The organism is Salipiger sp. (assembly GCF_048261495.1).
In the GTDB taxonomy this organism is placed as follows: Bacteria; Pseudomonadota; Alphaproteobacteria; order Rhodobacterales; family Rhodobacteraceae; genus Salipiger.
The window spans coordinates 1-57,312 of record NZ_JBLXFX010000010.1 but is presented as its reverse complement, the minus strand read 5'-3'; the positions used below and the strand labels follow the sequence as shown (position 1 = coordinate 57,312).

The 57,312-nt window shown below is 63.8% G+C and carries 51 protein-coding genes and 1 pseudogene (1 of these 52 only partly in view); 27 read left to right on the top strand and 25 right to left on the bottom strand.

Features of this window, described 5'->3' with window-relative positions:
- The 6 genes from ACN0RJ_RS18175 to ACN0RJ_RS18150 form a co-directional block, all read left to right on the top strand.
- On the top strand, positions 1–981 hold the 3' portion of the coding sequence (locus ACN0RJ_RS18175) for a TRAP transporter substrate-binding protein (RefSeq protein WP_417725151.1). Its footprint begins 105 nt before the window's first position; the window shows 981 of its 1,086 coding nt (coding positions 106–1,086); its start codon lies beyond the left edge, outside the window; it ends in the stop codon at positions 979–981.
- Between the two features lie 90 nt (positions 982–1,071).
- The gene (locus ACN0RJ_RS18170) at positions 1,072–1,674 is read left to right on the top strand and encodes a TRAP transporter small permease subunit (RefSeq protein ID WP_417725150.1); all 603 of its coding nucleotides are present in this window, start codon (positions 1,072–1,074) and stop codon (positions 1,672–1,674) included.
- A gap of 1 nt (position 1,675) precedes the next feature.
- Complete coding sequence (locus tag ACN0RJ_RS18165; RefSeq protein ID WP_417725149.1) at positions 1,676–2,986, top strand: TRAP transporter large permease; 1,311 nt, start codon at positions 1,676–1,678, stop codon at positions 2,984–2,986.
- Between the two features lie 98 nt (positions 2,987–3,084).
- Positions 3,085–4,116, top strand: coding sequence for a zinc-dependent alcohol dehydrogenase family protein (locus ACN0RJ_RS18160; protein WP_417725148.1), 1,032 nt, complete (start codon positions 3,085–3,087; stop codon positions 4,114–4,116).
- Positions 4,117–4,154: 38 nt separating this feature from the next.
- Positions 4,155–5,234, top strand: a complete 1,080-nt coding sequence (locus tag ACN0RJ_RS18155; protein ID WP_417725147.1) for an amidohydrolase family protein — start codon at positions 4,155–4,157, stop codon at positions 5,232–5,234.
- A 54-nt stretch (positions 5,235–5,288) separates the two neighbouring features.
- Positions 5,289–6,164 (top strand): SDR family NAD(P)-dependent oxidoreductase, encoded by an 876-nt coding sequence (locus ACN0RJ_RS18150; protein WP_417725146.1) that lies wholly within the window; start codon positions 5,289–5,291, stop codon positions 6,162–6,164.
- Positions 6,165–6,260: 96 nt separating this feature from the next.
- Here the strand turns inward: ACN0RJ_RS18150 and dctP are convergent, their stop codons facing one another.
- The 3 genes from dctP to ACN0RJ_RS18135 form a co-directional block, all read right to left on the bottom strand.
- Positions 6,261–7,388, bottom strand: coding sequence for a TRAP transporter substrate-binding protein DctP (gene dctP / locus ACN0RJ_RS18145; RefSeq protein WP_417725145.1), 1,128 nt, complete (start codon positions 7,386–7,388; stop codon positions 6,261–6,263).
- A gap of 148 nt (positions 7,389–7,536) precedes the next feature.
- Positions 7,537–8,502: a LysR family transcriptional regulator gene (locus ACN0RJ_RS18140; protein ID WP_417725144.1), complete on the bottom strand. Its 966-nt coding sequence runs from the start codon at positions 8,500–8,502 to the stop codon at positions 7,537–7,539.
- 86 nt (positions 8,503–8,588) lie between these two features.
- Positions 8,589–10,187, bottom strand: coding sequence for a carboxylesterase/lipase family protein (locus ACN0RJ_RS18135; protein ID WP_417725143.1), 1,599 nt, complete (start codon positions 10,185–10,187; stop codon positions 8,589–8,591).
- Between the two features lie 290 nt (positions 10,188–10,477).
- Between ACN0RJ_RS18135 and ACN0RJ_RS18130 the strand changes: the two genes are divergently transcribed.
- The 7 genes from ACN0RJ_RS18130 (at position 10,478) to ACN0RJ_RS18100 (ending at position 18,459) form a co-directional block, all read left to right on the top strand.
- Complete coding sequence (locus ACN0RJ_RS18130) at positions 10,478–12,151, top strand: ABC transporter substrate-binding protein (RefSeq protein WP_417725142.1); 1,674 nt, start codon at positions 10,478–10,480, stop codon at positions 12,149–12,151.
- 82 nt (positions 12,152–12,233) lie between these two features.
- A complete protein-coding gene (locus ACN0RJ_RS18125; RefSeq protein ID WP_417725141.1) occupies positions 12,234–13,277 on the top strand; it encodes an ABC transporter ATP-binding protein in 1,044 nt (347 codons plus the stop codon).
- Positions 13,278–13,311: 34 nt separating this feature from the next.
- A complete protein-coding gene (locus ACN0RJ_RS18120) occupies positions 13,312–14,226 on the top strand; it encodes an ABC transporter permease (RefSeq protein ID WP_417725140.1) in 915 nt (304 codons plus the stop codon).
- On the top strand, positions 14,223–15,083 hold the full coding sequence (locus ACN0RJ_RS18115; RefSeq protein WP_417725139.1) for an ABC transporter permease: 861 nt from the start codon (positions 14,223–14,225) through the stop codon (positions 15,081–15,083). Before ACN0RJ_RS18120 ends, ACN0RJ_RS18115 begins: the two co-directional genes overlap by 4 nt.
- A gap of 55 nt (positions 15,084–15,138) precedes the next feature.
- Entirely contained in the window at positions 15,139–16,185 is a 1,047-nt protein-coding gene (locus ACN0RJ_RS18110) for an ABC transporter ATP-binding protein (RefSeq protein ID WP_417725138.1), read from the top strand.
- A gap of 71 nt (positions 16,186–16,256) precedes the next feature.
- Positions 16,257–17,051: an enoyl-CoA hydratase-related protein gene (locus ACN0RJ_RS18105; RefSeq protein WP_417725137.1), complete on the top strand. Its 795-nt coding sequence runs from the start codon at positions 16,257–16,259 to the stop codon at positions 17,049–17,051.
- Positions 17,052–17,250: 199 nt separating this feature from the next.
- A complete protein-coding gene (locus ACN0RJ_RS18100; RefSeq protein ID WP_417725136.1) occupies positions 17,251–18,459 on the top strand; it encodes a CaiB/BaiF CoA transferase family protein in 1,209 nt (402 codons plus the stop codon).
- A 68-nt stretch (positions 18,460–18,527) separates the two neighbouring features.
- Here ACN0RJ_RS18100 and ACN0RJ_RS18095 read toward each other — a convergent pair whose 3' ends face one another.
- Positions 18,528–19,856, bottom strand: coding sequence for an amidase (locus ACN0RJ_RS18095; RefSeq protein WP_417725135.1), 1,329 nt, complete (start codon positions 19,854–19,856; stop codon positions 18,528–18,530).
- Between the two features lie 233 nt (positions 19,857–20,089).
- On the opposite strand from ACN0RJ_RS18095, the gene ACN0RJ_RS18090 reads away from it, so the two are divergent.
- The 8 genes and pseudogenes from ACN0RJ_RS18090 (at position 20,090) to ACN0RJ_RS18055 (ending at position 29,106) form a co-directional block, all read left to right on the top strand.
- Entirely contained in the window at positions 20,090–21,115 is a 1,026-nt protein-coding gene (locus ACN0RJ_RS18090; RefSeq protein WP_417725134.1) for an extracellular solute-binding protein, read from the top strand.
- 185 nt (positions 21,116–21,300) lie between these two features.
- A complete protein-coding gene (locus ACN0RJ_RS18085) occupies positions 21,301–22,362 on the top strand; it encodes an ABC transporter ATP-binding protein (protein WP_417725133.1) in 1,062 nt (353 codons plus the stop codon).
- A 4-nt stretch (positions 22,363–22,366) separates the two neighbouring features.
- A complete protein-coding gene (locus ACN0RJ_RS18080; protein ID WP_417725132.1) occupies positions 22,367–23,230 on the top strand; it encodes an ABC transporter permease in 864 nt (287 codons plus the stop codon).
- Positions 23,220–24,014, top strand: coding sequence for an ABC transporter permease (locus ACN0RJ_RS18075; protein WP_417725131.1), 795 nt, complete (start codon positions 23,220–23,222; stop codon positions 24,012–24,014). The genes ACN0RJ_RS18080 and ACN0RJ_RS18075 overlap by 11 nt, the downstream gene beginning before the upstream one ends.
- 298 nt (positions 24,015–24,312) lie before the next feature.
- Positions 24,313–25,023: a hypothetical protein gene (locus ACN0RJ_RS18070; RefSeq protein ID WP_417725130.1), complete on the top strand. Its 711-nt coding sequence runs from the start codon at positions 24,313–24,315 to the stop codon at positions 25,021–25,023.
- A 128-nt stretch (positions 25,024–25,151) separates the two neighbouring features.
- Positions 25,152–26,367, top strand: a pseudogene (gene istA / locus ACN0RJ_RS18065) (IS21 family transposase).
- Entirely contained in the window at positions 26,364–27,209 is an 846-nt protein-coding gene (gene istB / locus ACN0RJ_RS18060) for an IS21-like element helper ATPase IstB (RefSeq protein ID WP_417725129.1), read from the top strand. The pseudogene istA and the gene istB overlap by 4 nt, the downstream one beginning before the upstream one ends.
- 133 nt (positions 27,210–27,342) lie before the next feature.
- A complete protein-coding gene (locus ACN0RJ_RS18055; protein WP_417725128.1) occupies positions 27,343–29,106 on the top strand; it encodes a hypothetical protein in 1,764 nt (587 codons plus the stop codon).
- Positions 29,107–30,016: 910 nt separating this feature from the next.
- Here ACN0RJ_RS18055 and ACN0RJ_RS18050 read toward each other — a convergent pair.
- The 15 genes from ACN0RJ_RS18050 to rpoN all read right to left on the bottom strand — a co-directional run bounded on the left by ACN0RJ_RS18050 (position 30,017) and on the right by rpoN (position 44,404).
- Positions 30,017–31,642, bottom strand: a complete 1,626-nt coding sequence (locus ACN0RJ_RS18050) for a GMC family oxidoreductase (RefSeq protein WP_417725127.1) — start codon at positions 31,640–31,642, stop codon at positions 30,017–30,019.
- A 51-nt stretch (positions 31,643–31,693) separates the two neighbouring features.
- Positions 31,694–32,635, bottom strand: a complete 942-nt coding sequence (locus tag ACN0RJ_RS18045; RefSeq protein ID WP_417725126.1) for an NAD(P)-dependent oxidoreductase — start codon at positions 32,633–32,635, stop codon at positions 31,694–31,696.
- Between the two features lie 91 nt (positions 32,636–32,726).
- Positions 32,727–33,353 (bottom strand): 3-isopropylmalate dehydratase small subunit, encoded by a 627-nt coding sequence (leuD, locus tag ACN0RJ_RS18040; protein WP_417725125.1) that lies wholly within the window; start codon positions 33,351–33,353, stop codon positions 32,727–32,729.
- A gap of 1 nt (position 33,354) precedes the next feature.
- Positions 33,355–34,788 carry a 3-isopropylmalate dehydratase large subunit gene (locus tag ACN0RJ_RS18035; protein WP_417725124.1) on the bottom strand — a complete coding sequence of 478 codons (1,434 nt, stop codon included), beginning with the start codon at positions 34,786–34,788 and terminating at the stop codon, positions 33,355–33,357.
- On the bottom strand, positions 34,785–35,333 hold the full coding sequence (locus ACN0RJ_RS18030; RefSeq protein ID WP_417725123.1) for a carboxymuconolactone decarboxylase family protein: 549 nt from the start codon (positions 35,331–35,333) through the stop codon (positions 34,785–34,787). The genes ACN0RJ_RS18035 and ACN0RJ_RS18030 overlap by 4 nt, the downstream gene beginning before the upstream one ends.
- A 77-nt stretch (positions 35,334–35,410) precedes the next feature.
- On the bottom strand, positions 35,411–35,806 hold the full coding sequence (locus ACN0RJ_RS18025) for a cupin domain-containing protein (protein ID WP_417725122.1): 396 nt from the start codon (positions 35,804–35,806) through the stop codon (positions 35,411–35,413).
- Between the two features lies 1 nt (position 35,807).
- Positions 35,808–36,725, bottom strand: a complete 918-nt coding sequence (locus ACN0RJ_RS18020) for an NAD(P)-dependent oxidoreductase (protein WP_417725121.1) — start codon at positions 36,723–36,725, stop codon at positions 35,808–35,810.
- A 33-nt stretch (positions 36,726–36,758) separates the two neighbouring features.
- Entirely contained in the window at positions 36,759–37,067 is a 309-nt protein-coding gene (locus tag ACN0RJ_RS18015; RefSeq protein ID WP_417725120.1) for a carboxymuconolactone decarboxylase family protein, read from the bottom strand.
- A gap of 33 nt (positions 37,068–37,100) precedes the next feature.
- Positions 37,101–37,949, bottom strand: coding sequence for an enoyl-CoA hydratase/isomerase family protein (locus ACN0RJ_RS18010; protein ID WP_417725119.1), 849 nt, complete (start codon positions 37,947–37,949; stop codon positions 37,101–37,103).
- A complete protein-coding gene (locus ACN0RJ_RS18005) occupies positions 37,946–38,749 on the bottom strand; it encodes an SDR family oxidoreductase (protein ID WP_417725118.1) in 804 nt (267 codons plus the stop codon). The genes ACN0RJ_RS18010 and ACN0RJ_RS18005 overlap by 4 nt, the downstream gene beginning before the upstream one ends.
- Before the next feature lie 87 nt (positions 38,750–38,836).
- On the bottom strand, positions 38,837–39,862 hold the full coding sequence (locus tag ACN0RJ_RS18000; RefSeq protein WP_417725117.1) for an amidohydrolase family protein: 1,026 nt from the start codon (positions 39,860–39,862) through the stop codon (positions 38,837–38,839).
- A gap of 39 nt (positions 39,863–39,901) precedes the next feature.
- Positions 39,902–40,138 carry a tautomerase family protein gene (locus ACN0RJ_RS17995; RefSeq protein WP_417725116.1) on the bottom strand — a complete coding sequence of 79 codons (237 nt, stop codon included), beginning with the start codon at positions 40,136–40,138 and terminating at the stop codon, positions 39,902–39,904.
- Between the two features lie 156 nt (positions 40,139–40,294).
- Positions 40,295–41,431 (bottom strand): C4-dicarboxylate TRAP transporter substrate-binding protein, encoded by a 1,137-nt coding sequence (locus ACN0RJ_RS17990; protein ID WP_417725115.1) that lies wholly within the window; start codon positions 41,429–41,431, stop codon positions 40,295–40,297.
- 135 nt (positions 41,432–41,566) lie between these two features.
- Entirely contained in the window at positions 41,567–42,769 is a 1,203-nt protein-coding gene (locus tag ACN0RJ_RS17985) for a CaiB/BaiF CoA transferase family protein (RefSeq protein ID WP_417725114.1), read from the bottom strand.
- 102 nt (positions 42,770–42,871) lie between these two features.
- On the bottom strand, positions 42,872–44,404 hold the full coding sequence (gene rpoN / locus ACN0RJ_RS17980) for an RNA polymerase factor sigma-54 (RefSeq protein WP_417725113.1): 1,533 nt from the start codon (positions 44,402–44,404) through the stop codon (positions 42,872–42,874).
- 222 nt (positions 44,405–44,626) lie between these two features.
- Between rpoN and ACN0RJ_RS17975 the strand changes: the two genes are divergently transcribed.
- Positions 44,627–46,252: a sigma-54 interaction domain-containing protein gene (locus tag ACN0RJ_RS17975; protein ID WP_417725112.1), complete on the top strand. Its 1,626-nt coding sequence runs from the start codon at positions 44,627–44,629 to the stop codon at positions 46,250–46,252.
- Positions 46,253–46,362: 110 nt separating this feature from the next.
- Positions 46,363–48,477, top strand: a complete 2,115-nt coding sequence (locus ACN0RJ_RS17970) for an acetate--CoA ligase family protein (protein WP_417725111.1) — start codon at positions 46,363–46,365, stop codon at positions 48,475–48,477.
- 67 nt (positions 48,478–48,544) lie between these two features.
- Here the strand turns inward: ACN0RJ_RS17970 and ACN0RJ_RS17965 are convergent, their stop codons facing one another.
- From ACN0RJ_RS17965 to ACN0RJ_RS17940, 6 genes are all read right to left on the bottom strand, one after another.
- A complete protein-coding gene (locus ACN0RJ_RS17965; RefSeq protein WP_417725110.1) occupies positions 48,545–49,777 on the bottom strand; it encodes an acyl-CoA dehydrogenase family protein in 1,233 nt (410 codons plus the stop codon).
- Positions 49,778–49,860: 83 nt separating this feature from the next.
- Positions 49,861–50,628: an ABC transporter permease gene (locus ACN0RJ_RS17960; RefSeq protein ID WP_417725109.1), complete on the bottom strand. Its 768-nt coding sequence runs from the start codon at positions 50,626–50,628 to the stop codon at positions 49,861–49,863.
- Between the two features lies 1 nt (position 50,629).
- Complete coding sequence (locus tag ACN0RJ_RS17955) at positions 50,630–51,412, bottom strand: ABC transporter ATP-binding protein (RefSeq protein ID WP_417725108.1); 783 nt, start codon at positions 51,410–51,412, stop codon at positions 50,630–50,632.
- Positions 51,413–51,422: 10 nt separating this feature from the next.
- Positions 51,423–52,484: an ABC transporter substrate-binding protein gene (locus ACN0RJ_RS17950; protein ID WP_417725107.1), complete on the bottom strand. Its 1,062-nt coding sequence runs from the start codon at positions 52,482–52,484 to the stop codon at positions 51,423–51,425.
- A 147-nt stretch (positions 52,485–52,631) separates the two neighbouring features.
- A complete protein-coding gene (locus tag ACN0RJ_RS17945) occupies positions 52,632–53,687 on the bottom strand; it encodes an AbrB family transcriptional regulator (protein ID WP_417725106.1) in 1,056 nt (351 codons plus the stop codon).
- A 60-nt stretch (positions 53,688–53,747) separates the two neighbouring features.
- Positions 53,748–54,491, bottom strand: a complete 744-nt coding sequence (locus ACN0RJ_RS17940) for a carboxymuconolactone decarboxylase family protein (protein WP_417725219.1) — start codon at positions 54,489–54,491, stop codon at positions 53,748–53,750.
- Here ACN0RJ_RS17940 and ACN0RJ_RS17935 point away from each other — a divergent pair.
- Genes ACN0RJ_RS17935 through ACN0RJ_RS17920 form a run of 4 tightly spaced genes read left to right on the top strand, consistent with a single transcriptional unit; the run spans position 54,433 to position 57,185 of the window.
- Positions 54,433–55,656 (top strand): thiolase C-terminal domain-containing protein, encoded by a 1,224-nt coding sequence (locus ACN0RJ_RS17935; protein WP_417725105.1) that lies wholly within the window; start codon positions 54,433–54,435, stop codon positions 55,654–55,656. The genes ACN0RJ_RS17940 and ACN0RJ_RS17935 overlap by 59 nt on opposite strands.
- A 36-nt stretch (positions 55,657–55,692) precedes the next feature.
- Complete coding sequence (locus ACN0RJ_RS17930; protein WP_417725104.1) at positions 55,693–56,157, top strand: MaoC/PaaZ C-terminal domain-containing protein; 465 nt, start codon at positions 55,693–55,695, stop codon at positions 56,155–56,157.
- The gene (locus tag ACN0RJ_RS17925; RefSeq protein WP_417725103.1) at positions 56,154–56,963 is read left to right on the top strand and encodes an enoyl-CoA hydratase/isomerase family protein; all 810 of its coding nucleotides are present in this window, start codon (positions 56,154–56,156) and stop codon (positions 56,961–56,963) included. Before ACN0RJ_RS17930 ends, ACN0RJ_RS17925 begins: the two co-directional genes overlap by 4 nt.
- Positions 56,964–57,185 carry a thioesterase family protein gene (locus ACN0RJ_RS17920; RefSeq protein ID WP_417725102.1) on the top strand — a complete coding sequence of 74 codons (222 nt, stop codon included), beginning with the start codon at positions 56,964–56,966 and terminating at the stop codon, positions 57,183–57,185. It abuts the gene before it with no gap.
- Positions 57,186–57,312: the final 127 nt, after the last annotated feature.

The following is a 57,312-nucleotide window of genomic DNA, read 5'->3' as shown; positions in this document are numbered from 1 at the left end:
CGGTTCGAGACCGTCGCGGACTACAGCTCGTCCTTCTGGTACAAGGACTTCCAGCAGCCGTACTTCGAAACGACCCTACCCGAAGCCTCCGGAGGAAAGCTCACGGCCAATGCCGTGCCGTTCGACCAGCTCGGCCTGACCGGATTCGAGCTGATGAAGCTGCTGCGCACCGGGGTGTATGACATCGCTTCCGGATCGTTGGCCTATGTGACCCAGGACAGCCCCGAGATGGAAGGCGCCAGCCTGGCCGCCGTCACCCCGGACATTGCCAGCTTCAAGGCGGCGTATGAGGCCTATCGCCCGGTTCTCGACCGCGAATTCGCCGAGAAATACAATTCCAAGCTGCTGGCGATCTATGCCTGGCCACAATCGCAGCTCTACTGCAATCTCGGCGACAAGAGCCGGACGGACCTTTCGCTGGCGGATCTCGAAGGCAAGAAGATCCGCAGCTTCGGCACTGCAATTTCCGATTTCATCGAAGGCCTCGGCGCGGTTCCCGTGGCGATACCCTTTGCCGAGGTAGTCACGGCGCTTCAGCGCGGGACCGCGGATTGCTTCATGGCCTCGTCGCTCTCGGCCTACAATGCCAAGCTCTACCAGGTGGTCACCCACGTCTTTCCGCTGAACGCCAACTATTCGGCCAGCTATGTTGCGATCAATCTCGACACCTGGAACAGTCTGACCCCCGAGGCGCAGGCGGTGCTGGAAACCAGCATGACCGATCTGCAGGCCCGGATGCTGGACCAGACTGCCGAGTACGAGAGCGGAAGCCAGGCCTGCATGGGCTCCGGTGATTGCCCCTACGGCGAAAACGGCAATCTGACGGAAGTGGCGCTGAGTGACGATGATCTTGCGAAGGTCAAGGGCATCATCGAAACGGTGATCCTGCCGCGTTGGGCCGACCGCTGCGGCTCGGAGCGCTGCATCGACGACTGGAATGCGACCGTGGGTCCGGTCGTCGGCTATTCGATCGCCAAGTGATCCGCCGTTGAAGGTCGATGCGGGACGGCCGAATTCGCACGCCCCGTATCGACCCGATCACTTTCCCGAAAACAAGATGAGTGTTCCAAGATGTCGTTTCGCATACTCCATGGCAGAATAGAGAAAATTTCGCAGGTAGCATCCTGGATCGGCGGCGGCGCAATCCTGTTCATAGCCGTGATGGTGTCCTGCGACGTCCTGGTACGCAAGATGTTCGGCGTGACGCTGCAACATGCTCCCGAACTCGCCGGATACATTTTTGCGGTCGCGATCACGATGGCCTATCCGCTCGTCCTGATCCGGCGTGCCAACGTGCGCATCGACACCGCCTACACATGGCTTCCGCCCCGCGTGAAGGCGGTGCTCGATGTGCTGGGCCTCGTGCTGTTTCTCGGCGTGGCGGTGATGCTGGCACGGTCCGCGTCCGAGGTGCTGCTGTCCTCGTGGGAGGCCAATTCCCGATCCATCTCTCCCCTGGGCATCCGGTTGTGGATCCCGCAATTGTTCTGGGTCGGCGGATTTGCGGTTTTTGTCATCGTGACGGGCGTCGTGACACTCTACGCGATCTCTGCCCTGTTCAGGCGAGAATGGGCCCTGGTCGGCAGGATCGCGGGGGTGCCTTCGGTGGCCGAGGCCATCGAGGAGGAAGCCCAGGACTACACCCCGCCCGTCTCATCCACCCTACAAGACTGAAATGGCCGAAATCATGTTTCCTCTCATTGCCGCAGGTCTACTCGCGCTGGTGCTGTTCGCGGTGCCGGTCGCCACCGTGCTCAGCGTTCTTGCCGTCGTCATGGCCGAGGCCACGTCGCGGGGCCGCCTGCTGAACGCCATGGGCGACATCTACTGGGAGCAGAGCATCGGCTTCATCATGATCTCGGTCCCGCTGTTCATCCTGCTGGGCGAGATCATGCTGCGCTCTGGCATCGCCGGGCGGATGTACAATTCCGTGGCCCAGTGGATCTCGTGGCTGCCTGGGGGGCTGATGCACGCAAACATTGGCTCTTCGGCGCTGTTCGCCGCGACCTCGGGCTCGAGCGTCGCGACCATCGCGACCATCGGTACCGTCGCCTATCCGGAAATCGAGCGCCGAAAGTATCACGAAGGTATCTTCCTCGGCTCGCTCGCCGCGGGGGGAACGCTCGGCATCCTCATCCCGCCGTCCATCGGACTGATCCTATTCGGGGTCATGACAAACACGTCGATCCCCGAGCTGTACCTGGCCGGGATCGTTCCGGGCATCGCGCTGGCCATGCTATTTTCGGTGACCGCCCTGTGCCTGTGCCTTTACCGCCCGGCGTGGAGCGGAGAAAGGGTTCGGACAAGCTGGCGCGCCCGGTTCAGCAGCCTTCCCGACTTGCTAGGTCCGGCGATCATCTTCGGGGCGGTTGTCGGCTCCATCTACGGGGGTATTGCCACCCCGACCGAGGCTGCGTCACTAGGCGTCTGTACGGCACTGGTCCTCGCGGCCCTTTACGGGCAACTCAGCCTCCGGATGCTCCTCGCCGCGTTCGAGCGAACGATGATCACCACGGGCATGATACTGCTGATCGTTTATGCGGCGTTGTTCCTGAACTTCGTGATCGGGTTCATGGGGGTCACCGACGCCATGCTCGGGTTCATGACGGGCCTGGGGCTGTCGCCGGTTCAGGTCATGTTCCTGCTGGTCGCCTTCTACTTGGTGATCGGCATGTTCATGGAGACGCTGTCGATGATGCTGCTCACACTGCCGATTGTCTTTCCGGTGGTCATGTCGCTGGGCGTGACAGGGTATTCCGATGTCTGGTTCGGCATCGTGCTGACCTTGCTGATGGAACTGGCGCTAATAACGCCGCCGATCGGGATGAACCTTTTTGTGGCACAGGGGCTACGCACTAACGGCGGGCCCTTTGGTGATGTGGCAATCGGTACCCTGCCCTTCCTGATCCCGATGCTCGGTCTGATCGTCGTGCTGATCTTCATGCCATCCGTTGCCACTTGGCTGCCGGATCTGTTTTACCGCTGAACGATCCGCCGCCTCCGCTGGCACGGGTTTTGCGGCAGCATATACCGGCCATTGCAGTATGGCGCGCATCCCATTTTGTGCCGAACAAGGAACCCCACATGAAGGTCATTGTATTCCTGGGCGAACGCGAACTCGAAATCCGGGATTATGCCGATCCGACGCCCGGCCCGGACGAAGTAATTCTGGAAATGAAAGCCTCGGGCATGTGCGGTTCCGACCTGCACTACTATCGCGGCCCGAAGCGCACGCCGGACCAGATCGTCATCGAAGGCCACGAACCGTGCGGCGTGGTGGTCGAGGTCGGCTCGGCTGTGCGGACCGGTGAAGCCGCCATCGGCGACCGCGTCATGGTGCATCACTACGACGGTTGCCGTACCTGCAACTACTGCCGCTCGGGTTGGACGCAGATGTGTCCTACGGATCGACGGGTCGTGTTCGGCGCGCTGCGCGGTGACGGCGCCCATGCGAAGTATATGAAAGTGCCCGCCCACACCCTGATCAAGCTTCCCGATGCGCTATCGTTCAAGGCCGGTGCCGCCGTGTCCTGCGGGACCGGCACGGCGTATGGCGCGCTGAAGAAAATCCGTCTTGCCGGCGATCACACGGTCGCCATCTACGGACAAGGCCCGGTAGGACTGAGCTGCACGATGATGGCAAGCGCGATGGGTGCGCGGGTCATCGCCTTGGATGTCAGTGAAGAACGTCTGGAAATGGCGCGGAATTTCGGCGCTGACGTGGTGATCAACCCGATGACCGACAACCCGGTGGCGGCGATCCGCGACGTCACGCGCGGCGGCGAAGGTGCCGACAGCGCGATCGAGTGCAGTTCGAACCCCGACGCACGGCGCCAATCCATAGAATGCCTGCGGCGTTGGGGAACCTCCTGCTTGGTCGGTGTTTTCGGAGACATCACCTTCAACGTGGCCGAGGTGATTCAGCTTCAGAAATCCGTCATCGGTTCGGTGACGTTCAGCAAGAACATGCAGAGTGATTGTGCCGAATACGTCGCCGAACGCGGGCTGGACGTGGATGCGCTCTTTACCCACGAATTCAGGATTCCGCAGGCCAAGGAAGCCTACGAGCTCTTCGACTCGCAAAAGATCGGCAAGGGTGTGTTTGTCTTCGACTAGGACGGTCAGGCGATGACGAAGCCAGGCAGGGGGTGCAGATGACGACCGACATTCCGGTCTTTGGCCGTGTTCACCCGGTGAACGAGGAATGGCTTGCAAGGGCCGCACCCGAGACTCCGCTGGAGCCGGATCTCGCGATCGTCGATCCGCATGTCCACCTCTGGAATCATTTCCCCGACCAGCCCTACCTATTGCCCCACCACGCCCGCGACTTGCGTGAGAGCGGTCACGACGTGGTTGCTTCGATCCATGTCGAATGCAAGACGATGTACCGCACGCATGGTCCCGACCACCTGCGTCCTCTGGGCGAAACCGAATTTGTCGCCGCGTTGGCGGCGACGGCCGACCGCGATCTGCAGACGAAAACCCGCATCGCCGCGGGCATTGTCGCCTTTGCCGACCTGCGGCAGGGCGACAAGGCGGTTACCCTGATCCAGGCGCATACGGAGGCGGCACAGGGTCGGTTAGTCGGCATCCGTCAGGTCGGGAAATGGGACAGCGATCCGCGTCTGTTCGGCCTGCGTCCCGGAAAACCGGACGACAATGCCAAGTTCTTTGCGACGGAGCGGGGGCTTTACGGCGATCCCGCCTTCCGGCGCGGGCTGCGTCGGCTGGCGGACCTGGGCCTGTGTTTCGATGCCAGCGTCTTTCACCCGCAACTGTCCGAGCTTGCCGACCTTGCCCGCGCGGTGCCCGAGGCACGCATCGTCCTGGTGCACAACGGAAGTCCCGTCGGGCATGCCGCCTATGCCGGCCCCGACAGCGACACCCATCGCATCTGGCTGGACGGGATGAAGCGTGTCGCGGACTGTCCGAACGTGTCGATCAAGCTTGGCGGCATGCTCATGAACCTCGGGAACTACGACTTCCTGCATGCGGATGCGCCGATCGGCTCGGCCGCGCTGGCCGAGCTCTGGCATCCCTGGATCGCCCCCTGTCTCGACCTCTTCGGGCCGGAGCGCTGCATGGCGTCGTCGAATTTCCCCGTCGAGAAGGCCGGGATGTCCTACGGCACCCTTTGGAACATGTTCAAGCGCGTGACTGCTTCATGCTCGGATGACGCGCGGAATATGATCTTCGGCGGCACCGCCCGGCGAGTCTACGGGCTGCAGCTCTGACCCGAGGCGGACATTGCAGGCCTGAAATCATGAAAGAAGACAGGATCGGCTGATATGAACGAGAACACGGCGACACCGCGCATCACGCCTCGGGACTGGATGAAACGGTCGATGATCGACGGCATGGTTGCCCTGGTCGCAGGCGGGGGCAGCGGCATGGGCGCCGCGACCGCGCGAACCTATGCCGCGAACGACGGTCATGTGGTGGTGGCCGACTTGAACCTCGACAATGCCGAAGTGGTCGCCCGCGACATTCGCGCCGAGGGGGGCCGGGCGATCGCCATCCGGATGAACGTCGCCGATCCGGAGGCGATCGAGGTCGCCGTCGCGGCAACCGTTGCGGAATACGGCCGGATCGACTCGCTGATCAATTCCGCGACGTGGAGCCAGAATTGCATGCTCGAAGACGTCGACATGAAAGACTGGGCCGACGCGTTCCAGACCAACGTGCATGGCCCCCTGCTGCTGGCCCGCGCCTGCTTGCCGTACCTGCGCAAAAGCCCCAACCCCGCAATCGTTCACGTCGGATCGCTCGCGGGGGTGACCGGCTATGCCCGAAAATCTGCCTACAGCGCCTCCAAGGGAGCGCTGATCGCGATGAGCCGTCAACTTGCGCTGGAATGGGGCGTCGACAACATCCGGGTCAACGTGCTGGTCCCCGGCACCATCGAAACGCCGCTATTCAGCAAAATGGTGCATCCCACGATCCACGAGCGTTTCCTGCGCGGCACGCCTCTCGGCCGCCTGGGCACGCCTGAAGACATGGCCGACCTCGCGGTGTTCCTTGTCTCCCCTGCAGCGTCCTTCATCACAGGGCAGGCAATCAACTGCTGCGGCGGCTTTTCCATGGACAGTTTCGTCATTCCCGCAGGCATGACGGAAACCCTGAAGGAAGCGCGCGCGCAAATGAGCGACGATCGGACCGACTGACACCTGTCCCCTGAACGCAAGAGGCTGCCGACGTCCGGAAGGTGTCGGCAGCCCCTCTCATTTCGCCGGAGTCGGAACCGGGGCGGTCCCGGCCCGTCACATGCCGTAGGTCGCGGCGTCGATCCCGTCGGTCAGGTTATCCTTGAACATCGCCGTCAGAGCCGCTTCGTCGAGCGGGTCGGCCAACTGGTCGTAGAGCGCCTGCCACTTGTCCAGGTAGCGCTGAAAGCGGGCATACACGACCTCGGGATCGGCCACTCCGTTGGCCTTGGCGGTCTCGACCATGCCGCCGGTTCCCGCATCGACCCATGCCTGAAGCGCATCGGTGATCGTTGAATCCGCCTCGACAACAACGATGCCGTCCGCTTGCGCTTGTTCCAGTGCCTTGCTTTGCGGGGCAAGGGACGACACCATGTTCCGCGCCATCGCCTCGGCAAAGAGATCGAGGATGACGCGACGCTGTGCGGTGTCGAGGCCCTGCCAGAACTCGTCATTGAAGACGAGCATCGGCGAGGCAAAGGTTGGCGCGGTGCCGAGCAGCGTCACGCTCTTGGTCACGTCTTCGAGGTTGTCCTCCATGTTCAGCGACGAGGGGCGCATCGAGATGCAGTCGGTCTGTCCGGTCTGCTGCGCCTGGTATGCTTCGGTCGACGGCACGTTCACCGGGATCATGCCGAGGGCCTCGGCCATCTTGGAAAAGGCACCGCCGGGAACGCGCACCCGCTTGCCCTTGAGATCGGCGAGCGAGGTCATCGGCGCCGTGTTGCACAGCAGATCGGTGTTCGCCGTGGCCCATCCGCCCATCGGGACAACGCCGTGATCCCGGTATTCCTGGTTGGCTTCGGCGTCGTTCACGATGAAGTCCGCATAGGCCGCGGCCAGCACCGTCGGATCCTTCACCTTGTAGGCGAAGCCGGACAGCGACTCCGTCACAGGGGTCTCGGACGGCGTGTAGCCGGAATAGGCAAATCCAGCATGGGCGACACCGTCCGCTATTGCGCTCAGATGCGCCTTGGCGGGAACCAGCACGCCGCCCGCGAACACCTCGAAGGTGAGGGCGCCGCCAGTTTCCTCGGTCACTTCATCGAACAGCCACCGGGTGGTCTGCGTCAGCGTCTGGGACTCCGGAAGCCACTGCGAAACGCGGTAGGTTTCCGCATCCGCCGCCACCGGCACGGTCAGGCCGAGACAGGCGACCGCCAAAAGATTTCTCATGAATGTCATGGGTTCCTCCCCCTTGGATTCGGGCCACAGCCGGCACCGGGACATGCGGCACCGGGCTCGTGCCCTGGGGGATCAGAGCAATCTTCGTGCCATGATCGGAAATGGCGGCCATTCTCCCCTTGTCGATCACGGGGATGCGGGACCGGCGTCAGTTCACCGCGGCTTCGCGCGATCCGAGGTATTTTCGCACCCGCTGATCCCAGTTCCGGGCTTCCCGGCGCACGAGGTTGACGAGCGGGCGCGCGGTGCCATGGATGGCGGTGTTTCTCGCCTTCACGATGCTGAGCTTTCGGGTGAGGGCCGGTGCCTCGATCGGCACGATCCGCACGTCGGGGTAGTCGGACCAGCCGCCCCGGCCCACCGGCAGGATCGCCGCACCAAGGCCGCTGTCGGCAACCGACAGCAAGGTGTGGAACTGCATCCCTTCGTAGACCGGATCGAATGTCAGCCCGTTGTCCCGTATCGCCTTTTCGAAGATATTCCGGGTCACGCTGGAACTAGCCGGCAGGACAAGGGGCAGCCGGCACAGATCGCGCAAGGTGATCGCGGAGAGGCGGGATTCATCGAACCTCTTCGGGATCATGGCGACCAGCGGTTCCTCGAAGAGCGGCAGAAATTCGAGGTCCTCGTGAAACGGAAATGCGGCACCGACGCCGAAGGCGAATTCGCCTTTCAGGATGCGGCCCGTCATTTCGTGCAGGGACAGTTCGGTCACGTCCACCGAGATGTCCGGATGCTTGCCCTGAAACCGTTCCAGGGCCGAGATGAGCATCCCGAAAACCGTCGAGGAGCACGAGATGCGGATGTGATCGACCGAGGCACATTGCGCGCCGCGCAGCTTGTCCAGACCCTGTTGCAACTCCGACATGGCGCGCAGCACGCAGGGCAGCAGGTCGGTGCCTTCCGCACTCAATTCGACGCTGCGCGTGGTGCGGTGGAAGAGTGGCACACCCAGCTGGGATTCGAGTTGCTTGATGTTGGCGCTGACCGAAGATTCAGACCGGTTGAGCAGGCGCGCGGCATCCTTGAAACACCGATGCTCCGCGACAAGTACGAAAACCTGCAAGAGATTCAGGTTGGCCGGCGTGTTGGAACCCAAGTTCGTCACGATCATGACTTTCCCCCCGATTGACCGCTCTCCCAAACGATCAGGTGCCGATGCTAGCCCTGGCGCCTCGTCATCACAAGGGTTGCGCGGGTCTACCGCGTCAGCAACAGCCGCGAGGTATGATACTCGTAGCAGGGCAGCGCATCCAGCGTTGCGCGGGCCTCCCGCCCCGGATCGGGCCTCAGTTCCGGGTCGGCGTTCAGCACCATGACCGGCCGGTCCGCGTCGGAATACGGGCGCCATTCCGGCAGGTGGTCATTCGCAGGCGAGCCGGTTCTTGCAAAGGCCGCCCATGTGGCCATCATCATGGTGCTCACGGCCGAAACCTCCGCGCCGCTCCCGACCAAGCCTGCCGCGGCGTCGGTCGTTCCGAGGATGAATGGGACGTCGCAACAATGCGGCGCGCGCAAGTATCCGTTCATCACCGGAGAATATTGCGCAAAGAGATATGCATGGGTGGGAGCGCGGGATTTCGACCCGTGCAGGGCGCCCATCCGGTAGGTGTTGCGCTTGAACAGTTGATCGGTTCCGATCGCGATCAGCAGATCGCTTGCCGAGGCGCGCGGATGCAAATCGCGATACGCGTCGAGGATGCGATCCATGTCGGGATCTTCGGCGGACAGGAACCGCTTCAGCCGGTCGCGGACCTCCGGCATGCCAAGGTGGAAATTCCGCAGGTCACTGCGCAGATGCAGCGTGATTTCCGTCTCGGTGCATCCCACAATGAGCGGCACCTCGGCACCGGGCCCGGGGGCGTCGGGATCGAAGGGATCGCGATGGAAATGCCGCCCGTCGACAACCGGCAGAAACACGCCGGGATGGATCGCGAGGGCATCCAGAAGGCGATCCACGGGCACGGCCTGCAAGGCTCTGCCCTCCGGTGCCGGAAGCCCGAGCGTCCGCGCCAGCACCCGCGCGTTGTGCGCCGCCTCGACCTTGCCGGCGATGCGAAGCCCGCCCGACGAACTCTGTATGATCGCCTTGTGGTACAACCCCGTCGCGGCCGGCAGCGCCAGCAGCGCGGCGACCTTGGCCCCGCCGCCGGACTGTCCGAAAATGGTGACGTTCCGGGGATCACCGCCGAACATCGCGATGTTGTCGCGCACCCAATTCAACGCCGCGACAAGATCGAGAAGCCCGACGTTGCCGGCATCCGCGAAGTCGGGGTCGTCCTGCCCAAGATCGAGATAGCCGAACGCGCCGAGCCGGTGGTTGACCGAGACGACGACCACGTCCTGCGCAAGGGCGAGCCCGCCGCCCCCGAGACCGCGTGCGGTGCAGGCATAGTTCATCCAGCCGCCGCCGTGAAGCCAGACCATCACCGGCCGCCCTCCCCCGTCGCAGCCCGGCGTGAACACGTTCAGGAAGAGACAATCCTCGCTGACCTCGCGAATGTCCGAATACCAGCCCATCGCCGGGTCGGCTGCGGGGGAGACAGGAACCTGCGGCGCGGACGGACCCCAGTGCAGCGCGTCCCTGATGCCGGCCCAGCACTCCGGCGGCAATGGCGGGCGGAACCTGTTGGCTCCCGCCGTCGACTCGCCATACCGAATGCCGCGAAAGATCCTTGTGCCATCCGCATGAGCCCCACGCACCCTGCCATGCACGGTCTCGACCGTGCATGTTTCGGACGAGATGGTCCGCTCGCTCACCGGCAAGCCCGCCGTCCGCCCGGATTGCCCGGATGACATGGGCGTGCCACCCCACCGCCGAAGGCCCGGGTCCGAGCAAGAATATCGGAATCTGTCACGCTGCGCCCCCGGTTTCGGATGATGGTCGATCCGGTATCCCATACCTCAAACCAGCAGGTGCGATTATCCTGAATTTCCGAATTATGCGCGTGAGTTCAAGACAATGCGGGTCCGGTTCCGGATTGAAACGAAAACTCCCCCATCCCTATCATCGTCGCCACCGGCCTCGGAGGAGGACCGAAGTTCGAGGCCGGAAATCTCACTTTCGTGAAATCGGGGAGGAATTGCGAATGCCTGTAAACACATCCTTGGCTCGGCTTGCCTCGGGCATCAGCCGACGTGCGTTCATTGCGGGAACAGCGGGGATCGCAGCAACCGCCACCCTGCCCGGACGGGTCTTTGCACGCGAGACCGGAACCCTGCGGATCGGGCAGATCGCTCTCGGCGGCGAAAATCTGGACCCGACGATCGAAGTCCGCAGCACTGTCTCGCACATCCACCTGATGCTGTACGACTGCCTTTTCGAAATCGGACCCGACAGCGAACTGATACCCGGCCTGGCCGAAAGCCACACCGTCGACGAGTCCGGCACCGTCTGGACCTTCAAGCTGCGCGAGGGCGTGCAGTTCCACGGCGGCTACGGCGAGGTGACCGCCGAGGACGCGGTCTTCAGCATCAATCGCTGGATGCAGCCCGAAGTGGCAAGTTCCGGCCGCACGGCGCTGGTGGATGCCGTCAAGGACATGCGGGTGATCGACAGGTACACGTTCGAAATCAGCACCGGGACCGTCAAGGCATCGCTGCCCTACCTCTTCTCACCGCACGAATCTGCCACCGGGATCGTGTTTTCCCGGAAATACCTTCTGGAAGAAGGGGGCGAGAGCTTTGACGAGCAGACCCGGCTGATGAACAAGCTGCCGATCGGATCCGGTCCCTATCAGTTCGTCTCGCGCACCCGGGGCCAGGGCATGACCTTCGAGGCGGTGGACAACCACTGGCGCGTCAGCCCGGAAGTGCGCCGGGTGGAATGGGTTCTCATTCCCGATCCGTCGACCCAGCTGGTCATGCTACAATCGGGGGAGCTCGATCTGGTCGAACTCGACCCCGACAGGGTCCGGCAGATCGAAGGGGCGCAGGACACGTCGATCTACACCTTCCCGGGCGGGCTCGACTACGGGATCATGATCTATTTCTCGTTCAGCGACGCGGCAAAATCGGTCCCGACATCGGATGTTCGAGTGCGTCACGCGCTGTCGAAGGCGATCGACCGCAAGACGATCATCGACACGCTCATGCATGGTTTTGCCAAGCTGCCGCTGGCGCCCTGGGGTGTCGCTCCGACGGCGGATGCGGTGGACCTGGCGGCAAGCAAGCCCTGGGCCGACGAACTGGCGACATACGATCCCGAGGGGGCGAAGGCGCTGCTTGCGGAAGCCGGCTATACGGACGGCCTGACACTTTCCATGAAACTTGCCAACCGCAACGGCGCGCTGCCCAACACCATCGAGGTCACGCTCGCCATCGTCGCGCAATGGGCCAAGATCGGCGTGAAGGTCGACATCGAAACTATCGAATACACGACGCTCCGGCCGTATCTCAACGGCGATCCCGACGACCCCTATATCGCCGGGGCGCTGGTGCCGTTTTCGAACCAGCCGCGGTTCACGAGCGAGAATTTCATGATCCCCTGGCTGAAGAGCGGCGTGAAAAAGACCTATCTGCTCGATGATCCGAAGCTGAATGCCCTTATCGAGGACATAGGCCAGGAGCCTGATGCGGCCAGGCGCACGGCATTGGGCACCGAAGCCTGGGACATCGTCCGCGACGGCTGGACATCGATCCACGTCCTGATGGCGGACACGCTCTACGGTGCGGACAACCGGTCCATCGCCTCGTGGCAGACGCGGCCGGGCTGGGCGTTCCTGAGCCGTCAGATCGAGACGATCAAGGTTCCCTCTGCCTAGACGGCAGACCAAGCGACCCGCGCCCGGACGGGCGCGGGCGTCCATGACCTTTCCCGGAACGGTGATCCCCTTGACAGTCCACATGCATGATCCGGAGAGTCCCCTGCTCGAAGCGGTAGGACTGAGGAAGCATTTCGGCCTTGGTTCAGGCCTGGCGTTCTGGAAGGAAAAAGGCAAAATCCAGGCCGTCGACGGTATTTCGCTCAGCCTTCGGGCCGGCGAAACCTTCAGCATCGTCGGTGAATCGGGCTGCGGCAAGACCACGGCGGTGCGCTTGCTGCTCGACCTGATGCAACCCTCCGCCGGCTCGATCCTGTTCGAGGGCGAGGACATCGGCACCATGAGCCGGGCCGATTGGCGCGGGTTCCGCACCTCGGTCCAGGCGGTATTTCAGGACCCGACCAGTTCGCTCGACCCCAAGCGCCGCATAGCCGACATCGTGGGCGAACCCCTGCTGCTGAACACCCCGTTGCGCGGTGCCGCATTGTTGGACGAGGTACATGCCCTGCTGGACAAGGTCGGGCTGAACCGCGCCGCGGCAAACGCCTTTCCGCACGAATTGAGCGGCGGGATGCGGCAGCGCGTAGCCATCGCGCAGGCGTTGGCCCTGCGGCCCAAGGTCATCATCCTGGACGAACCCGTTTCGGCGCTCGACGTGTCAATCCGCGCACAGATCATGAACCTGCTGAAAGACCTTCAGGACGAACACGGGATCGCCTATCTCATGATTGCCCACGATCTGGGGACCGTGCGCTATCTCAGCACGACCGTCGCTACCATGTATGCGGGCAGCTTTGTCGAAACCGGGCCCTCCGAAGAGGTCTTCGTCAAACCCTTGCACCCCTACACCGTCGCCCTGATTTCTGCCGTCGGCTCGACACGCGAAATCAATGCGAAGAGGATCATCCTTCCCGGAGAGACCGCCTCCCCGATCGACCCGCCGGGCGGATGCCGGTTCCATCCCCGCTGCTGGCTCGCCCGGCAACGGAACATGCCCGGACGTTGCAGCGCGGAACGGCCGCACTTGACCGAGGTGGCGCCCGGCCGCCGCGTCGCATGTCATTTCGCCGAAGACCTGATCGCCTCCGAAACCCGGCAACACGCCATCGCGGCGGCCAACACATGATCGCGTCCTGCCCCGGCCTGAAAGGGAGAAGTCCGTGCTAATCTACATCCTGAGACGTATCGGGCAGGGGAGCTTCTCTGTCATCGGGGTCACCATCCTGATCTTCGTGCTTGCCCGGACCACGGGCAACCCGCTCGACGTGATCCTGCCGATCGACGCCACGGACGAGATGCGCGAACGCCTGTCCGAGCAACTCGGCCTGAACGAAACCCTGCTGACACAGTTCCGGATCTTCGTGACCGATCTGCTGCACGGCGATCTCGGCAACTCGATCCGCTATCGCGTGCCGGTCTGGGATCTGTTCCTGGAGACCTTTCCGAAGACCCTGAGCCTGGTCCTTCCGGCCTTCCTCGTCAGCATCGCCGCCGGAATCCCGCTCGGCGTGATCGCGGGGACGACGCGGCGCCGGTCGACGCGCCTGATGCTCTCGGGTTTCGGGCTGGTGGGGCTGTCGATTCCGACATTCTGGCTCGGCATCCTGCTGATCCTGATCTTTTCGCTGAAACTGCACTGGCTGCCGTCATCGCAGGCAGGTGGCATCGATCACTACATCCTGCCGGTCATCACGCTGGCGGCGTTCCAGTCGGCGGGGCTGATGCGGCTGGTCCGATCCAGCATCCTGGACGTGTTGGACATGGAATACATCAAACTGGCGCGGATCATCGGTGTGTCGGAAACCGTGGTCATCTGGAAGCACGCGCTGCTGAACTCGCTGACCAGCGCGGCATCCTTCATGGGGGTCTTCATCGGCGTGCTGATCATGGGCAGCGTCGTGGTCGAGACCGTCTTTGCCTGGCCCGGATCCGGCCGCCTGATCTACAACAGCATCCTGTCCCGGGACTTCCCCGTCGTGCAGGGCCTGGTGATGGTTTCGTCCATCTTCATCATCACCATCAGCCTGTTGGTCGACATCCTCCAGGCTTATCTCGATCCGAGGATCCGCCGATGAGCCAACCGACGACACCGAGCCGCCCGACCGCAGCGCCGGGGATGGATCTTTCCGACTTTCCGGTCGCGACCATCGTCATCGTTCTGTTCTTTGTCCTGGGTGGAACGCTCGGCCCCTATCTGGCACCCCATGATCCGAATGCGCAGGACCTGCTGCATCGGTTGCAACCGCCAAGCCGGGAGCACTGGCTGGGCACCGACAGCCTGGGCCGGGACCTGCTGTCGCGGCTGATCCACGGGGCACGCGTGACGCTGATCGTCGTGGTATTCGCGCTGAGCGGCGGCGCGGGGCTGGGGCTGACGCTGGGCATCATCGCAGGCTACGCAGGCGGTATTGTCGATACGATCATCTCGCGTCTGATCGACGCGGCGCTCGGTATTCCGTCGCTGTTCATCGGCGTGCTGCTGGCGGTGACCCTAGGCGGAGGAGTGACCTCGGTCGTCATCGCTATCTCGCTGATCCTCTGGTCCCGGTTCGCGCGGATCATCCGGGCGGATGTGATCGCCATGAAGCATCGCGACTTCATCGCGCAGGCCCGGCTCATCGGCTGTTCGCACCTCCGCATCGTTCTGGTACACATCGTTCCCAATGTGCTCAGCACGGCGATGGTCCTGATCAGCATAAACATGGGCGAAGTCATTCTGATGGAAGCCGGCCTGAGCTTTCTCGGGGCCGGCGTCCCGCCGCCGACACCCTCCTGGGGGGCGATGGTGACCGAAGGTCAGGCCCATCTGGCGACAGCATGGTGGCTGACGGCAACACCCGCGACGGCGATCATGCTGACGGTGCTGGCCTTCAACATTCTCGGCGACTGGACACGGGACAGACTCGATCCGCGCCTGCGTGACAGCCGGTGAGATCATGAACCGTCAAAACGATTTCACCGACCGGGCGGACCGGCGAGGAGCGACCATGCCACAGGCGATCGGCCACATCTCCACCGATGACGTTCGCGAAGACGACGACGTGCTCAGGGTCGAGGGGCTGACGATCAGCGTCGGCAACCGTCGCGGTTCCGGCGTGGTGGTCGAGGACGTCAGCTTTGCCCTGCGACGCGGCCGCACCCTGGGGCTGATCGGTGAATCCGGCTCAGGCAAGAGCGTCACCGCACTTGCTCTGCTCGGCCTGCTTCCCGGCGCCGCGCTGTCGCTCACTCGCGGCAGCATCCGGTTTCGCGGAACCGATCTCGCACAACTCGATTCCGAAGGCATCCGCCGCTTTCGCGGCCGATACCTGTCGATGGTGTTGCAGGACCCGCTTAGCGCGCTGAACCCCGTGCTTTCCGTCGGGAGCCAGCTATCCGAACCGCTGCGCCTTCACACGAAACTGCGGGGCGGCCGCCTCAGGCAGCGCGCGGTCGAACTGCTTGAGTTGATGAAGATCCCCTCGCCGGCGCGACGCCTCAAGGCCTATCCGCACGAAATGAGCGGGGGAATGCGTCAGCGCGTCGTGGGTGCCATCGGGATTGCCGCCGATCCGGAAGTCCTGATCGCGGACGAACCGACGACGGCACTGGATGTCACGGTGCAGGCTGCCTATCTCGCTCTGCTCAAGGAGATCCAGGCCAAGACGGGGCTGGGCATCCTGTTCATCACGCACGACTTCGCCGTGGTCGGCGAGATTTGTCAGGATGTGGCAGTGATGTACGCCGGGCGTATCGTCGAAACCGGAACGACAGAGGAAATCTTCGGCCAGGCGCGGCATCCCTATACCCGGGCCCTGTTGCGCTCGGTTCCCGACGTATCCCGACCGCCGGAGCGACTGGCCTCGATTCCCGGAACACCGCCGTCTGTCTTCGCCATGCCATCGGGCTGCCGGTTTCATCCGCGCTGCCGGCTGCACGAAAAGCTCGGGCGGCCCGCCATCTGCTGCACACGGGCCCCGGACCTCGTGACCGGAGCGCCGGGCCGGGCCGCCGCCTGTCATTTCACCGCAGATGCCGCCGGGGACGCGCTTTGACGACCGCGGCCACCGCAACACCAATGGGCAGTCGGCCTGCCTCGGAACAATCGGACAGGATGGGACACAGCATGCAACAGAGCGAAGGCCGCGCGACGGGTCGGCAGGACGGAGAGTTGGGCTGGATCGTTTTCGAGAACGCGCCCAGGATGAACGCTCTCTCGCCCGACATGGCCGGGCAGGCGCATGCGCTGCTGGACGGATACGCCGCCGACCCCGCGATCAGGGTCATCCTGTTGCGGGGTATCGGCGAAAAGGCGTTCATCTCGGGGGGAGACATCTCGCGGTTCGAGAAGACGCGGTTCGATCCGGAAACGGCAAGGCGCGACACCGATCGCCCGGATGCCTTCTGCGCGGCCCTCCGAGCCGTCCGGAAGCCGGTGATCGCCATGATCCACGGCTATTGCCTCGGCGGCGGGATGAATGTCGCCATGTCGGCGGATCTGAGGTTCGGCTCGGAAACCAGCCAGTTGGGGATTCCCGCCGCGCTGCGGGGAACGGCCTACCCCGACTCGGGGCTGCGCATGCTGATCGATCTGGTCGGACCCGGCGTTGCCAAGGATCTGATGTTCTCGGGGCGGCGGCTGGATGCCGGAGCGGCGCTGCGGGTCGGACTCCTCAACGGGGTCTTCACGCCGGAGGAGCTCGAACCCGAATTGATCCGCTACGCCAGGACGCTGGCCGCGAATGCCCCACTGTCGATCCGCGCGTCCAAGTTCTGCATCGACCAGCTCATGCTGCCGGAAGAGCGCCGCGATGTCCGGACCATGCAGGCGATGCAGGACACGGCCAAGAACAGCGACGATTTCAAGGAGGCGACCCGCGCCTTCATGGAGAAACGCAAGCCGGTTTTCCGCGGGCGCTGACCACCCCGGTGCCGGGGCGCGCGATGATGCCTCCGACGGCAGCGGAGTCCCGACACGGACGGGCGTCTCCACCAGAGGCGTTCCCCTCCCCGCGACATTCGAGACACAGAGACATTGAAGGTGACGCATGACAAGCCAAGCACGGACGACAGGAAACGAACTGCTTTCCAGCACGAACAAGGGCCCTTTGCAGGGCGTCTTGGTTCTGGACCTGACCTCTCACAAATCAGGCCCCTTCGGCACCTATTACCTTGCCGCCATGGGGGCCACGGTCATCAAGATCGAGGCGCTCAAGGGGGACTCGGTGCGGGGCTATGCGCCGTTCATCGCGCCTGACGGTTCGATGACAATGTGGAAGGAGGATCCGGCCGCCATGTCCCTTCCGATCCTCAACCGGGCGCGGGGCAAACAAAGCGTGACCCTGAATCTCAAGACCTCCGAAGGGCTGCGGATCTACAAGTCCCTCGTGGAACGCGCCGATGTCGTCATGGAGAATTTCGCGAGCGGTACGGCCGACCGGCTGGGAATCGGATACGAGGCGACCTCGGCCATCAATCCCCGTATCATTTATTGCTCGATCAGCGGTTTCGGCTGGGGTGAGATGCTGAACCGCAAGGCTTTCGACGTCATCATCCAGGCAATGAGCGGCATGATGCTGGCCAGCGGTGAAGAGGGCGATCCACCCGTGCGCATCGGCATGTCGATCGCGGATTCGATTGCACCGCTCTATGCGGTCATGGGCATAAACGCGGCGCTGTATCGTCGCGAGATGACCGGCGAAGGCGAATATGTCGATATCTCGATGCTCGGCGCGCTGACGGGCTTTCTGGCCAGCGAGGAATGGCAGGCGCTCGAAGCCGTGGGCGGCAAGACCCGGACCGGAAACTTCAACATTCGCGCCACGCCGTTCGGGGCGTTTCGTTGCCGGGATGCCCATATCGCCATCGGTGCGGGCAGCCAGGATCACTTTGCCTGTGCCCTGTTCCGGGTCATGGGACGCCCGGAATGGGCCGAGGATCCGAACTATGCGAGGAACCCGGAACGCTCCAAGCGCAATGCCGAGGTCTGCGCCGCCGTCGAGGAGTGGTGCGGGTCGCGAACGGCGGACGAGGTCGAGGCCGCGCTGCTAGAAGTCGGCGTCCCGGTGGGCAAGGTCCGTACCCCGGCGGAATCCCTTGCGGACCCCGCGTTGCAGGCCCGGCGCGACATCACCAATTCCGTGCACCCCGACCTCGGCCCGGTCGGCGGCCTGCACACGGTGGATCTGCCGATCCGGTTTCACAAGAGCGATTACGGCACGGGCTCCGCGGCGCCGCGGCTCGGTCAGCACAACACGGCCGTCTATCGGGATTGGCTCGGATTTTCCGATGAGGAACTCGAAGCCTGGAAGGCCGACCAGGTGATCTGACCGGGTGGCGCGATACCGGAAGGCGCCCGGCCCAGGTCGGGGCGGCGTCGTGCCGCCCCGATGCCGCATCAGGTGTCCACGCCATCGGAAAGGCAGGGCGCCAGCAACGCGGCGGCCGAAATCGCGGTCCGGTCCGTGTAGCGCCGCGTGACGACCGAAACTCCGACGGGCGCGCCGGACGGCCCGGTCTGCCCAGGAACCGAGACGACGGGAACCTGGAGAATGGTCCAGATCACGTTCAGGGCGGACGAACCCGTATAGCCGAGACCCGGCGGCGCCTCGCCCGTCGCACTCGGCGCGATGATGAAGTCATACCCGGCGAGCACGGAGTCGATCCCGGCTCTGCAGCGGTCGATTACTTCGTAGGCCTCGCGTGCGGCCTGCGCCGATACCGTTTCCCCTTTGGCCACCAGGGTCACGATCTCCGGATGCAGCTCCGGTGTGGTGCGCATCTCGTTGAGCAGCGCGGTGCGCAACTCCCGCGCGATGATCGCGTCGTGAGCGTCCGAAAAGGAGTCAAAGCACGAGGGCAGGACACAGTCCTCGACCCGGGCCCCCGCCGCCTTGAGCCGCCGCGCCGTCTCGTCCATCGCGCTGCGCGTTCCGGTTTCGGCCAACTCCCATCGAGGAGGACGGCACACCCCGACCTTCCGGCCCGCCAGCGTGTCGAATTCCGGCGCGGCATCCATATCGTAGGCGTTGGCGAGCAGGATCAGGTCCCGCGTGTCCCGTGCGAAGAACCCGACCGTGTCGCAGGTCGGAGCAAGCGTCCTGACACCCTCTGTGCTGACCACATTCCAGGTCGGCTTGAAGCCGAAAACCCCGCAATAGGATGCCGGCCGGATCACCGATCCGCCGGTCTGCGTGCCGATGCCGATGGCACAGAAGCCGGCGGCAACGGCGGCGGCAGACCCGGAAGAAGAGCTTCCGGGCGTGCGCCCCGGTGCATTCGGATTGGTCGTTGCCGGCCCGCGATGGGATACGGCGAATTCCGTCATCGTGGCGGTTCCGACGACGAGCGCTCCGGCGGATCGCAGGATATCGACGCAAGCTGCATCCGCCCCGCGCACCAGGCCGCGATAGCGGGGCGTATTGCAGCTCGTGGGCATATCAGCGAGCGAGATCATCTCCTTCACCGCGACGGTGACCCCGTGCAGCGCTCCGCGTGAGGGTCTGTCGTCGAGCGCTGCCGCATCGGCGCGAACTCGTTCGACGTCCAGATAGGCAAAGGCCTTCACCTCGTGCTCACGCGCTTCGATCAGGCGCAGTGTTTCCTCTGCGACCTCGCGGACCGAACGGCGACCGCAGAGCGTTTCGCCGATGATCGCGGTCGCGGTCAGCCTGTCCGGATCGGCCGGGGCCCTTGCCGTTGCAGCGATCGTCGTCTTGTCGATCATGGATATCTCCAGTGCCGTTGCGGTGCATCCAGCCCGTTTCGCATCCGGACGATCATCCGGCCTGCCGTGCCGGCCAGCAAGTCGGCGGGGCACGGTTATACTCCCGAAATTCGGGACAATGCAGGGAAAAACAGGATAAACCCCTTCCCTTTCAATGCCCTGCAAAGCCCCGGGCGCGGTATATTGCCAGCGGTGAGGACGGCTGGAAGCAGCCGAGGAAACAGGAGAGAGACATGAGATTCCCTTCGGCAAAGGCATGGGTGCGGGCCGGTTTGGCAAGCACGTTCGTCGTGGCGGTACAAATCCCCGCGGCGACGGCGCAGACCCTGCACGTCATGGGGCCGGGCGGCGCGGTCGAGGATCGTTACCGGGAATACGTCATTCCGGGTTTCGAGACGGAATATGGCGTCAGCGTCGTCTACGATGCCGTGTCCGGTACCGATATCATCGCAAAACTGGAGGCCCAGAAGGAAAACCCTCAGTACGATGTCGTGTACCTGGTCGAGACCAACGTGACGCTCGCCGAAGACCTCGGCCTCTGCGCTCCGCTGGAGCCGGATCCGGTGTTCGACGAGCTGCTGCCGGCCGCTCATGTATCGAAGTTCTCGACGGGCAGTACGATCACCTACAACGCGATCGTCATCCGCACCGACATATTCGAGCAGCGCGGCCTGCCCGAGCCGGACTCCTGGCTGGATCTGGGCAAGCCCGAATACGAGGGCGAACTCGTTCTTCTGCCTCCGGCGGCAAGTGCGACGGGCATGTCGACGCTCATCATGATCTCGCGGGCGCTCGGCGGCGGCGAATCCGATGTGACGCCGGGTCTGAAATACATCGCGGAAAAGGTCAGGCCCAACCTCGTGACCATCGCCTCGTCCGCGTCCAAGGTTCAGGAAATGCTGCAGACCGGCGAGGTCGGCATCGCCATTATATCGTCTCCCCGCTTCGCGAAACTGATCGCGGACGGACTGCCGGTCAAGGCGATCCGCCCGAAGGAGGGCGCCCCAACGGTCATGACCACCGTCTGTGCCGTAGCCGGAGCGCCCAATCCGGAGCTGGCGCAGAAATACGTACAACACGACGTGTCGACCGATGCCCAAAAGGGTTTTCTGCCCGGGGACAATCCGGTCAACAGAAACGCTGAGCTTCCGGAGGCGGAAGTCTTCAGCGGAACGGGGGAACTCATCGCTCTCGACTGGGCGCGGATCAACGCCGATCGCGACGCCTGGATCGAAATCTGGAACCGCGAAATCGAATAACCCGGGCTCTCGGCCGACCCGCATTCGCGAGCATGCGGGTCGGATGAAGCCGGTCGCCCGCGCCGCCACGACAGCGCCCTTCGGGCCTGCGGTACGCATTTTGCGGCAGCGCCGGGCGCGGCGCGCAACAAGCTCCGTCCCGGCACTGACGGAGCTCCCCGAAAACCGACGTGAATCGAGACTTCATGACAAAGATCGCGATTGAATCCTTATGCAAGAAATTCGGCTCGTTCACCGCGATCGACGGCATCGACCTCAGCGTCGCGGAAGGTGAATTGCTGGGCCTGCTCGGCCCCTCGGGCTGCGGCAAGACCACGACGCTGAACATCATCGCCGGCTTCGAACAGCCGACCTCCGGGCGCATCATGCTGGACGGACGGGATGTCTCCCGAACACCGGCGCACAAGCGGGGAATGGGCGTGGTGTTTCAGAGCTACGCGCTGTTTCCGCATTTGACAGCCGCCGAAAACGTGGCCTTCGGGCTGGAAATGCGCAAACTTCCGCGCGCCGAAATCGAAACGCGGGCGAAGGAGGCACTCGACCTCGTGAAGCTCGCAGCCTTCGCCGACCGCTTTCCCAAGCAATTGTCCGGCGGGCAGCAGCAGCGTGTCGCGCTGGCACGGGCACTGGCCATTCGCCCCTCGCTCCTGTTGCTCGACGAACCGCTGTCGAACCTTGATGCCAAGCTTCGCGAGGCGATGCAGATCGAACTTCGCGTCATTCAGAAGGAAGTCGGGATCACGACGATCATGGTGACGCACGACCAGGCCGAGGCCCTGTCGATCTGCGACCGGATCGCGGTGATGGAGCGGGGGAAGGTCGTGCAGTCGGGCACGCCGCGAAGCCTCTATGACCTTCCGAACACCGAATTCGTGGCCGAGTTCGTCGGCCGCCTGAACCGCTTCGCGGGCAGGGTGACGGCGCGCTCCGGCGACGGTACCTCGGTCAGGGTGGACGGTATCCGTAACGACATCGTCGTGCGTGACGGTCAGAAGGCCGGCATCGGGACCGAAGTCATGCTCGTCCTGCGACCCGAGAAGATGACGCTCGGCCCCGTCGGCGCGGGCCGTTTGCCGGGTACGCTGCGATCCAGTGTCTTCCAGGGCAGCTACTGGCTCCATCAGATCGCATCGGCGGCCGGAGAGATATGGGTCTGCGAACTAAATCTCGGCCAGACACTCGCGCCCGAAGGTGCCGAAATCTCCGTCGGCTGGAATGACGCGGATGCCGCTGTGGTGAGGATCTGAGATCATGGCAGCATCGACAAAGCGGCCCGTTCTTCTTTCCGCGCCGGGCCTTCTGTTCCTGATCGGTTTCATGCTGGTGCCGTTGCTGATGGCCGGCGCGCTGAGCTTTCAGGTCTACGAGCAAGGCGTGGGTCCGACCAGCGACTATACATTCGCCAACTACCTGCAGATCGTGACCGACTCCTACTATCTCAGGATTTTCGGACGCACGCTTTTTCTGGCCCTGACCGTCTCGGTGATCTGCGTGGTCATCGGCGCGCCCGAGGCCTATTTCCTCCACCGGATGCGTCCAAAGTGGAAGGCGTTCTGCCTGGTCATCGTACTGGGACCGTTGATGATATCGGTGGTGGTGCGCACGCTGGGCTGGGCGCTGATGCTCGGCCGGAACGGCGTGGTCAACGACGTTCTCCTGTGGCTCGGGATCGTCGATTTCCCGATCCGAATGCTCTATTCGATGACCGCCGTCGTCATCGGCTCCGTACATGTGCTCGTTCCCTTCATGGTGATCGCGGTCTGGGCTTCGCTGCAAAGGCTCGACCCGCGCGTCACTCTCGCCGCCGCCTCGCTCGGAGCGACACCCTCCGTCACGTTCCGCCGGGTAATACTCCCCGCGATCATTCCCGGAATCCTGTCGGGATCGCTGATCGTCTTCGCGCTGTCGGCAAGCTCCTTTGCGACGCCCGCGATCCTCGGGGGGCGCCAGATCAAGGTCTTTACGACCGCGATCTACGACGAATTCCTCATCAAGCTCAACTGGCCGGTCGGCGCGGCGCTCGCCGTCTGCCTGTTCATCGTCAACGTGGTCGCAACCAGCAGCTACAACCGCATCCTGGAAAGACGTTTCGGAAGGCATACCAATGAATCGTAACGGCTTGTTCGCCCTCCTGTTTCACACGGTCTTCATCCTGTTCATCCTGGCTCCGCTGGTGATGGTGGTGGTGGTCTCGTTCACCCCCGAAGCCTACCTTTCCCTGCCGTGGAACGGACTGTCCCTGCGCTGGTTCGCGGCAATCGCGGATCACCCGGAATTCGTGTCCTCCTTCTGGATGAGCCTGCTGGTCGGCTTCATAGCCGCGACATCGGCCCTCGTGCTGTCCATCCCGGCCGCGCTCGCCATCGGACGCTACAGGTTTCCGGGGCGGGATGCCGTCATCGCGGCATTTCTGTCGCCTCTCATCATCCCGCATGTGGTTCTGGGCGTGGCGTTCCTGCGGTTCTATTCCACCACCGGCTTTCTCGGAACGATCTCCGGGCTGGTCGTTGCGCATGTGATTATCGTCGTGCCCTTCGCCCTGCGCATGGTGCTGGCTTCGGTCACGACACTTGATCGGGATTCGGAACGGGCAGCGGCGTCCCTCGGGGCAACGCCATGGCGCATCTTCACCCGCATCACGATACCGCTGATACTTCCCGGGATCGCGGGCGGGTGGATCATCAGCTTTCTGCAAAGCTTCGACGAGGTGACGATGACCGTCTTTCTTGCTGCCCCGGGAACGACCACGTTGCCGGTACGGCTCCTGAAATACATGGCCGATACGATCGACCCGCTCGTCGCCTCGGTCTCGACCGTGGTTATCGTGCTGACCTTCCTTCTCATGTTCCTCGTCGATCGACTTTACGGGCTGGAAAAGGTCCTGGTCGGTCGCGGATAGGCCTGCGCGGCCGGACACCGCAGACCCGACCAAAAGAACGGGCCCCGTGGTGCGGGGAGCCATTCCGACTTGTAGGACACACGCCCTACCTGCCTGCCGATCGAGAGGACGGCAGGCTTTTGTTTTTCCGCCCTAATCTCGTTTGATTTTTCCGCCATCAGGGGCGAACTGGCAGGAAGTTTGAACTTCCCGCGGCGAGCGCTCTTTTGTGCCCGTTTGATTTCGTCATTGGCCAGACCGGCCAATCTTGGAGGTGCGCGAGCTCTTGACCCAGAAACGGACGAAAGGTCCGAACAAGGTGAAGAGCCTGGAGAAACTAACGCTCGCGCAAGTATACCCTCGCGTGTCCGGCGATACAAATCTCAACTGCTGCGGTGATCCTGACTGCGGGAACTACGGGATCGAACCGGCGCCGACGAAGCACGCCTTCGTAGGTCGTGGTGCCGCCGAGAGGCGGATGAAGGCCGCCATGGCCGACCCCACGATCGCGCGTGGTGTCGGTCGCTATAAGATCGAGGCTGAGAGCGGCGACAACCTACATCGAGAGACCGATGCGTTCGAGTTTGCAGGCGATCCGCGGGCTTGGAATGACGGTCGGGTCCTGATCTGTCAGCACCTCCGAGGAAACTCGGAATGCGGCGTTCGGACCAGGCTGATTTCGAACGAAGCCTACGAAGAGGAGCGACATCGACTTTGGGTCCAGAACGGCGCGTTGGAGGGTCCCTTCTGCGGCAACTGCGGGACCGCTTACCTGGAGAAACCCGAGGAGTTCATCTTCAACGGCGCCAACGGTAAGCCGTCGCGAAAGGTCGGCCATAAGAAAGGTTCTGTGCCTCGTGCGCGCTCTGTCAGGGTGATCCACAAACCCTGCAAGGGGCTGCCCGGCGCCCGCTTCACGGTCTCGAGCGAGCATCGCCGTCAGAAAAAGCGCGACGAGAATATCGAGATATTGTCCCTGCTGGCCAATGGTGTGAGTGCTGGACGTAATCTCCCCAAAAGCGCTGGATGAAATTTCCCCAGTTTGGCGCTGTTGCCGGTGGTCCGGGGGGCATGCCCCCCGGACCACCGGCGGCGCAGAATTATCCCTGCTGATGCCAATGGAAGGGCGCGCAGGTGGTGGAACTGAGGGAGATCGTGATGATCTTGGAATTGAAGCGTCAGCGCGATCGCGCGGCAGACTGGGCTCGACCGCAAGACGGTGCGGAAATACCTCGAGCGCGGGCTCGAGGTGCCGGTCTATGGGCCGCGCGAGCTGGGGGAGCGGCTGGCCGAGGAGTATCGCACCTACCTGGTCGACAGGTTGTCCGCTTGGCCGGGGCTTTCGGCCCGGCGGCTGCACCGGGAGATCAAGACGTTGGGCTTCGAGGGGGCCTATTCGACGCTGACGGAATATCTGCGGCTGATCCGCCCGGCCGCCCCGCGGCAGTTCGAACGGCGCTTCGAGACGCCCGCCGGCCAGCAGGCGCAGGTGGATTTTGCCGAGTTCCAGGTCGAGTTTACCTCCGAGCCCGGCGTCACCCGCAAGGTCTGGCTGTTCAGCATGGTGCTGGGGCACAGCCGTTGGCTCTGGGGTCGGTTCTGCCCGAACCAGACGCTGGAAACGGTGATGCGCTGTCACATTGCCGCCTTCGACGCGATGGGCGGTGCCTGTGCCGAGGTGCTCTACGATCGCATGAAGACTGCGGTAATCGGAGAAGACGGGGCCGGCATCGTGACCTACAACGCCTCGCTCGTAGCGTTGCTGGCGCATTACGGGTCGGCGCCGCGCGCCTGCCAGCCCTATCGGGCGAAAACCAAGGGCAAGGTCGAACGCCCCTTCCGCTACGTGCGCCAGGACTTCCTCCTGGGGCGCAGCTTCCGCGACCTCGAGGATCTGAATGCCAAATTCGAGGAATGGCGGACGACCATTGCCAACCCCCGGGTTCACGCCACCACGCAGCGGGTCGTCGACGAGCACTTTGCGGAGGAGCAGCCGCAGCTCGTGGCCCTTCCGGCCCGTCCCTACGATGCGGTCCTGACCGTCGAGCGCCGGATCAGCCAGGAGGGCATGGTCGCCGTCGGCGGCAACCAATACAGCGTGCCGGACACCACCCGGCGCCGGATCGTCGAGGTCCAGAACCACCCAACCGCGGTGCGCATCTTCGAGGATGGTCAGTTGATCGCGTGTCATCCTGTGCTCGAGGGCAAGAACCAGAAGCGCGTCGACCCCAGTCACCGCAAGCCGGTGCTCGCCGCACGCCGTGCCGTGGTCGATCAACCATCTCCGACTGACACTGCCGTCCTGCGCCGATCTCTCGCCTTTTACGAGGCCGTCGGTCAGCGCTTGGCCAGCCAGCCGGAGGGGCACCCATGATCCCTGTCACGGAACGCATTCGCCAAAGCCTGGTCGGCTTGCACATGGCCCGCGCCTTGGAAACGCTGGACCAGATCCTCAGCCGGCTGGAAAAGGGCGAGATGACCGCGATAGAGGCAATCGATGCCCTTCTGGCGGAGGAGCTGACCCTGCGCGAAGGACGGCGCGTCGGGGTAGGTCTTCGCACGGCCCGGCTCACCCCGATCAAGACGCTGGAGAGCTTCGACTTCTCGTTCCAGCCCTCGCTGGATCGGCACCGCATCATGGCCCTGGCGCAGTTGGAGTTCATCAACCGAGCCGAGGTGCTGCACTTCCTCGGCCCACCAGGCACGGGCAAGAGCCACCTGGCCACGGCCCTCGGCGTCGCCGCGGTGAAGGCGGGCCGCAGTGTCTACCGCTGCACCTTGGCCGAGCTCATTGACGCGCTGACGCAGGCCGAACGCGAAGGACGCCTGCCGGAAAAGATCCGCTTCTACGCCCGGTCTTCGCTGCTGATCGTGGACGAGATCGGCTATCTGCCCATCACCAGCGGCGGGGCCAACCTGTTCTTCCAACTCGTCAACGCGCGCTACGAGAAGGGCGCGATGATCCTGACCTCGAACCGCGGCTTCGCCGAATGGGGCGAGGTCTTCGGCGATCCCGTCGTCGCCACCGCGTTGCTGGATCGGTTGCTGCACCACGCGGTCGTCGTGCAGATCGAGGGCGCCAGCTACCGCCTGCGCGGCCACGCAGATCTGATGCCCGAGCACACTCGGTCACACGCCACTATCACTCCGCCACCGCCCCAGAAAAGGCGCGGCCGGCCACCCAAGAACGGAGGCGCCAATCACCTGCACGGCTGATCCCCGAACTCGTTAGGTGGGGAATTTTGCGCCAGCACTTCTGGGGAATTTTGATCCAGCATTTACAAATGGCACCGGTCTTCACGACATCCGCCGCATTCTGCGGACGCCGAGAGGCGAAACCGAGCCGGGAATGTCCAGGCTATACGATCGCATCTTCTGGCCGGAGCGGACGCTATTGGCCTACGAAAAGGCACAACTCGCGGAATGGCGAAAGCGCGTCGAACGCCAGCGCATCAAGGACGGCAAGCCATACACCCATACCCGCATCGCCCACGACGACATCGTCGTCGGGGTGAACTGGCAGACGAAGATCGACCGCAAGATCACACAGCTGAACTGCTCGGTCAGCGCCGACATCCGGTCAGGCTATGTTTTCCGCTGCGATGTGGATTTCGATCCGACCATCGACCCGCTGGAGGTCATTGAGGACGCCTATTTCGGCGTCGCTCGGGGCTCGACGCTGCGCAAGCAGTATCGGAACTCAAACGGCACCTTCACCGCGCCGCTGCTCCACTTCCAGCGGCCGACAGCGCGATTCGACGAGCCGGCGCTCTTCTCCGCTGCGGAGAAGCGCCTCCGACATTTCGTGGCGCGGACTATCAAGGCATTCGATGCTGCCGGAGAGGAGCTCTCGCCGGAAGCCGACATGGCGACGGAGGCCGCCAGCGCCCGGGCAGACGAGATCGAGCACCTGCGCGATCACTGGTTCAACCTCGTGAAGCACGAGCGCGACAGCCGGAATGCCTTCGATGGCGTGATGACACGCGATACCTACACGAAGGCGGCGTCCCTTGCGTGCCTCAAGTGGATGATCCCCAGCGGCAAGCTCACTCTCGTCGGCGAGAAGGAGGGACAGATGGCCCGGGTCGTGCCGCACATCTTCCGCGAGGAGATCCTGGCGGACCGTTTCGAATGGACAGTGATCGGCTTCAAGAAGGATGCGCCGATCGACCGTATCCGGGAGAAGCAGGCCGAGTTTTCGGAGAGCCTCGCGGAGTGGCGCAAGATGCATCCCCACCTGATGCCTTGGGAAGCACTACAGAGCTGGACTTCCTCGAAGCTGAGTCCTGCCTACCGCAGCGACCCGGACGACCAGTCGAAAAGCTCGCTGGTGGGGCCGAACCTTGCCTCGGCCGCTTTCCCGCGCTTGTGGATCAATAGCCCCATCCAGACGGCCAACGAGATCGACAAGACCGTTGGCTTCCCGATCCTGTCGCCGCGCTATCGCGCCGCCTACCGAAGGCTCGGCATCGACGACGAGATCGATGACCCGGAGCTCCGCGCCGCCATAACCCGCAGGGTCATCCACGCAACGATTCAGCCGACCTCCACCTTCATGAACGCGATCCGCGAGCGCGTCAGTATCATTCAGCGTGCAGGTGGTCGTAGCTCTCGTGTGGGCGCCTCATACATCAACGGCGCCGCCTACAATCCGCGCGTCCTGATCGCCCTGATGAACATATGGCGCGTGCACTACAACTTCTTCGACTGGAGACCCTACAGAACGCCTTTGGAGGCAGATGCATCGCCTGCGAAAGGCTCAACCACAGACGCTACGGAGGATGCTGCTGATCCGGAAGTAAATAGCGAACAGCTGAGGCGACTGGCGGTGCCCGGCACAGACAAGGCGATCCTCGTGCCGAAAAGGCGCGCCAGCAAGGTCATCCGGACCACGCCGGCAATGCGGATGGGGGTCCATCAGCCGTCGCGGCCGAAGGACACAGGTCGGGAACAAGACAGAGCCAATGAGGAGGAAACCTCGGGCGGAGCTACCCAAAAGAAACGAGACCGCCGGCGGGACGACCGTCCTCGCCTGCCCGACCTCGCCAGGATTCTCTACCAACCGTGGCTGTTTCACGGCACGCCGATGTGGGCAAAACTCCAGGGACGTTGACGACCTGAAACGGAAAGGGGGGGGCGCAAGTCGTGTTGGACAGCTGTAAGCCAATTTTGGCCGACGCCGTGCAGTCAACGAATGTCTATCTGCGTCCGGAAGCACGGCTTAGATCATCTCATTCAAGGTTTTGTTGTCTGGGAGTTCTACTGATCGGTCGTCAATGACTGACCGCTGATCTTGCAGGTTCCTTCATTGCTGAATGCTTTTATTCCGCCGTAAATGATGTCGTGTCTCGTCATCGCTGCGCTTCCATCTGAGCGGATAGAGATAATCGTTGGGCCAAAAGGTTCTACCCATCCACCATAACGCCCGTTCTTTGTGTCTTAACCGGTGAATTTGGCTGTTGCTGGCGACATCAAGAAGTGGACCGTGTTCTGCGCAGTGTCGGTGAAGCCGTTCAGCACTCTCAGCCCCTTGTCATTCCCTGATGGTGTCAAACTTCGCGCGAGATTCGCATCCCGATTCCATACTATGTCTAAAGCCAACTCCTCATTCTCGGGGGAATAGCCATCTCGTTTCAAATTCGTCAGACTGCATGTAAACGTCCAAATCTGATGGTCGTTGAACCGCTCGGCATTCGCAGGCGATATACCTGCAACTAAGAACGATACCGCAAGAGCCGCTTTAGTGGGAACGTTTAATATTCCGACCATCTATCAACTCCTATCAGCCTGCGTTGAAACCGACAGAGATTTGGACCCGCCGATATACGATGATGCTACCGAAAGCCGACGTAGGTGCAAGTGGGGTGAACGGCAGCTTCGTCCGCTTCGTCCGCATTGCCGATCAACGCGACTTGCGGGCACCCCAACGGAAATCGGGCGCCAGTTTCCTGCCGCCCGTGTCCTACAACTCGGAATGGCTCCGTGGTGCGGGGCCCGTCTTCGATTTGCGCATGGGGCACTGCCTACCCGGCGGTCACCGGGCGCGCCGCCACGGCATCCGCGCGCACCATGTCGGCGCCCTTTTCACCGATCATGATCGCCGGGGCGTTGGTGTTTCCCGACGTGACGACCGGCATGATCGAAGCGTCGATGACGCGCAGCCGGCCGATGCCGCGCACGCGCAGACGCTCGTCGACCACCGCCATGTCGTCCTGACCCATCTTGCAGGTTCCGGCCGGGTGGAAGGCGCAGTGCCCTTCACGTTCCATGTAGTCGGTGAGCTGCTCGTCGGTTTCCACTTCGGCGCCCGGCACCAGTTCGTCGCGCAGACGCTCCGCCATCGGCGCCGCCCCAAGAATCCGACGCAATTGCCGGATGCCGGAGATGGAGGCGGCCACATCCTCGGGATCGCTCAGGAAATTGGGATGGATCGCGGGGTCCGACATCGGATCGGCCGAGCGCAGCGCGACATGCCCGCGCGATTTCGGACGGACCCGGTAGACCGACCCGCTGACCGCGTTGTAATCGTGCACCGCCACGACACCCGAGGCGGTGTAGGCAAAGGTCATCGGCCGGAAGCTCAATTCGAGATCGGCATATTCCATCTCGGGGCTACTCTTTACAAAAGCTGCCGCAGTCGAGGAGCCGAGCGCGAGGTATCCGCGTTTCGTCAGCAGGTACTTGGCCCCGTGCCAGAACTTGCGCCAGCCCAGCAGGTCGAGGTTGAACGAACTCTCGCGCGTGGAATAGGCCTGCACCCGCAGCACGAAATGGTCCTGGAGGTTCTTGCCGACCCCCGGAAGATGCGCAGCCACCGGGACGCCGGCCGCCTTCAGCTCGTCGCCGTCACCGATCCCCGACAGCATCAGCGTCTGCGGCGAACTGAAGGCACCGCCGCAGAGTATCACCTCGCGCGATGCGGCGATCGCGGTGCGCTTGCCGCCCTCGATGATCTCGACCCCGGTCGCCTCCTGCCCGTCCAGCAGCACCCGCGCCACGCGGGTATTGGCGCGCACGGTCAGGTTCCGCCGCCCGAGGACGGGTTTGACGAAAGCACCGTAGGTCGTTTCTCGTTTGCCCTTGCGGATCGTGTGCTGAAGGATACCCGCCCCGTCCTGGTCCCCGGTGTTGAGGTCGTCGAGCTTTCGCAGGCCGCAGTTTTCCGCCGCATCGAGGAAGGCATGGATCGACGGGTGGATCAGGTCCGGATCGGAGACGGCCATTTCCCCCAACTGGCTGTGGAACTGGCTACCCTCGCGGGTGTTCTGTTCGGACCGCAAAAAGTACGGCAACACGTCGTTCCAGGTCCAGCCAGGATTGCCGAGCGCCGCCCAGTTGTCGAAATCGCGCCGGTCACCGCGGATGTAGACCATTCCGTTGATCGCGCTGCTGCCGCCAAGAGCCTTGCCACGGGGGAGGAACAGCTTGCGGTCGCGCAGCGTCGGCATCGGTTCGGAATAGAAGTTCCAATTGAACCGGTCATGCTTGAACACCCGCGCCATTCCGGCGGGCGTATCGACCCAGAAATCCTTCGGATCGGGCCCCGCTTCCAGAAGAAGCACGCGGGTATCGGGGTCGTCGGACAGTCGGCGCGCCACCACGCATCCGGCTGATCCTGCCCCGACGACGATGTAGTCAAACTGTTCCAAGTCGTGTCTCCAGAAGAAATGCTTCACGCGGCGGGTGCCGGTCCGGGCCCGTCATGCGCCCGTGTGGCGCTGCCGCTCCACGGCGGCGTCGATGCGCTCCGGACTCACCGCGATGCACACCCCCGCGCGTTCGAGTTGCAGTTGCAGGTAGGACCGCGAATCCATATCCCCCATGCCGCGCGAGACGGCCTCGGTCATCTCTTCGAGGGTCATGTTCGCCAGCCGCATCGGCACATCCAGCTCGCGCGCCATCTCTGTGGCCAACACCACATCCTTGCGCGCCAGCGCCAGGGCAAAGGCGGGCTGGTTGTAGATGCCGGGCAGGACCTGCTTGACCATCAGGTCCAGCGGCGACTGCTTGCCCACCACGCCGAGGCGCAGCGCCTCCCACAGGTCCAGAGGGTCGACACCCGCTTTCGTCGCCATCGAGAACACCTCGATCTGCGCAAGCTGGATGGTGTAGCCGAAGACGTTGTGGGCCAGCTTGACGACACAGCCCGCGCCGATCGGCCCGACGTGACGCGCCTCGCTCGAAAACAGCTCCAGAGTGTCGCGGCAGCGATCGAACGCACTCCGGTCCCCACCGGCCCAGATCACCATCTCGCCCGAGGCCGCACCGGCCGGCCCGCCGCTGACCGGCGCGTCGAGCATGAAGGCACCCTTGGCCGCGAAACGCTCGTTCAGTCGCAGGGCGAGCGTACGCGAGCTCGTGGACAGGTCGAACCAGACCTGACCCTCGCGGACGAAGTCGAGGATGCCGCCCGGCCCCAGGCCCACGGCCTCGACCTGCGCGGGACCGGGCAGCGAGGTGAAGATCACGTCCGTGCTTTCCACAAGCGTCCGAAGCGACGACGCGACCGCGATGCCGGCTTCCTTGAACGGTTGCAGCGCCGCCGGGTTCGCGTCCAGCACCTGCAGGTCCGCGCCGTTCGCGGAGAGGTTGCGCGCCATGCCCTGCCCCATCCGTCCGAGACCGATAAACCCGACTCTCATCTCTGTATTCCTTTGATCTTGTCAGCGACTGCATTGCCGATGCGGCGCGCAATTCATGTGCCAACGGGTCGGGCACGGCCCGCGGAGGGATTCAATCCAGGGTGATGGGCCCGACCCAGGGCATGCGATGCTGCTGACCTGCCTCGAACCGGTCCAGATCGTCCGAATGGCTGAGCGTCAACTCCACTTCGCTCAGACCCTCGATCAGGATCTTGCGGACGAAGGGGTCGACCTCGAACCGGTAGCTGATCCCCCCTGGCGCAACGACGGCCCCCTCCATGAGATCGACGGTCAGTTCGGTGCCGGGGGCTGCAAGAAGCATGTCGCGCAGGGTCTTTGCCGCGTCGGCAGGAAGCTGGATCGTCAGCAGACCCGACTTGTAGGCCACGGCGGTGAAGACCGGCCCGAAGCTGGCGGCGATGATGACGCGGATGCCATAATCGACATGGGTGTGGACAGCACCCGCGCGCGCCGAGCCGCAGGCGTAATTGTCGGCGCCCACTATGATCTGCGCGCCTTCCAGCGCAGGATTATTCAGAATTGACGAAGCGATCGGTTTCCCCGCCGCGTCAAACCGCTGGTCATGGAGGAAGTACCGCTTGAACGCGCCATTTTCGCGCGGCCGCCCGGTGAAGCGCGACGGAAAGATCTGGTCGGTGTCGATGTTGTTCGCCTCGAGCGGGATCGCCCTCGAGGTAAGTCTCCGAATGCCGTTCATCTCAGGCCTCTTTCAAGCTGCGCACATCGGTCAGATGTCCGGTCAGGGCCGCGGCCGCGGCCATCGGCGGCGATACGAGATGCGTGCGGCTGCCCCTGCCCTGTCGCCCGATGTGGTTCCGGTTCGAGGTCGAGGCGCAGCGCAGCCCCTCGGCCACCAGGTCGCCGTTCATCGACGAGCACATGGAACAGCCCGTCTCGCCCCATCGGGCTCCGGCTGCGAGAAAGATGCGATCCAGCCCCTCGGCCTCGGCCTGTTCGGCGATCAGACCCGATCCGGGCACCACCAGGGTCGGGACTTTGACCGTCCTGCCGCGCAGGATGCGCGCCGCATCGCGCAGATCGTCGATCCGGGCATTGGTGCAAGAGCCGATGAAGACCTGATCGATGCCGATCCCGGATACCGGCATTCCGGGCGTCAGTCCCATGTAGTCGAGCGAGCTTTGCATCTGCCCGCGACGGCCGGGGTCCGGCTCCTGCATCGGGTCCGGCACCACGCCGTCGATCGCCACGCCGTTCTCGGTCGAATTGCCCCAGGTGACCATGGGGGGGATCTGCGACACGTCCATGTCGACGCGCCTGTCGAATGCCGCGCAGGGGTCGCTGTGCAGCGTTTTCCAATAGGTCACGGCATCCTGCCATTGCGCGCCCTTCGGCGCCAGCGGTCGGCCCCTGAGATAGTCGAACACCGTCTCGTCGGGCGCCACGATCCCGAGCCGTGCGCCGGTTTCGGCGGACATGTTGCACAGGGTCATGCGGGCATCCACGGACAGGCTTTGCACGAAGCTGCCACCGTATTCCACCGCAAGCCCCGCCGCCCCGCGCGCGCCGATCCGGGCGTTCAGCGCAAGCGCCACGTCCTTGACCGTGACGCCGGGCTGCAACGCACCGTCGAGGGTGACCAGCATCTGCTCGGGCAGGCGCAGCCAGGTGCTTTGCGTCGCCAGCACATGCACCAGGTCGGACCCGATGCTGAAGGCGAGCGCCCCGACTGCACCCTGCGTCGAGGCATGGGAATCCGCCGTCACGATGGTGATCCCCGGTTGCGAAATCCCCTGCTCGACCGAGACGATGTGCTGGATGCCGCGCCTCCGGTCCCCTACCCCGAGCACCTTGATCCCGAGATCCTGCGCCATCTGCTGCGTGCTGCCGATCAAGGCGGCGCGCCGACGGTCTTCGTCCGGGCCATCCGCGCCGCCGAAGGTTGCGGTGAAATGATCGGGAATGAGCACTGCTTGCCCCGGTCGCCGCATCGTCAGACCCTGATCGCGCAGGGCCTTGAACATCGGCAGTGCGGTATCGGCGATCACCAGCCGGTCGATGTAGATCAGGCTGCGCCCGCCCTCGTCGCGCACGCGGTGGGCATCGAACAGCTTCTGGACCAGCGTTCGGGGATGTTTGCCCTGCGTCGCAGCGGTGGCGGACGCCCGGCTCATTTGTCGAACTCCGGGAAGATGCCGACATATCCCTTCTCGACGCGACCCTTCGCGCGTTTGATCGCTTCGTCCTTGTCGAGCGGCACGAACCCGTAGCCGTGCACCAGCTTCTGCATGAAGGAAGCCCGCGCCGTCACCGCGATGGCATCATGCACGCCCTTTTCGGACCATCCCCGCGCAAAGACGGCATCGGCGTCTTCCTGCGTGACCTCCGTCGGCGTGACCATCAGTTTGCCGACAAAGCCCAACAGGGTCTTCATGCGCGGCTCGATATCGGCGCTGTCGAAATCCTCGACAAGCTTTTCCACCAGGCCTTCTGGAATGCCCCATTCCCGGGCCACCTCCTTGTGCGCCACGAAAATGAACTCGCAACCCGCCGCGCCGACCACGTAGGTCAGAATCAGCTCGCGTTCCCCCGGCGTAAGGTCCGAAGGGCCGTTCATGATAGCCTGGCTGACCTCGGACCACGCCTTGTAGATCTCGGGGTAGGCGGTGAAGATCGTGCGGGGCCCGGCGCCGTCGGGCAGGGATTTGAAGAAGGACATGTCTGGGCACCTTTCACTGGAGCAGGTCGCATATCGTGTCACCTCGCCGACAGTGCCGGCGGGGCGGGATCGTCCGATCAGCTCGGGTAGTCGTCTTCCGACACGGGTTCGAGCCAGACCACGGCTTCGCCGTCGAGCGCTTCGGTGATGGCAATATGGGTCATGCCAGTGGTGGGCGACGCGCCGTGCCAGTGCTTTTCACCGGCAGGGAACCAGACCACGTCACCGGGGTAGACGTCCTCGACCTTGCCGCCCTCGGTCTGCACGCAGCCACGCCCCTGCGTGATGATGATCGTCTGACCGAGCGGATGGGTATGCCAGCGGGTCCGCCCGCCGGGTTCGAAGGTGATGTGGGCGGTCGCCGTGCGCCCCGGCGCCTCCGACGTCACGAGGCGGTCGATGCGCACCGTGCCGGTAAACCAGTCCTCCGGGCCCTTGATCGACGGGTTGGTGCCGCTGCGAATGATATCCATGTCATGTCCTTTCCTGGGAATGCGATCGGGCGGACCAGGTCTGTCCGAAACTGGTGCCCGCCTGGTCGGCGATCAGTTCGATGATATCATCTAGGTTCGCGTCCGGGCCGAAATGGTTCGACGCGGTCTGCAACAGGCCGCGCGCCAGCTGGCCGCTCTGGAACGGTGCACCGCTCGCCACGGCAAGGGATGTCGCAAGGTTCAGGTCCTTGAGCATCAGCGCCAGGGCAAAGGTCGCCTCGAAACCGCCCTCGACCATGCGGGGCAACAGCCGTTCGGTCGGGGCGCTGCGCGCTCCCCCGGCGTTCAGAACCCGGTTCATCACGTCCAGCGTCAGGCCGTTCTTGACCCCGACCGCCAGCGCTTCGAGCATGGCGATCCGGTTGCAGGTGCTCATGGTGTTGTTGAGCAGCTTCAGCACCTGACCGGCCCCGATGTCGCCGCAATGGGTGTGGTTCGGGCTGATGTCCTCGAAGATCGGGGTCACCGCGTCGTAGGTGTCGCGCGGACCGCCGACCATGATGGCGAGCGTGCCCTGCGCAGCCCCCGCCGCCCCGCCCGAGACCGGCGCATCGAGCATCACGACATCCCGTTCCGCCAGCCTGACGGCAAGCGCCCGGGTGACGTTGGGATCGCCGCTGGTCTGGTCGATCACGATCTGCCCCGGTTTCAGCATCTCGGCGATGCCCCCCTCGCCGAACAGGATCTGCGAGACGTTCTCCGAGCGCGGGACGCACAGCATGATGACATCGCAGGAGGCGGCGAGGTCCTGCGCGCCGCTTGCGGCGACGGCGCCTGCCGCAACCTGCTGCGCCACAAGCGCGGGGTTCAGATCGAACACCGCGACCGGGCGGGACAGCGCGAGACGGCGCACGATGGCCCCGCCCATGATGCCCAGACCGATGTAGCCGACCTTCATGACCGGCCTCCGCATTTCCCGGACGATGAGCCCTCAGCTTTCATGCGGCAGGACCTCCACGGCGACACGACCCGCGTTCATCGCGCAGGGCCAGCCGGCATAGAAGGCGACATGCGTGATGAGCGCGCGGATCTCCTTTTCCGTCACGCCGTTGTCCAGCGCGCGCGCCATGTGATGCTCGAGTTCGACAGTGCGATAGAGGGCCGCAAGCATGGCGCAGGTGACAAGGCTACGGTCGCGCTTGGACAGATCGGCATTTTCCCAGACGTCGCCGAACAGCACATCCTGGCTGAGTGCCTTGAGGTGGGGCAGTATGTCGAAGGGTTCGGTGGGCTTGGTCATGTCTCTGGTCTCTAGGATTGCTTTGGTTCGGCGTCAGGACGAAGAAGACGGCATGCCGTCCGAACGCCCCGAAGCCTCGGCAGCGCCCTCGTAATCCGGCTTGCGTTTTTCGACGAGCGCCGCCAGCCCCTCGCGGAATTCCGCGCTCGACATGGCCAACACCTGCCCGAGATCCTCGTAGCTCATCATCTCGGACAGGCTGGATTCGAAGGACTTCAGCAGAAGCTGCTTGGCCAGGCCCATCACCTCGGCGGGGCCGCTTGCCAGCTTCCTTGCCAGCGCGATCCCCTCGACATCGACCTGTTCATCGGGCACGACTTTGACGGCAAGTCCCTTGTCCACGATCTGCTGCGCATCCCAGGACGCGCCGCTGAACAGGAAATTACGGGTCTGTGCCAGCCCGATCAGACGCGGCAGGGTGTACATGGTCAGGCAATCGGGCACCACGCCCAGCCGGAAGAAGCCGCCGTTGAACTGCGCGCTCTCGCCGACGATGATCTGGTCGCACATCAGCGCGATGCCCATGCCGCCGCCGATGGCCACCCCGCGCACGCCGCAAACCACGGGCCGGTTCAGCTCCATCAGGGGCTGAAAGATCGTGGAGGCATGCTGGAACCGCCGGTGCACCTGCCACGGCTCGTGCGCGTCGGTCAACATACGGAGGTCGCCGCCAGCGCAGAACGTCTTGCCCTTGGCGGTCAAATAGACCGCGCGCACCGAATGATCGTCCTGGATCTCGCGCACCACCTCGCGCAGCGAAAACCGGATCTCGCGCGTGATGGCGTTGCGTGCGGCCTCGTTTGCCAGCCGTATGATGAGAACCGCGCCCTGCCGCTCGGTTTCAAGATGGGGATAGCTCTTGATCATGATTTCGTCGGTCATTTGGCGGGCACCGCGACACCGGTACTGGAGCGGCTGCGGTTGCGCCCGCCGTCCACCACGATATCGGCGCCGGTCACGTAGGAGCCGGCATCCGAACACAGGAACACGGCCGCGTTGGCGATATCTGCCGTGCGGCCGAATTCCCCCAGCGGGATCGAGGACAGTTCGAGTTCCTTGCGCCCGGCATCTTCGTAGATCCGCTTGACCCCTTCGGTGTCGCCGATGGCACCGGGGGCGATGGTATTGCAGCGGATACCGTCCTTGCCCCATTCGCCGCAGAGTGTCCGGATCAAGGACATGATCCCCGCCTTTGCGGCACCGGCGTGGGCACAACCGGGCCAGCCTTCCAGGGCGCGGGTGGTGGATATTGCGATGAACCGCCCACCGAAGGACGAGGCCTTGAGCGCGGCATGCGAGGCACGGGCGCAGAAATAGGTGCCGTTCAGGTCGATGTCGATCACCGTCTTCCAGGCGTTAGGCGACATTTCTGCGGCGGGAACCACGAAGTTCCCTGCGGCGTTCGCGATCACGATGTCGAGCGAGCCGAAAGCCTCGACCGCCCGTGCCACGGCATGTTCGACCGCCTCGTAGTTGCGCACGTCCGCCTGTACGGCAATGACCTCGGCGCCGAGGCCGGTCAGTTCCTTGACCGCCGCATCGAGGCGCTCGGCATTGCGGCTGGCAAGAACGAGTTTCGCGCCGGCTGCAGCCATCGCCTTGGCAATGCCGAACCCGATGCCGCTGCCGCCTCCGGTAATCAGAGCGACGCGGCCGGCCAGGGCGTCCGAAGTGAAGGTCATGGTAGTGCTCCTGAATAGTTCATTCTGTCCGCGATGCCGCGGGATTTTGCGGCTCATGCAATATGGATGCCAAGAACCGCGACGCCCCTAACGGCCGGGGGTGCTGCTCGGCAGGTCAAGCCGGTACGTGCGTGCCGCCGTGTCATGGAACAGCGCGGCGCGCTCTGACGCGGAACAGTCTCGCGTGATATGTTTGAACGCATTCCACAGCGGGACATAGCCGCAAGTCCGCGCATCGGGCGGAAAGTTGCTTTCCATCATGCACCGGTCCGGGCCGAACAGCTCGATCGCGGTCTCGACCATCGGGCGCCATGCCTCGGCAAGCTCCTCGTAGCCGATGGCATCCTCTCGACCCTCGAGGCCGAGCCCCCAGAACGGCAGGCCGAAGCCGCCGATCTTGCACTGCACGTTCGGACGCCGCGCGATGTCAGTCAGCTTTTCCCGCCAGTCCCGGAACAGATCGGCGCGCTGTTCGGCGCTCATGTCCAGCCCCATGACGATCGTCATGTGGTTCAGGATCACCGTCATGTCGGGGAAAGCATCGGCGATCGCGGCAATGTCGGGCAACTGGCCGTGAAAGCCCGTCGCCTCGAAGATCAGGCCGCGTTGCGCCAATTGCCGCACGCCGTCGCGGAATTTCGGATGGTGGTACGTTCCCGAGGGCGGCCGCCCGGTGAAGAAGTAGCGATAGGGCGCGTCGCTGTCGTGTTCCATGATGATTTGGCGCATGCCGCGCAGACGGTCCGGTGCTGCGGCCATGGCCCGGTCGAGCAGCCAACCCACATCGTCACCGAGCCGGAAATCGGCAAAGCCGACGATACCCGCGCAGGCCCTGAGCCCACCATAGGCCCCACTTGCCGCCATCGCGGCTACGCCGTTGGCGAACTCGATCTCGCCCAGCGGGCGCAGAACTTCGGGACCGTCGGGCCGCAGAAAGGACTTCGCCTCGATGAAAACCGAGGCCACGATGTTGTGTCCGGCCTCGGCATCCTCACGGAACTCTTCGTACATGTAGCGCATCTGCGGATGATCGAAGAGATGGTGATGCGCGTCGATGATGGGCAGATCCGGATCGAGGATCACTTCATCGCGGCCGTCGAGGCGCTTGTTCACTGGGGGTCTCCTTGCACGCTGCGCTGAGGGCGCAGGCCGTCAGGGCAGGTCGTAATGGTAGCCGGGCTTCTTGAAGATCAGCTCGGGGTGGCAGGCGATCTCGGGGATATAGACCCTGTGTTTCCAGGTTCCTTCGGGAATATCCTCGACCGCGACCGAGATGAGATCGGGCTTGTAGCCGAGTTTGTCCTCGATCACCTTGGTCAGGGCCTCGGCGACGCTTGTCTTTTGCGCATCGGTCCATCCGGCCGCTACTTTCAGGATCAGATGAGGCATCGTGTGGTCTCCGGGCATCTTCGGGCCGCGACCGGCGGGGCGATGCGCCCACAGATGCAGCAATTTCAGGGCTTCCAGATGGATCTTCCGCCGAAACGGGCGGGTGTGCCCCCCTGAGGGTCGGGGGGCACGGTCGGTCACGCGGACCGGATCGGTTCACTCCATCCCGTAGGTGGCGGGATCGACGGTGTCGGTGAGGTTGGTCTTGATGAGGGCGGTCAGTTCATCCTCGTTGTAGCGCTCCGTCATGCCTTCGACGAGCGGCTTCCACTTGTCGATGTACTTCTGGAAGGTCGCAAACAGCAGCTCCGGGTCCTCGATGTGGTGAGTTTCCCGCGCGATGTCCGCCTGGCCGCCGACGCCGTCGGCCACCCAGGCATTGATCGCGTCAAGCAGCGTCTGGTCCGGCACGCCGAAGTTGTGACCGTCGGCCTTGGCCATCTCGATGGCCTGATCCTGCTGGGTCAGATAGCCGATTTCCATCTTGGCCATCGACCGCGCCGACGCATCCAGCATGATCTTGCGCTGTTCGGTGGTCAGGCTGCGCCAGAAATCGGCGTCGAGCACCTGCGCGGGCGAGTTGAAGCCCGGCACGATGTTGATCAGCAGGGTGCTCTTGGACACTTCGGCCAGCGAATTGTCGATGTTGAGCCACGTCGGATAGATCGACACGCAGTCCACCTGCCCGGTCTGCAGCGCCTGGTACATCTCCGGCGCCGGGATCGCCACCGGGATCATTCCCAGATCGCTGGCGAACTTGGCGATCAGACCGCCGGGAAAGCGCACGCGCTTGCCCTGAAGATCGGCGAGCGAGGTCGGCGGCTCTTCCGAGCGGCAGTGGAAGGTGGTCGGCGCATTGCCGAATGCCCCGAGGGCGACCGTGCCGTTGTGGGCGAAGTCGTTGTACTGCGGCTCGTGCATGTAGAAGTCGGCAAAGGCCATGCCCATCACGATGGGATCGCCCTCGACAAACGACATACCCGAAACCGCGTTGGCCACCGGAAGCTCGGAGGGGATGTAGCCCGAGGTCACGAAGCCCAGCTGGGCTACGCCGTCGGCCACGCCTTGCAAAGTCGACTTGGCGGGAAGCAGGGCGCCGCCGTAGAAAACCTCGAAGTCGATCTCGCCATTGGTCTTGTCCCGCACCTCATCGGTAAACCAGGTCAGACCAAACTTGCTGTGATTGTCGGTCGCGGGGATCCAGGTGGATGCCCGGTAGTTCTCGGCCATCGCGCCGCCTGCCGTGGCCGCTGCCACCGCACCGGACACCAGGGCTGCCCTCCAGAGTTTCATGTGTCTTCCTCCCTATTTCGGTTGCTGCCGCCATCCTTGCGAACAGTCGGCTCTGAGCGTGTAGTCCCGGCCTGTCACCGACCTCCCACAGGCCTCAAAGTCGCAATTTCCGTGCCACTCGGACGCACGGCGCACCTATTTCGCCTGATGAATCGCCGCGACGGCGAGCAACTGATCCACGTCGCCCTGCGAATAGCCCGCCTCCAGCAGCACTTCGACTGTATCCGCACCGACAGGTCCGGCGGGGCGCCCCATCCCGGCCGGAGTTGCCGAAAACCCGATCGGAGGGCGGATCGCGGTGATCTCGCCGGCGGAGGGATGGTCGATCTGCTGGAACAGGCCGACATCCTTGAGATGAGGGTTCTCGAAGAGGTCTTCGAGCGCGACAACCGGCGCGACCGGGATGTTCGAGGCCTTCAGCGTCCTGATCCAGTAATCGGTGGTCTGCTCGGCAATGAAGTCGCCCAGCATCGCATAGAGCACTTCGTAATTCGCGCTGCGATTGGCCTGGCTGTTGAACCGCGGATCGTCGGCCAGATCGGGACGGCCGACGATGGTGAAGAAGTCGCGCCAGTTCTTGTCATGGTAGGGCAGCGCACAGACGAACCCGTCCTGAGTGCGGTGCGGGCGGCGCAGCTGCGACATCACCCGCGAATAGCCCACGTCCTCGTTCGGACCGAAGGTGCGATTGCCCAGGTGCTCGACCATGAGAAACTCGACCATCGCTTCGAACATCGGCACTTCGACCTGCTGCCCCTTACCCGAGCGCGCGCGATACATCAGCGCCGCCAGAAGCGAATAGGCCAGTGTCAGGCCGCAGACTTTGTCAGCGATCAGAGTTGGGAAGAAGCGCGGCTCCCCGGCGAGATGCTTGCCCAGATCGGCAACCCCGCAGAGGCCCTGGATCAGATCGTCATAGGCCGGATCGTCGCTGTAGGCGCCGCCTTCGCCGTAGCCGTAGCCGCCGCAATAGACGATGTCTTCCTGGATCGCCTTCACGTCCTCGTACCCGAAGCCAAGACGCTCGATCGCCTTCGGACGCATGTTGTGCACGAATGCATCGGCCCCCTTGATCAGCGTACGCAGCACGTCTCGCGCCTCGGGTTTCTTGAGGTCGAGTGTGATCAGCTTCTTGCCGCGATTGATGTTGAGATGGATCGGTCCCATCCCCTCGGCGCCGTTCTTGCCGACATAGCGCATGATGTCCCCGGCGGGCGCTTCGACCTTGATCACGTCGGCCCCGAAGTCGCTCAGGATATGCGTGGCATAGGGCCCCATGATCACCGCGGTCAGGTCAATGATCTTAAGGCCTTGGAGCGGGCCGTTCTGATTGGTCATGTCTTGCGTCCTCGTGGAAATCTGGATCGGCACCTGAAAGAGGACTTCCGTGCCGGCTCTCTTTCCTTGGGTGCAATTTCGGTGCCATCTGCAAGGCGCAGATCAGCTGAACCCCGAGGCCTTCATCCGCCGCCGCTTGATCGAAGACGGGATGTTCATCATTTCCCGATACTTGGCGACGGTACGGCGGGCCAGAAAGATGCCCCGCTCCTTCAGTTCGGTCACGATGTCATCGTCCGACAGGATTATATCGGCCTGCTCGCCATCGATCAGTTCCTTGATCCTGTGGCGCACCGTTTCGGAGGAATGCTCGTCACCGCCATCGCTCGACGCGATGGAGTTCGAAAAGAAGTACTTCATTTCGAACATGCCGCGCGGGGTCATCATGTACTTGTTCGAAATGGCACGACAGACCGTCGATTCATGCATCCCGATGGACTGCGCCACGTCCTTGAGGCAGAGCGGCCGCAGATGATCGACCCCTTCGTCCAGGAACTTCTCCTGATGGGCGACAATCTCGCTGGCGACCTTGAGAATGGTTTGCGCGCGCTGTTCGAGGTTCCGGGTCAGCCAGTTCGCATTGCGCAGGCAGTCCATGACGTACTGCTTTTCGACTTTCCCCGTCGTGCCCGAGGAAATACGCGAATAATACCCGTTGTTGACCAGGATGCGCGGCAGCAACTGCGCGTTCAACTCGACGGCGCAGGAGCCGTCGGACAATCTCTGCACCATCACGTCGGGGATCGCCGGGATCACCGGGTCCGTATCGAAGCGCAATCCGGGGCGCGGATCGAGGGTGCGGATCTCGCGGAGCATATCCTGGATGTCCTCTACCGGCACGCCGCAGCGATTTGCCAGCGCCGCCATCTTGAAATCCGCCAGAAGCTTGAGATTGTCCAGCAGCACGGCCATCGCCGGGGAAACCGGCCCGCGCTCGGATAGTTGCAGGCGCAGGCATTCGGGAAGGTCGCGCGCCGCCACGCCGGCGGGATCGAATTTCTGCACTTCTGCCAGCACGGCGGCGATCCGCTCCGCGTCTGCCCCGGTCGTGCGGCTCACTTCGTCCAGATTGCGGCGCATGTAGCCGTCGGCATCCAAGCTCTCGATGATCTCGGCCGCAATGCGCTTGTCGGCGTCGTTCCGGATCGACCCGGCAAGCTGACCGTACAGATGTTCGCGCAGGGTCGTACGGGCCTGGCAGGTTTCTTCGAGGCTGCGAAAACCGCCATCGGCATTGCCGGAGGACTGGCGGCCGGCGCTTTCACCACCCGCGCCGTTCCCGGCCATCGGCCGCGGAGAGGTGTCCTCGCGCACTCCGGGCGCATTGGATTCAGACGCTTCGATACCGGAACTGTCCTTTCCGGAGACACTTTTCTGAACCGAGGGATCTTCGCGCATCAGCTCGATCAGCGGATTGCGTTCGGCTTGATCGGCGAGAAAATCGTGCAGCTCGTCATGGCTGAACTGCAACATTTTCAAAGACTGAATGGTCTGTGCCGAGATCGCGACGGACTGGCGCAGCTGCGTTGCAGGCAATGCAAATAATTGCATGAGTGCTCCCCCTTTGGTCGTCAGGTCGTTGCCGCCGCCCTCTCTGAAACCAGTTTCCGGCGAATTCGTCCCCGATGAGGACACTTCCCGCCGATTCTTGGCTCCTCCCACAGAATGGTGCGCGACTGACGGATTGATGGACCAGCTTTTTTCAGAAATCAAGCATCTATTAATAAATTTTCCACCATACGGCCACTGATGTTGAGTTATTGTATTTATCGTGTACAGTTTGCGCTGGCGACTGTGTTATTCTGGAGGGCACTCGTGGGTACAACCGAAAAAGATGGAGGGATTTCAGGGATCCTCGTGGTCGAAAAGTCCGGCCGCATCGCCGTCAGCCTCGGTGTCGGGGCCGATCCGAGAATCGAGGCGCTCGTCTCCAGCCCCGAATGGCTGGAGGATGCCGTTCAGAAGCGAATGTTCCCGATCACCCTGCGCGACAGCCGGTTGATCGCCATCGTGCGGCAGGTCGGCCAGGGCCACCTGGTCATCCTGTCGGAAAACCCGACCGAGACGGTCCTGAACTTCATCCTGAACGTCGACTTCGCCTATGACATCGTCGACCACATCCTCTCGGATCCCTATGACGGCATGGCAATCATCGACAAGGACGCAAAGGTCGCGTTCGTCTCGCCCGTCCACGAGAAATTCTTCGGTCTGCGCCCCGGCGAAGCTATCGGCAAGAACGTCCGCGATGTTATCGAAAACACCCGGTTGCATCAGGTCATCCGCACGGGTGTTGCCGAAGTCGGGCAGATCCAGCGCATGAACGGGACCGAACGCGTTGTCTCGCGCCATCCGATCCGGCATGGCAACAAGATCGTCGGCGCCATCGGACGGGTGATGTTCAAGGGCCCGCAACAGGTCGAGGCGATGGCGCGGCGCATCAGCTCCCTGGAAGAGCAGATCGCTCAGATCGAGAAAGAGGCCAAGAAGACCCCCGCCGCCCGCTCGGAAGAATTCCTCGACGCGATCATCGGCCAGAGCTTTGCCATCCAGTCGCTGCGCGAGCAGATCCGCAAGATCGCTCCGCTGGACATCCCGGTCCTGATCCAGGGCGAAAGCGGGACGGGCAAGGAACTGGTTGCCCAGGCACTTCACATGCACAGCCCTCGCCAGGGTGCGCGGCTCGTCACGGTCAATGCCGCAGCGCTGCCCGAGTCGCTGGTCGAGAGCGAACTCTTCGGCTACGCCCCCGGCTCCTTTACCGGCGCCGACAAGAAGGGCCGCGCGGGCAAGTTCGAGATGGCCAACAGGGGTACGATCTTCCTCGATGAAATCGGCGATATGCCGCTAGAGGTGCAGTCGAAGCTGCTGCGCGTCCTTCAGGACCGGATCGTCGAGCGGGTCGGCGGCGACAAGCCCAAGCAGGTCGATTTCCGACTGTGCACCGCGACGAACCGCGATCTGGAAGAGTTCGTCGAGATGGGGAAATTTCGCCTCGATCTCTATTATCGCATCAGCCCGGTGACGATCCTGCTTCCGACACTGGAAGAGCGGCTGGAAGATATCCCGCTGCTGCTCAACCATTTCGTCGGCGAACTGACCAAACAGTACAACCGCCCACCGACGGAGATCGAGACCGATCTCGCCGGTTACCTCATGGAACAATCCTGGCCCGGCAACATCCGCCAGCTTCGGCACGCGATCGAGCGGGCTTTCGTCTTCGCGGAGAACGGCAAGCTGGGGATCGCGGATTTTCAGCGCGAGACGGCCAAGGCGCCGATGCGCCCGCAGGCCGCTCCGCCGAGGGCCGCGTCCGCCGAATCCGACACGTCGGCCTATCAGGGCACGCTGAAGGCGTCGCTCGAGGATCTCGAAAACCGGCTGATCAACGATGCGATCGTCCGGTTCAAGGGCAACAAGAAGAAGGCCGCCGAGCATCTCGGCGTGTCGAGGTCCTTTCTCTACAAGAAACTCGAGTCCTCCTGACGCCGTCGGGCGGCGTTCATCCAGCTGGCATCGATCTTGCGCCCCGGTACGGCAAACCGCGGCGCGATGCAGGCCCGCGCCGGTCGAAATCCGCGCGAAAAGGACCCGAGATGAACGAACACACCCGCCCCGCCACGATCGCCGCCGACCTGGACAAGGCCTTCCGGCCCGAGAGCGTGGCCATCGTCGGCGCTTCACCGAGGCCGGGGATCGGCCGCAACCGGATCGTCAAGGTCCTTCTCAAGCACGGCTATGCCGGTCGGGTCTATCCCGTGACGCCGAGCGCGGACGAGGTCGAGGGGTGCAAGGCCTACGACAGCGTCCGCGATCTTCCCGAAGTGCCCGATGTCGTGCTGATCATCACTCCGGCGCACACCGTGCCCGCGATCATCGACGAATGCGGCGAAGTGGGCGTGAGGACCGTCATCGTCTTCAGCGCGGGCTTCGAGGAGATCGACACCGGCAAGGATCTGGCCATTCAGCTGCGCGCGGCAGCCCGGCGCCACGGCATCAATCTGCTCGGCCCGAACTGCCAGGGCATCTGGTCGGTCAAGGCCAGGACCATGCTCACCTTCGGGGCGGCGGCCCATGCGCTCGACGACATCCGGCACGCCAGGATCGGTGTCATCAGCCAGAGCGGCGCGTTGGCCGGCGCCATCGGGAACTACCTTCAGGGCAATCACCTCGGCTGTTCCTACGTCGTGTCCGTCGGCAACGAGACCTGCATGGACGCGCTCGATCTTCTGTCGTGGATGATCGAACAGGACGACGTCAACACCGTGGCGCTCTATCTCGAAGGGCTGGACGATGCCGGTCGACTGATCGCCATTGCCGAGCACGCCCGCGCCCGCGGCGTTCAGATCGTCGCGCTCAAGGCCGGCCGTTCGGCATTCGGACAGGAGGCGACCGCGTCGCATACCGGCAAGATCGCCTCGCCCTACGGCATCTACCTTGATGTGCTCGATCAGGCCGGGATCATCGTGGTGGAGAGCCTGGTCGACCTGATGGCCGCGGTCGAGGTGCTGTCCTTTCTGCCGGACCCCCGATCGTCGGACGACCCGCTTGCCGGTGTGTCGGTCCTGGGCTCCTCAGGCGGCGCCGGCGCATTGCTGGCCGATCACAGCGAGGAAAATGCCGTGCCCATGGCGACCTTCAGCGCGCACACGGCCGAAGTGCTCGAAGAGCTGCTGCCGGAATTCGCGCGCAAGGCCAATCCGATCGACCTGACGGGGCAGATCCGGTCGATTCCGAAGCTGTTCCGCAACACCGCCGCCGCCGTCGCGGCGGACCCGCGCACCAGCGCCATCGTCATTCAGTTCGCTTCCAGCGGGATGAGTGACCTTCTGGAAAACGCTGAGGACTTCAAGGCGGTGGTGAAGGATTCGGGGCTGCCCTTCATCATGTCCTTCGGCGCGGAGCGCATCACCGATCCGATCCGGCGCGAGATGCTCGAAGCAGGCATCCTACTGGCCGAAGATCCCTACACGGCGATGCGCGCCCTGCGATGGCTCTATCAGCGCGCGGAGTTCCGGACCATCCGGCCAGCCAGCGCCTTGGGGAGCACCGCCCGCACCGCACCGGAAACCTGGCAGGACACGATGGCGTTCCTGGATGCCTGCGGCGTGCCCGCGGCACCGTGGCGCATTCTGGACGCCGGGCAGGACGCGGCCAACGTCTGCGCCGGGCTGCGCTCGCCGCTCGTGGTAAAGGCGCTGCCGTCCGAGGCCGAACACAAGACCGAGCTGGGCCTCGTCAAGCTGCGTGTCCAGACCCCGGAAGAGGTCGACAGCCACGCCTGCGCCTTCCGCGTGGCCCTTGGCAAGCCCGCGATGCCGGTGCTGGTGCAGGAAATGATCACCGACGGGATCGAGGTGGTGCTCTCCTGCCTGCGCGACACCGATTTCGGGCCGATCCTGTCCATCGGGTCGGGCGGCGTCGCGGTGGAACTTTACAAGGACGTGACATTCCTCGCCCTGCCGGTGACCGAGGACCAGGTGCGACGGTCACTGTCCAAACTCAAGGTCCACACGCTTCTTGACGGCTTCCGCGGAGCGCCGAGGGCCGATATCGACGCGCTGGTCCGGGCCGCCGTCACCTTCGGCAACGTCATGCTGGAAACCCCCGACCTCGCCGAAGCCGAGATCAACCCGGTGCTTGTCCGCCCGGAGGGCAAAGGACTGGCCGCGGTCGATTTCCTCGGCGTGGTCTCTGCAAAGCCCGCCTGACGAAAGGGGCGCGCAAGCAAAAGGCGCAGTCTTCGGACTGCGCCTTTCCCGTCTTCCGTGCCGCGTTTCAGTGCGCGGCTTCCAGTTCCTTGGCGATGTCGTCGAACATCGGGCTGCGCAGACTTTTCCTGCCGTGATGGCGGTCGGCGACCTTGTACCCCAACGCATCCTCGGCAATCAGGATCTTCTGGACGTTGGCGGTGCCTTCGCCGGTGAAGAACTGGTCCGAGTAGGCGCGGAGATACGAAATCCGGTATTCCGTCGACAAACCATAGCCACCGAACATCTGCTGCGCCTTGTCGGCGACCATCTTCGCCGTGCTCGACGCGTGAAACTTGGCGATCGAGGCGATGCGGTTCGACGGCAGGTTCTCGTCAAGGCAGCGGGCGGCCTGGTAGACCAGCGCCCGGCTTGCGGCAATCGCGGCAACCATGTCGGCGATATCCGACTGGATCATCTGGAACTTGCCGATCGGGTTGCCGCGGATCACCCGGTCGTTGGCATAGACCAGCGCCTCTTCCAGGCAGGCCTGCGCAACGCCCACCGCCTTGGCCGCAACGGTCACCCGGCCCGGCTGCAGGGCGGTCATCGCGATCTTGAACCCGTCGCCCTCTTCACCCAGCCGGTTCTCCACCGGCACCTCGAAATCGTCGAGGTAGAGCGCGCAGGTGCGCCAGGCCCGGGAAAGTCCCATGGTGGGGATCGGCTGCGCATCCCAACCAGGGTACTTCTTGGGCTCGACGATGAAGGCAGACACGCCCTTGGCCCCGGCGCTCGGATCGGTCTTGCAGACCAGCACCCCCGTGTCCGTCTCGTTGGCCAGCGACGCCCACATCTTCGAGCCGTTGATCTTGTAGACATCGCCGTGACGCGTCGCCACCGTCTTCATCGCACCGAGAGAATCCGACCCGCTGCCCGCCTCGGTCAGCGACATCATCCCGATGGCCTTGCCGGCGAGCAGGTTGGGAACGAATTCCATCACCTTGGCGGGCGTCGCACCGGCATAGATGAAGCCCGGGCAACTTGAACTCTGCTGGTTCAGACAGGCTGCGAAGCGGGGATCGTTGCGGGCGAATTCCTCCTGGATCGCCGCTGCCGCCACATATCCCAACGCCGAACCGCCGACCGATTCCGGGAATACCGCGCCGAAGAACCCGGCCTCTCCCGCCTTGCGGACCAGATCGCGCGGCGCTTCCCCGCGCGCCTCGTAGCCGTCCATGACCGGCTTGACTTCGGTTTCCATGAACCGGCGCACGCTGTCGCGGATCGCCGGAATTTCCTCGGGAAGAAACTCGTCCACTCTCATGTCTCCTTCAGGTCTTCAGTTTGGATGTCCTCGCCGGAAAACGGCAAGGACGGGATCCGCGGAATGATGCCGGGGGGTCACATGCTGAATTCCCGCCGCCCCTCGTTTTGCTGCCAGGGCATGGCCAGCCTTGCGGCCATCGACACGCCCCAGTTCAGCAGCACGGCCAGAACGACGATCGCGCAGAGGGCCGCAAAGACCCCGGCAGTGTTGAAATCGCCTGCCGAACTCGACAGCAGGAACCCGAGTCCGCGATTGGCCGCCATCAACTCGCCCACCACCGCGCCGATCAGCGCGTAGGGCACCGAAATGCGCAGGCCCGCAAAGACCCAGGTGATCGCGGACGGCAGCACCACCTTGGTGACGACCTGCCATTCGTTCGCACCCATCAGCCGCAGGATCGCGATCATTTCGCGGCTGACCCCCCGCACGCCGGAATAGGTGTTGAGAAAGACCAGGAAGAAGCAGATCGTCGCGGTCAGGATGATCTTCATCTCGATCCCGATGCCGAACCACAGGATGAACAGCGGCGCCAGCGCCAGCTTCGGCAGGCTGTAGAAGGCCATGATGAACGGATCGAGGATCGCCGCCAGACGCTGCGCGCGGCCCAGGATCAGCCCGACGACCATGCCGATGGCCGCGCCGAGCAGAAAGCCGACAAAGGCCTCGAACGCGGTGATCGCGGCATGAAAGAACAGGTCTCCGCTGGATAGCCAGCGCAGAAGGACACCCCCGATGGCGCTCGGCTTGCTGAGAAAGAATTCGGCGACCAGCCGGCCCGAAGCCAGCTCCCAAAGACCGAGGATTGCCACGAGGATCGCGAGGCGGATCAGATTGGTCTGCATTTCAGTAGGCCTCCTGCTCGATGATGTCGGGTGCCATCTCGTCCCAGAGGCGGCCGGTCATCCGGGCGTAATCCGGATCATGGCGGATGCGCATGAGATCGCGGTCGCGCGGAAGCGGAATGTCGAGGATCGCGCGGATCGTTCCGGGCCCGCGCGAGAACACCGCGCAGCGATCAGCCAACGCCACCGCCTCGTCCAGATCGTGGGTCACGAAGAGGATGGTCTTTTCCAGCTTCTGCACGATGTTGCGCAGCTCCATCTGCATCCGGATGCGCAACTGCGCGTCTAGCGCCGCGAAAGGTTCGTCCAGAAGGAGGGTCTGCGGGCTGTAGGCCAGCAACCGGGCCAGCGCCGCGCGCTTGCGCATGCCCCCTGACAGTTGCGACGGATAACTGTCGAGGAATTTCGACAGCCCGACCATTTCCGCCAGTTCCTGCACCGTCTCGCGTTGTTGCCTGCGGGACCGGCCGGCGATTTCAAGCGGCACCGCAATGTTCCCGGCCACGCTGCGCCATGGCAGCAGGTGATCGCTCTGCGTCATGTATCCGACGTTGTGATTGTAGCCGGTGACGGGTTTGCCGTCATAGAGCACCTTCCCCCCCGAGGGGGGAAAGATTCCGGCGATCATGTTCAGCAAGGTCGATTTTCCGCAGCCGGACGGGCCGACCAGCGTGACGAACTCACCCTTGCGCACCGAAAGGTTGATATCGCGCGAGGCGTGGATCGGTCCGCCGGCGGTCTCGAATGTCTTCGAAGCGTTTTCGAACAGGATGAGTTCCGTCATCGACCCGCCCCTAGTTCGTGGTCAGGTATTGCACCGCGGCCTCGGCGGGCGCGTGATTGTAGGCCCCCTCGATCATCTCCGGAGGCATCGGCGTCTCCGCGAACCGGTTGTAGAAATCCACGACCCCGAGAAGATCCGCGTCGCTCACGTCGAGCGACGTCGGCACCGAATGAACCTGGTCGGCCCAGACCCGACGGAACAGGTCCGAATCCATCTCCGGATAGTACATCGCCCGCACCGCCTCTCCGACCGCATCCGTCCGCTCCGGATCGTGGATTGCATCCATCGCCATCTGCAGCCCAGCCGCCATGCGCGCGGCCTCGGTCGGATTGTTCTCGATCCAGTCCTGGCGCGAGTCGAAGGCGATGTAGAAATAGCCGTCGAGCGCGGGCAGTTCCCCGGCCGCCGTGTTCACGAGGATGGTCGCGCCAAAGTCCTTTTCCGCCACGTGGGTGTCCGGCGGCGAGGTGCTGAAGCCGTCGATCCGGCCGTTGTCCATCGCGCCGAGATAGGTGCGGGCATCGGCGCCCATCGGGACGATCTCCATCTCGCGGTCGGGATCGACCCCCGCTTCGGCTGCGATGTAGCGCAGCGCCTGATCCGAGCCACTGCCAGGTCCGGAGACGGCGATCCGCGCTCCCTTGAGCGCGGCAAGTTTGTCCGCGAGCGGGCTTTGCCGGTCGATGCCATGGGCCTCGGCCCAGGCCTTGGACACCACGACGCTGCTCGTGAGCTGGCGCACGACGGGCGCGAACATCTGAACCGGCACGCCCTGCCCCCTCGCCTTGAGCACCGACGCCGTCGAGCCGAGGTAGATATCCGCATCTCCGCTGACGATGGCGGCCAGCGATTTCGACCCCGCGCCGGTCCGTACCTCTTCGATTTCCAGCCCGAGATCGGAAAACGCGCCCATTGCATTGGCCGCGTAATATGTCAGCGACGCGAAGCTGTTGGTAGAGCGCGTCACGACGACCTTGTTGTCCTCGTCCGCAGCGGCCGAAATGGCTGGCCCGATCAGTGCAACCGACAGGGCGCAGATCCTCCAGCCCCTAAAGAGTGCAGTCCGTTTCATTCCGTTCCTCCCGTTTTGACCTGCCGGAGTGCCCGGGGACTAGCGGCGTCATCGGGCACGGCCCCTCTCCCCGGGGTCCGGTGTCCTGTCCGCTGCGTCCCCCTCGGGCCGACAGTGACCACGGGCTGCGCAAATTGCATGCCAGAGCTATCGGTCCCGGCGCGCCGTCATGCGGAAAGCGGCGCCCGCAAAGATCGCGACGACCATGTAGCGAACGATGTGGGACAGTGTGACATAGGCCACGCTCTGGTTGATCGCGAGCGCGAGAAGGCTCATCTCCATCATCCCGCCAGGCGCAAAGGCCAGGAATCCCGCAAAGAAGTCGATGTCGGTCGCAGCGATGACGACCAACCCGAACAATGCGGCCACGAAGGTGGCGATCAATGCCGAGATGCTGCCATGCAGCATGAGCCGCGCCGCCGAGCGTAGCCGGATCCCTGCAAACCGGCCGCCGACCCCCGCGCCAAGCACGAACTGCGCCCCGAGCGACAGGGCGGTCGGCGGACCGATCTCGACCACCGAGAACAGGTGCACCGCCGCACTCATCGCGAGCGGACCAAGGATCATCCGCGCCGGGATCCCGAACCGCTTGCCCAGGATCGGGCCCAGAACCGCGCAGATGATGAGCGTGGCGGCATCGTGCAGGTCGAAATCGGACAGCCCGATGAACGTCCGCCTTGCCGACCCGTTGGACACGCCGAAGAGCATGGACAGGATCACCGCGATCACCCCGACCGAGATCAGCACCCGCAGCGCATGGGCCAGGGCGATCTGCTTTTCGTCGCCGCCATTTTCAGAGCCCATGATGAGCATGTCGTTGAGCCCGCCGGGCATGCTGGAAAAATACGCCGTCACGTGATCGCAACCGGCTACCTTGCGGAAATAGGCATAGTTCACGGCGCTCGACGCAAGAACGTAGAGCGGGATCATCGCTAGCGACACCGCCCATTCCGCCGCATGGGCAAAAAGCTCGGGCCGGAAGGTGGAGCCGAGCATGACACCCAGCACGGGCAGGGCAACGGGACGCAGAAAGTCAGGGCCGCGCAGGGGCACACCGGCAATAGCAAAGATCGCATTGGCCACCATCGGCCCCAGAAACCAGGGCAGCGGAGATCCGATCCGCAGCGCGATGAGCGCCCCGGCAATTCCCAGGGCGGCGGAAACCGCATAGGCCTGCAAGGTCGGTCGGGTGAGGGAAATCATGACGTCACGGACACGTTTCAATCGCCCCGACGCACCGGGGAGCCATCGGCCGCCCCTCCGTCATCTCTCGGAAAACCCGGAATACAGACGGACATATCCGCGCTCGACGCGCTTTCTTGCGTGGCTCGCCGCAAGCTCCGGATCGAGCGGGCCGAAGCCGAACCCGGCCACCAGTCGATGCATGAAGGCCGCGCGGGCCGTGATCGCCACCGCGTCATGCATGGCCTGTTCGTCCCATCCCGCCGCGAACATCGCGTCGACATGGGCACGAGTCACGTCGTCGGGCTGCCGCGCAAGGTGCCGCACGAAACGCAGGACCGGGCGCAACCTGTCCTCGACCGGCGCCGTTTCGATGTCGGCCAGCAGGGCATCGATCGATCCGCGCGGCAGGCCTCGGGCGTAGGCCACTTCGGAATGACCGGTCAGCACGAAGGCGCAGCCCATCTCCCCCGCCGCGAACGCCAGAAGAACCTCGCGCTCCTGCTGCGAAAACGGAGAGGGGCCGTTCATCAGCAGTTCGCTCATCTGCGACCAGAGGCGATAGAGGTCCGGGAAGCGTTTGTAGATGTTTGGCGGGCCGGCATTTTCCGGCAAGGTATCGAGGAACGGCAACATGGACTCCCTGAACTCCGCCGGATCGGCGCGAGCATCTGCGTGACGTTGCGCAAATTCGGTGCCAAATTCGGGCCGGAGTTCGCTTCGGGCCGCGGCAGGGGGCTGGCACGTAATTTGCAGGGTCGCCGGCATGTCCGCCTCGACGATCCGGTCGCGCGGTTCAGGACGCAAAGACCAAGGATGTTCCATGACCCTTCGAAACAAAGCAGTGATTGTCGGTGTTGGCGAAAGCGACATAGGAAAGCTGCCGCACATGACGGGCCTCGGGCTGAACGCCCAGGCCGCGCGCCGCGCCATTGCCGATGCCGGGATCAGCCACACCGAAATCGACGGGTTGCTGACCGCATATTCCTTTACCGAGCCCTATTTCATGCTCGGCTCGGTGCTGGCGGAATACCTGGGCATCGCCCCGACCTTTGGCGGGTCGATCATCGTGGGCGGCGCGTCTCCGACCGTGATGCTGCATCACGCGGCGAATGCGATCATCTCCGGTTCGGCCGAAGTCGTGTTGGTCTGCGCCGGTGAAAACCGCGCGACCGGCATGAGCCGGGACGAGACCGTGGCCGCGATGACCGCCGTGGGGCATCCCTATTTCGAAGCGCCCTACGGGGTCGGCATCCCGTCGCTCTATGCCATGGTGGCGAATGCCTACATGGCAAAATACGGCACGAAGCGCGAGGAAATGGCCGCCGTGGCTGCCAACACCCGCGCCAATGCCCTGAAACATCCCAACGCGCAGATGAAGACGCCGCTGTCGGTCGAGGATGTGCTCGCCTCCAAACCGATCTCGGACCCGCTCAACATGTACGACTGCTGTCTGATCTCGGATGCCGGGGGGGCGTTCATCGTGACCTCGCCCGAACGCGCCAAGGACATGCCGGGCAAGCCCGTCTACCTGGCGGGGATCGGGGAGTCCCACCCCTACGAACACCTGATCTCGGCGCCGAACCTGACCGAATTCGGCGCCGGAAAGTCGTCGGAACTGGCCTATTCGATGGCCGGTCTCGGGCCTCGCGACATGGATCTGGCGATGCTCTACGACTGTTTCTCGATCGTTCCGATCATAGAGATGGAGGAGCTGGGCCTCGCTCCGCGCGGTCAGGCGGGCGCCTTCTTTGCCGAAGGCCGCGCCGCGATCGGCGGCGAACTGCCGGTGAACACCCACGGCGGGATGCTGAGCCATGCCCACGCCGGGGCGGTCGGCGGTCTCATGGCGATCATCGAGGCGGTCCGCCAGCTGCGCGGCGAGGCAGGCGAGCGCCAGACCCGCGGCGCCGGCGCCGCCATCGTGCACGGTGAGGGCGGCATCCTGTCATCGCATTGCACCGCGATCCTGACCTCCGAAGCGCGCTGATCGCCCTCATATTCAAGACAACACAGGAGACATCGGATGAGCACCTCCCCCCGCGGCATGTTTTTTGAGGATTTCGAGATCGGCCAGTCCATCGAGACCCCGCGCCGTACCATCACCTCCACGGACATCGTGAATTTTGCCTGCCTTTCGGGCGATTTCAACGGCGTCCATACCGATTTCGAATATTGCAAGACCACGCCCTTCGGCGAGCCCATCGCGCACGCTCCGCTGGTCTATGCGGTCATGGGCGGTCTCCAGTATGCCAGTGGCGTCAACGACGGCACCCTTCTGGCGGTGCTCGGCATCGACACCTGGCGGATGCACAAGCCGGTCAAGCACGGCGACACCCTGCATATGCGCTCCATCGTGCGCGAAAAGCGCAAGACCTCCAAACCCGACCGCGGAGTGGTGACGCTCGACCGCGAGTTCGTCAACCAGCACGGAGATATCGTGCAAAGCATGACGGTCACATTCATGTACCGCTGCCGGGACACGGAATGACCGGATCGGAGGCCGATCAGGTTGACGCGCTTCTGTTCGAAGTCGGCGACGGCATTGCAACCATCACCCTGAACCGCCCGGAAAAGCGCAATGCCTTCACCGACGGCATGGTGCGCCGGTGGGTGCAGTTGCTGCAGGACGCCGAGATGCGCGACGACGTGAAGGTCGTCGTGCTCACCGGCACCGGCACCGCCTTCAGCGCCGGAGGTGACATCGGCGACTTCAGGGAAAAGGCCGAGGAGTCCCCCATCGCCGTGCGCGACCGTCTCGTGACCAACGCCCAGAGCCTAGCGCACGCCTTGACCCGTATGGAAAAGCCGGTGATCGCAGCGGTCAACGGGGCCGCGACTGGGGGCGGCATGGATGTGGCGCTGCTCTGCGATATACGCCTCGCCAGCGAGTCCGCGCGGTTTGCGGAAACCTACGCGCGGCTCGGGCTGGTCCCGGGTCTTGGCGGGGCGTGGCTGCTGCCCCGCCTGGTCGGAACGGCGCGGGCGCTCGACCTGCTCTGGACGGCCCGTTGGGTCGATGCGGCCGAGGCGCAGTCAATCGGCCTGGTCACCCATGTCTTCCCTGACGACACGTTCCGCGACAAGGTTGCGAGCTTTGCCGCACAGCTTGCCGCCGCGCCCCCGATGTCGCTGCGCTACATCAAGCAGCTAGTGCGGCAATCGCACGACAGCGACTTCGACACGCACCTGGACGCGGTCGCTACGAAACTTGCACTGGTGCGGACCAGCAGTGATCACAAGGAAGCGATTGCCGCGCGCAGGGACAAGCGCGCTCCGGTGTTCAAGGGCCGATGAATGGGCGTCACGCACGAGGAACGATGCTTTCCCGGAGACGGTCTTCGCGTGGGCACCTGCCTGACGAGGGTGTCGGGCAAGACCTTCAACATCCGGCACCGCCTGTCCGCCCGCAGCGCACGGCGGATCGCCACCGTGGAACAGTGCCTGATCGCCGTCGATCCGAACGCGCGGCGCGCGGTCGAGGTGCCCGCGTTCCTCCGGAGCGCAATGGCCGGGTGACCCATCGACGGGCAGGCCCGCTGCGTCATCCGGGAGACAGCAAGGAACAAGGAGAAAACCGCTGATGAAGGTACTCGTACCCGTGAAGCGCGTGATCGACTACAACGTGAAGGTTCGCGTGAAAGCG

Bases quoted from the DNA above. Each gene is read 5' to 3' on its own strand.
- ACN0RJ_RS18030 (WP_417725123.1), bottom strand. From the start codon at position 35,333: ATGTCCTTCTTCAAATCCCTGCCCGACGGCGCCGGGCCCCGCACGATC.
- ACN0RJ_RS18075 (WP_417725131.1), top strand. From the start codon at position 23,220: ATGAATCGTAACGGCTTGTTCGCCCTCCTGTTTCACACGGTCTTCATC.
- ACN0RJ_RS18140 (WP_417725144.1), bottom strand. From the start codon at position 8,502: ATGATCGTGACGAACTTGGGTTCCAACACGCCGGCCAACCTGAATCTC.
- ACN0RJ_RS18115 (WP_417725139.1), top strand. From the start codon at position 14,223: ATGAGCCAACCGACGACACCGAGCCGCCCGACCGCAGCGCCGGGGATG.
- ACN0RJ_RS18010 (WP_417725119.1), bottom strand. From the start codon at position 37,949: ATGACCGACGAAATCATGATCAAGAGCTATCCCCATCTTGAAACCGAG.
- ACN0RJ_RS18130 (WP_417725142.1), top strand. From the start codon at position 10,478: ATGCCTGTAAACACATCCTTGGCTCGGCTTGCCTCGGGCATCAGCCGA.
- leuD (WP_417725125.1), bottom strand. From the start codon at position 33,353: ATGAACGGCATTCGGAGACTTACCTCGAGGGCGATCCCGCTCGAGGCG.
- ACN0RJ_RS18135 (WP_417725143.1), bottom strand. From the start codon at position 10,187: ATGTCATCCGGGCAATCCGGGCGGACGGCGGGCTTGCCGGTGAGCGAG.
- ACN0RJ_RS18005 (WP_417725118.1), bottom strand. From the start codon at position 38,749: ATGACCTTCACTTCGGACGCCCTGGCCGGCCGCGTCGCTCTGATTACC.
- ACN0RJ_RS18055 (WP_417725128.1), top strand. From the start codon at position 27,343: ATGTCCAGGCTATACGATCGCATCTTCTGGCCGGAGCGGACGCTATTG.
- ACN0RJ_RS18150 (WP_417725146.1), top strand. From the start codon at position 5,289: ATGAACGAGAACACGGCGACACCGCGCATCACGCCTCGGGACTGGATG.
- ACN0RJ_RS18095 (WP_417725135.1), bottom strand. From the start codon at position 19,856: ATGATCGACAAGACGACGATCGCTGCAACGGCAAGGGCCCCGGCCGAT.
- ACN0RJ_RS18170 (WP_417725150.1), top strand. From the start codon at position 1,072: ATGTCGTTTCGCATACTCCATGGCAGAATAGAGAAAATTTCGCAGGTA.
- ACN0RJ_RS18035 (WP_417725124.1), bottom strand. From the start codon at position 34,788: ATGAGCCGGGCGTCCGCCACCGCTGCGACGCAGGGCAAACATCCCCGA.
- ACN0RJ_RS17995 (WP_417725116.1), bottom strand. From the start codon at position 40,138: ATGCCTCATCTGATCCTGAAAGTAGCGGCCGGATGGACCGATGCGCAA.
- ACN0RJ_RS17940 (WP_417725219.1), bottom strand. From the start codon at position 54,491: ATGGAACATCCTTGGTCTTTGCGTCCTGAACCGCGCGACCGGATCGTC.
- ACN0RJ_RS17925 (WP_417725103.1), top strand. From the start codon at position 56,154: ATGACCGGATCGGAGGCCGATCAGGTTGACGCGCTTCTGTTCGAAGTC.
- dctP (WP_417725145.1), bottom strand. From the start codon at position 7,388: ATGACATTCATGAGAAATCTTTTGGCGGTCGCCTGTCTCGGCCTGACC.
- istB (WP_417725129.1), top strand. From the start codon at position 26,364: ATGATCCCTGTCACGGAACGCATTCGCCAAAGCCTGGTCGGCTTGCAC.
- ACN0RJ_RS17985 (WP_417725114.1), bottom strand. From the start codon at position 42,769: ATGACCAATCAGAACGGCCCGCTCCAAGGCCTTAAGATCATTGACCTG.
- ACN0RJ_RS18085 (WP_417725133.1), top strand. From the start codon at position 21,301: ATGACAAAGATCGCGATTGAATCCTTATGCAAGAAATTCGGCTCGTTC.
- ACN0RJ_RS18110 (WP_417725138.1), top strand. From the start codon at position 15,139: ATGCCACAGGCGATCGGCCACATCTCCACCGATGACGTTCGCGAAGAC.
- ACN0RJ_RS17990 (WP_417725115.1), bottom strand. From the start codon at position 41,431: ATGAAACTCTGGAGGGCAGCCCTGGTGTCCGGTGCGGTGGCAGCGGCC.
- ACN0RJ_RS18025 (WP_417725122.1), bottom strand. From the start codon at position 35,806: ATGGATATCATTCGCAGCGGCACCAACCCGTCGATCAAGGGCCCGGAG.
- ACN0RJ_RS17950 (WP_417725107.1), bottom strand. From the start codon at position 52,484: ATGAAACGGACTGCACTCTTTAGGGGCTGGAGGATCTGCGCCCTGTCG.
- ACN0RJ_RS18160 (WP_417725148.1), top strand. From the start codon at position 3,085: ATGAAGGTCATTGTATTCCTGGGCGAACGCGAACTCGAAATCCGGGAT.
- ACN0RJ_RS17920 (WP_417725102.1), top strand. From the start codon at position 56,964: ATGGGCGTCACGCACGAGGAACGATGCTTTCCCGGAGACGGTCTTCGC.
- ACN0RJ_RS18105 (WP_417725137.1), top strand. From the start codon at position 16,257: ATGCAACAGAGCGAAGGCCGCGCGACGGGTCGGCAGGACGGAGAGTTG.
- ACN0RJ_RS17955 (WP_417725108.1), bottom strand. From the start codon at position 51,412: ATGACGGAACTCATCCTGTTCGAAAACGCTTCGAAGACATTCGAGACC.
- ACN0RJ_RS18080 (WP_417725132.1), top strand. From the start codon at position 22,367: ATGGCAGCATCGACAAAGCGGCCCGTTCTTCTTTCCGCGCCGGGCCTT.
- ACN0RJ_RS17935 (WP_417725105.1), top strand. From the start codon at position 54,433: ATGTCCGCCTCGACGATCCGGTCGCGCGGTTCAGGACGCAAAGACCAA.
- ACN0RJ_RS18045 (WP_417725126.1), bottom strand. From the start codon at position 32,635: ATGAGAGTCGGGTTTATCGGTCTCGGACGGATGGGGCAGGGCATGGCG.
- ACN0RJ_RS17960 (WP_417725109.1), bottom strand. From the start codon at position 50,628: ATGCAGACCAATCTGATCCGCCTCGCGATCCTCGTGGCAATCCTCGGT.
- ACN0RJ_RS18125 (WP_417725141.1), top strand. From the start codon at position 12,234: ATGCATGATCCGGAGAGTCCCCTGCTCGAAGCGGTAGGACTGAGGAAG.
- ACN0RJ_RS17970 (WP_417725111.1), top strand. From the start codon at position 46,363: ATGAACGAACACACCCGCCCCGCCACGATCGCCGCCGACCTGGACAAG.
- ACN0RJ_RS17930 (WP_417725104.1), top strand. From the start codon at position 55,693: ATGAGCACCTCCCCCCGCGGCATGTTTTTTGAGGATTTCGAGATCGGC.
- ACN0RJ_RS18020 (WP_417725121.1), bottom strand. From the start codon at position 36,725: ATGAAGGTCGGCTACATCGGTCTGGGCATCATGGGCGGGGCCATCGTG.
- ACN0RJ_RS18165 (WP_417725149.1), top strand. From the start codon at position 1,676: ATGGCCGAAATCATGTTTCCTCTCATTGCCGCAGGTCTACTCGCGCTG.
- ACN0RJ_RS18090 (WP_417725134.1), top strand. From the start codon at position 20,090: ATGAGATTCCCTTCGGCAAAGGCATGGGTGCGGGCCGGTTTGGCAAGC.
- ACN0RJ_RS18155 (WP_417725147.1), top strand. From the start codon at position 4,155: ATGACGACCGACATTCCGGTCTTTGGCCGTGTTCACCCGGTGAACGAG.
- ACN0RJ_RS17945 (WP_417725106.1), bottom strand. From the start codon at position 53,687: ATGATTTCCCTCACCCGACCGACCTTGCAGGCCTATGCGGTTTCCGCC.
- ACN0RJ_RS18015 (WP_417725120.1), bottom strand. From the start codon at position 37,067: ATGACCAAGCCCACCGAACCCTTCGACATACTGCCCCACCTCAAGGCA.